This is a genomic window from Allomuricauda sp. CAU 1633 (assembly GCF_017313225.1).
In the GTDB taxonomy this organism is placed as follows: Bacteria; Bacteroidota; Bacteroidia; order Flavobacteriales; family Flavobacteriaceae; genus Flagellimonas.
On record NZ_JAFLNE010000002.1, the window covers coordinates 1 to 57671 of the forward strand.

Here is a 57671-nt window from a genome sequence, read left to right on the forward strand (position 1 = left end):
AAGATGAGATTTCTTTAAAGGGCCGTGGGAGATGACCACGTCGATAGGCCGTAGGTGGAAGTGCAGCGATGCATGCAGCCGAGCGGTACTAATTGCCCGTAAGCTTGCGCATTGCCCTCGGAACACCCTTGGACATTCGTTCAAAACACTTCGTTGACTCTTTTTTGGCGCGCAGAATGCGCCGTCCCTCTATATGTCATATCATGAACATTAAGATATTGAAGATCTAGGTGGCCATGGCGACGGGGCCCACCCCTTTCCATTCCGAACAGGGAAGTTAAGCCCGTTTGCGCCGATGGTACTGCCACACCAGGTGGGAGAGTAGGTAGCCGCCTTCCTTGAGCCCTTCACATTACGTGGGGGGCTTTTTTTATTTTGCTTGGTTTCAGTTTTTGGTTGGGTCAAGCCCTATTTCAATAAGATCTTGCCCCAGCATTTTCTTTTCAAAGGCTGCCGGAAGATGTACTTCACAATCTTTATAGGTGAATTTGATATATCCTTCACCAGAGCCAAAATTTAGGTTATCTTTCATGTTGATATTGATTTCAGCCAATCGATCTTCACTATCAAAAAGAATATAACTTCCTTCATAGCCTTCGGCAATTATATTAAATTTTGTACAACTGGCACTTTCGCGACAAGGGATGATGGATTCTTCATAATCCCCATTTCCAAAATCATCTGGAGAATACATAAAGGCAAATTCGACTAACATAAAAGCATTTATTTTTAATCCTTTATCCCGGAACTCTTCACTTACTTCCATAAAACGATCCATAGGAAGTTTATAGGCGCTTACAATCATGGTTGGAGCCATCATGGACATTGCCCCCAAGGAAAGTAGGTTGGATTTTTCATATCGGCCTTCATGTTCATTATAAGAAATAAAATACCCCTCACTATCATTGAAGGCATGGGCAGGTTTGTCTGTATTTTGATCGGTCCAGGTCATTTTCATGGCCAGTTCATCTGAATCAAAATAACTGGTAGTATGGGATTGTTTCTCATCATCATAAGTTTCCACTATTACATCGGCATTGTAAAAGGCCTTTTTTGCATCCGTATGTATACTTTTTGATGGATTCTCATATTTTGTGACTTTGGGAGCTGTACGATCTACATTGGAATCTTCTTTGCCAGATACGATGTCAATACCTTTATCTGTGCTTTTGGTGACTTCTTCATCGGTACGGTTTAAAATGGTACGTTCCGCTGCTTGTTCGGCTTTTTCCTTAAGTCTTTTGAGAAATTGGGCTTGTGTTGCGTTTCCAAAGCATAGGCACATTATGAGAATCATAGGATACTTGACTTTCATGGCTTCTATTTTACGGTAAAGATGTGCATCAAATTTTTCTTATCTGCTTCTGGCACTTCGGATATGAGGACATAGTTGCCGGGAGTTAAATCAGCCTCAAAAAATCCATGGGCACCGGCGGGAAGATTGTTCATTCCGCCTAAAAAAGTAAATCCTTCCGGAGCAGGTGAACGTAACCCTCTTGGGTGCATCCAATTCAGCCATTGGGTAAGGGAGTCCAAAGGAGCATTGTTCTCATATCGAACCAAATTAACATCATGCCCAATAAAATGCTCGTAAACTGTTTGGTCCAAGAAGTTGGTTTTAAAAATTTGCTTACCTGAGGTTACACTATCATTTAAGACTATGCCATCGGTACTGGATATGTCTAAGGATAGGGTTGGTGTTGGGGGCTCATGAATGGTACTGTCATCAGTAACAATAATCTCCTTTAACATGCCATGGGATGTATGCCATTCGCCATTGAACATTTTTACATAACACTCCATGATATAGGTTCCAGGCTCTAGATACACTGTACTTTTTGCAGTATGCTTTGGAGAAATCAATCCGGTTCCTCCCTTAAATTGAACCTGTTGGAACCATTCCGGTAATTTTCCAAAGGCGGCGCCCGCATTTTCCATATCACCTTCCATGATCAATTTCATGCCTTCATCAAAAGGGGGCAGAATATCAGACTTGGTATCAGCAACAGTCTTTCCAGCGGGGTATAAATCCATTAGCAGAAAATGAACCTCGGTGGATTTGTTTTCATAAATAAGTGTATTCCACCCAGACATTAGAGTATCTGCTGTGATAAATTCCATACTTTGGGTCAGTACAGATACTTCGCCTTTTTTTAGTGGGGAAATTTGGAGTTCTTGATGTTGCTCAATGGAATCATTTTGCTTCTCTTTGGGTTTACAGGATGCTATCAAAACCACTGTAAACAATACTACATAAAATCGCATGGTCTATATGTTTTGGTTAGTTAAAACATAGCAAAGAGAGGAATGATAAGACCAGGGAATTTTACTACTCTTAAAGTTACCTAAGTTATTACCCAATACTTGAGCAAATGTATAGGTGGGCGGAATACTTATGTGGTTGATGGATACTGGATTATAACTGGGAAATTGAGTTTGGGACAAGGTGGTGGTCTACACTCCTCCTATTTACTAGAGTGACCAAATAAAAAACTCTCCACAGGAATATATCCATGGAGAGTTCCCATAAAAATGGTTTGGTTGGGTATTTACTCTTTAAACTCTTGGCAGGTCTCCTTCTCCCTTAAGGGGCAAATTGGATTGTCCCATAAGATAGGTGTCAACATGGTATGCTGCTTGTCTTCCTTCTGAGATGGCCCATACAATTAACGATTGACCTCTTCTTTGGTCACCGGCAACAAATACACCAGGAATGTTGGTCTTATAGTCCACTGGTGATGCTTTGATGTTTGTTCTTGGATCCATTTCCAATCCCAACTGGTCAGCAATGGAGGTTTCTGAACCTGTAAATCCAAGAGCCAACAAGGCTAAATCGCATTCCCATTCTTTTTCTGTTCCCTCCACTTCTTTTAAAGTAGGGCGTTGACCAGGGGCTGTTTCCCAGAAAACTTCGGCAGTAACCAAACCTTTCAGGTTACCTTTATCATCACCCACAAACTTTTTGGTAGAGATACTAAACACACGTTCGGCACCTTCCTTGTGTGAAGAACTAGTGCGTAACCGCATGGGCCAAAAGGGCCAGGGTTGTCCTTCAGGACGTTCTGGGGTGCCCTTTGGCATAATTTCAAAATTGACCACTGAAGTTGCTCCATGCCGGATGGAAGTTCCGATACAATCCGAACCGGTATCCCCACCACCAATAACAATCACTTTCTTGCCCTTGGCTGTTAACTCTTCACCTTTATAGGGGATTCCGTCTACTTTTCTGTTGTTTTGTGGCAGAAAATCCATGGCTTGAGTCACTCCTTTCAGGTCAGAACCTGGGATAGGAAGGTTTCGTCTTACGGTAGCACCGCCACAAAGTACCAAGGCGTCATATTCTTTTTCTAGATCCTTTGCATTTACATCAACACCAATATGGACTCCTGTTTTAAATTGGATGCCTTCTTTTTCCATGATCTCGAGACGTCTATCAATGACATTTTTTTCCATTTTAAAATCTGGAATGCCATAGCGCAGGAGACCACCAACTTTTTCATCCCGCTCAAAAACAGTGACATCATGCCCTGCACGGTTCAATTGTTGGGCCGCGGCCAAACCTGCTGGTCCAGAACCTATTACTGCAACAGTTTTTCCAGTTCTTTTTGAAGGAGGTTCAGGTTTGATCCATCCATTCTTAAAGGCTGTCTCAACTATATTCTTCTCGATGTTCTCAATGGAAACAGGAGGTTCATTTATACCCAATACGCAAGCTTCTTCGCAAGGAGCGGGGCATAATCTACCTGTAAATTCTGGGAAATTGTTGGTGGAGTGCAGTATTTTGGCTGCTTTTTCCCATTTCCCCTGATACACGGCATCGTTAAAATCAGGAATCAGATTGCCTAGTGGGCAACCGCTATGGCAAAATGGGATGCCGCAGTCCATGCAACGGGCTCCTTGGTTCTTTAATTCTGCTTCTTTTAGAGGTTTTGTAAACTCCTTATAGTTTTTGATACGTTCTTTGACCGGGGCATAAGCTTCATCCTTTCTGTCAAATTCCATAAATCCTGTAATCTTTCCCATGTCTCAAATTATAAGGTTTGCATTTTCTCTTGTTCCAACCGTATTAACGCCTGGCGGTACTCCTCTGGGAATACCTTGATGAATTTTGGCAGGTATTGTTCCCATTTTTCCAAAATTTCCTGTGCCAACGGACTCAAGGTGGCATTGTAATGGTTTTCAATGAGTTCCTTTAATTGTGCTACATCATTATCTTCTTCAACAGGAAGTAGATTTAGGTCCTCACCATTGCATCGTTTTTCAAAAGAGCCATCTTTGTTCAACACATAGGCAATACCACCGCTCATTCCAGCGCCAAAGTTTCTTCCAACTCCGCCTAAAATAACAGCTACACCTCCGGTCATGTACTCACAACCATGGTCTCCAATCCCTTCAACAACAGCTTTAGCGCCCGAGTTTCGTACGCAGAAGCGCTCCCCAGCCTTTCCATTAATATAGGCTTCACCTGCAGTGGCTCCGTATAGTGCAACGTTACCAATGATTATGTTCTCCTCAGGTTTAAAGGTTGATTTAAACGGTACTTTTACCACCAACTTAGCCCCGGAAAGTCCTTTGCCCAAATAATCATTGGTGTTTCCATTGACAATCATGGTAAGCCCTTTGGTTGCAAATGCCCCAAAACTTTGTCCAGCAGATCCCGTAAAATTCAATTTCAACGTATTGTCCGGAAGCCCTTCAGCTCCATAAATCTTAGAAATTTCATTACTGATGATGGCTCCTACCGATCTGTCCGTATTGTGAATTGGAAAGTCCAAAGTGGTCTTTTCTTTTCTGAACAAGGCCGGGTGTGCCTTGGCAATGATATCAAACTCAATGGATTTCTCAATATCGTGCTGCTGCTTTTCGGTATTGTAGAATTTGGTTCCCTCGGGAACATCAACTTGGTACAAAATTGGACTTAGATCTATTCCGGCTGCTTTGTAATGTTCAATAGCCTTGTTTCTATCTAATTTTTGTACTTGACCCACCATTTCATTAATGGTTCTAAAGCCAAGTTTCGCCATAATTTCACGAAGTTCCTGAGCCACAAAGTACATGTAGTTGACTACGTGCTCTGGTTTGCCTGCGAACTTTTTGCGCAATTCCGGGTTTTGGGTTGCAATACCCACCGGACATGTGTTCAAGTGGCAAACCCGCATCATAATACAGCCTGAAGCAACCAAGGGCGCGGTTGCAAATCCAAATTCTTCAGCCCCTAAAAGACAGGCAATGGCCACATCCCTACCGGTTTTCAATTGTCCGTCACATTCTAGAACAATTCTGTTTCTTAAATCGTTAAGTACCAAGGTTTGTTGAGCTTCGGCGATACCCAACTCCCATGGAAGTCCGGCATGTTTCAAGGAAGTCAATGGCGAAGCTCCTGTTCCTCCATCAAAACCAGAGATAAGTACAACATCTGCCTTGGCCTTGGATACACCAGCAGCTACAGTTCCCACACCCACTTCGGAAACAAGTTTCACATTGATCCGTGCTTCCCTATTGGCCGACTTAAGGTCGTAGATCAATTGGGATAAATCCTCAATGGAGTAGATATCGTGGTGGGGAGGAGGGGAAATCAAGCCCACATATGGGGTTGAATTCCTTGTTTTGGCAATGGCCGGATTTACTTTTGGACCAGGTAATTGCCCACCCTCACCGGGTTTGGCCCCCTGAGCCATTTTTATCTGTATTTCTTGGGCATTGGTAAGATAGTTGGAGCTTACCCCAAATCTACCTGATGCCACCTGTTTAATGGCACTGTTTTTCCAATCGCCTGTTTGACTTCTATAAAAACGAACCGGATCCTCTCCGCCTTCACCTGAATTGCTTTTTCCACCAATTCGGTTCATGGCAATCGCAAGATTTTCGTGGGCCTCCTTACTGATACTTCCGTAGGACATGGCACCCGTCTTGAACCTTTTTACAATTTCGGTCCAAGGCTCAACTTCTTCAAGTGGAATGGGGTCATAGTTCGAAAATTCGAACAATCCACGGATGGTCATTAGGTTTTTAGACTGCTCATTAACCAATTGGGAATACTCCTTGTAAGTTTCCGGCTCGTTATTGCGTACCGATTTTTGAAGTTTGGCAATACTTAATGGATTGAACATGTGCTTTTCGCCATTTCTTCTCCAACGATACTCACCACCAATCTCAATATCCAGATTGGCCGCTAATTCCTGAGTTGTGAATGCTTTTTTGTGGCGTTTGGCTATTTCCTTTTCAACTTCGTACAAGCCAATTCCCTGGATACGCGTGGGCGTATTGGGGAAATATTTTTCCACTACTTTGGTATTGATGCCAATGCATTCGAATAGTTGAGATCCCCGGTACGAGTTCAAGGTGGAAATCCCAATTTTGTTCATCACTTTTAAGATGCCCTTGCCTATGGCTTTGTTGTAATTTTTTATGGCTTCCTCAAAAGTGTATTCTGTGATGTTGTTTTCTTTTATCTGCTCTCCAATGATTTCATTCACCAAATAGGGATTGATGGCACTGGCACCGAATCCAAACAATAAGGCAAAATGATGTACTTCCCTAGGTTCGGCGGATTCAATGATGATGCTCAATTTTGAGCGTTTGCCCAACTTACGCAAACCGCTGTTTACATAAGAACAGGCCAATAAGGCGGGTATGGCAGCCATTTCTGTACTTACCATTCTGTCGGAAAGGATAATAATGTTGGCGCCTTCGTCAATGGCATCAAATGCTTGTTGAAGAATGGAGTCCAAAGCTTCTTCCAATCCATTATGGCCTTTTGCTATCTCATAGAGCATGGAAATAGAGACCACTTTATAATCTGGGCTGGAATCGTAGTTTTTGATTTTATCCAAATCCTCTTTGGAAATCACCGGATTTTGGATTTTAAGTTTTCTACAGTGCAGCTCGTTGATGTCAAAAATATTTTGATCACTTCCCAACGTTAGACTGATGTCTGTAATCAACTCTTCACGAATACCATCCAAAGGTGGGTTGGTTACCTGTGCGAACAACTGTTTGAAATAATTGTAGATAAGTTGTGGACGTTCAGACAAAACGGCAATTGGAGTATCGGAACCCATAGAACCAATGGGCTCTTTGCCTTTTTCGGCCATGGGCATAATAATGGTGTTGATGTCCTCCAAGGTGTATCCAAAAGCAGATCTACGGACATCCAATGGAAATTCACCAAAGAATACGGGACAATCATTATAGGGAATGTCGCGTAAGTGGACCAAATTATCCTTCAACCATTTTTTATAGGGGTGTTTTTTGGCGATGGATTCTTTGATTTCCTCATCGTTTACAATGCGGCCTTCTTCCATATTCACCAGGAACATTTTTCCGGGTTCCAGTCTTCCGTGAAACTCAATGTCTTCAGGTTCCAATTCCACGACCCCTGTTTCAGAGGACATGATCACATATCCTTTTTTGGTGACGGAGTATCTAGATGGACGTAGTCCATTCCGGTCCAAAACAGCCCCGATGTAATTTCCATCTGTAAAAGGAATGGAAGCCGGGCCATCCCAAGGCTCCATTAAACACGAGTTGTATTCGTAGAAAGCCTTTTTGGATTCGGACATTTCATCGTTCTTTTCCCATGCTTCCGGAACCAACATCATCATAACTTCGGGTAGGGAACGGCCGGTCATCAACAACAATTCCACGACCATGTCCATGCTGGCCGAGTCGGATTTTCCGGGGAGCACTACGGGTAATATTTTTTTGATATCCTCACCAAACCAGTCGCTTTGCATGAGTTCTTCGCGAGAACGCATACGGGACACATTGCCTCGTAAGGTATTTATTTCCCCATTATGACACATGTAGCGGAATGGTTGGGCCAAATCCCATGTGGGGAACGTGTTGGTTGAGAACCTTTGGTGCACCAAGGCCAAACGGGTAACTACCCTGGGATCTAAAAGGTCTTCGTAATATTTGCTGATGTCATTGGGTACCAACAGCCCTTTAAAGATGATAATCTTAGTGGAAAGGCTGGGCAAATAGAAAAATTTGCTTTGGGAGAGCTTACTTTCTATGATGGTGTGCTCGGTAATTTTTCTGGCGATGAAAAGTTTAAGGTTAAACTGGAAATCGTCCAATGATTCGCCTTTTGCAATAAAGACCTGCTTTAGATAGGGCTCGGTTTCTGCAGCAATCCTTCCTGGAACGGAACGATTTACAGGAACATCACGCCAACCCAAGAGCTGAAGGCCTTGCTCGGCTATATTTTCTTCGAGTACGGAGATGCAAAAATCCCGTTGGTTTTCTTTTTGGGGAAGAAAAACGTTACCTACTGCATATTCTCCGGCTTCTGGCAAGGTGAATTTGCACACTTCAACAAAAAAGTCGTGGGGGATATCAATCAAAATACCCGCTCCATCACCCGTTTTTCCATCTGCACTTACAGCACCCCGGTGTTCCAATTTATCCAGGATTTCAAGAGCCTTATGGATAATATCGTTGGATTTTCTTCCTTTTAGGCTACAAATGAAGCCTGCACCACAGTTATCATGCTCAAACTCGGGTAGATATAAACCTTGCTTTTCCAATTTCATCATTATGGTATTTCTTCAAAAATATCAAATCTGATGAATAAAATACAGGGTTTTTATTCAAACTCCAATAAAAAACCAACGTAATGATTGAAGGGTTAAAAAATATTCAATATCAGAATTTTACCAATATTAAATTATGATTATCTCAAAGTGAAGTTTTTGAAACTGAATGACCCATATTGAAACAAGGGGAGATAGCGATATTAACATAAATTTCGGAAAAGTTCATACCTGATTTAAGGGATGTTCGCCATAAAAAATGATTTTACGGAGTGCAAACCCCATTTTTGAGGGGGTTACGTCTAAAAAACAAAGATTTTAGTCTTTTAGGACGCTTCTTGATATGACTATTTTTTGGATTTCTGAGGTTCCTTCATAGATTTGGGTAATCTTGGCATCCCGCATCAGCCGCTCTACATGGTAGTCTTTCACAAAACCATTTCCGCCATGAATCTGGACCGCTTCAACCGTGGTTTCCATAGCAACTTCAGAAGCATATAATTTGGCCATGGCACCTGATAATGTGTAATCATTTCCAGCATCCTTGTCGCAAGCAGCTTGGTAGACCAAATTTCGGGCGGCCTGTATTTTGGTATGCATATCGGCCAATTTAAAGGCAATGGCTTGATGGTTGGCAATTTCTGTACCAAATGTCTTTCGTTCTTTAGAGTATTTTAAGGCGAGTTCGTAGGCTCCCGCTGCAATTCCCAAAGCTTGGGCGGCAATCCCAATCCGACCCCCGGCCAAGGTTTTCATGGCAAATTTAAACCCAAATCCGTCTTCTCCTATTCGGTTTTCCTTGGGGACTTTCACATCATTGAAAATAAGGGAATGCGTATCACTTCCGCGAATGCCCAGTTTATTTTCCTTAGGACCTACCTCAAAACCGTCCATTCCTTTTTCAACAATTAGGGCATTAATGCCCTTATGTCCTTTTTCTACATGGGTTTGGGCTATGACGAGAAAAACTTCTGCACTACCTCCATTGGTGATCCAATTTTTGGTTCCGTTTAGGATATAATGGTCACCATGATCTAAGGCAGTAGTTTTTTGAGAGGTAGCATCGCTCCCTGCTTCAGGCTCGGAAAGACAGAACGCTCCGATAATTTCACCTGCGGCCAAACGAGTTAAATATTTTTCTTTTTGGGCTTCGGTTCCGAAAGACTCCAATCCCCAACAAACCAATGAGTTGTTCACCGATACCATAACTGAGGCAGAAGCATCAATTTTTGAGAGCTCTTCCATGGCCAATACATAGGAAAGGGTGTCCAGTCCACTTCCATTGTATTTTTCGTTGACCATCATGCCCATGAAGCCCAATTCTCCCATTTTTTGAACCAATTCAAAAGGGAATTTTTGGGCATCGTCCCTTTCTATTATTCCGGGTAAAAGTTCGTTATTGGCAAAATCTCTAGCTGCCTGCTGTATCATTAATTGTTCTTCGGAAAGTGTAAAGTCCATAAAACTGAAAAATAACCAAAAATATGCCGCAAAGATAGTCTTATGATGGAAATTTTACATAAAAGGATATCAATAAATGAGAATGATTCAAAAATTTTTAGGATTCTTGGGAGCTTGATTTTCTTTTTACAATAATTTATCATGTGAAGATTATGCGGAAAAACTCATTTTGAATATCTTTAGCGCAATTGAGAACTACTTCAAAAATTTTACAAAATAAACCAAGCTTAACATGGAAACCCTTCTAATTGTCATTTTTGTCATTGGATATTTGGCAATAACACTCGAACACAATCTAAAAATAGACAAACTTATTCCCGCGTTGGCCATGATGGCCGTCATGTGGGCGCTCATGTCCTTTGGAATTGATGGTTTCCCTAATTGGTTTGATTCGGGGGAGCATGCCCTTTTGGAAAATTTTGGAGCTTTTGGTCATGAGGAGAAAATGGAACTCCTTGAAGAGACCTTACTTCATCATTTAGGGAAGACCTCGGAGATTTTGGTCTTTCTTTTGGGAGCCATGACCATTGTGGAAATCATTGATTATTTTGATGGTTTCGCTACTATAAAATCGTACGTGAAGACACGGAGCAAGAAGAAAATCCTATGGATTTTTTCCTTTTTAGCCTTCATTCTTTCCGCTATCATTGATAACCTTACCGCAACGATTGTTCTGATATCCATTCTTCAAAAAATTATCAAGGACAGGGATACTAGGTTGTGGTATGCCGGTCTTATTATTATTGCCGCCAATGCTGGCGGTGCATGGTCGCCCATTGGAGATGTTACCACAACCATGCTGTGGATTGGTAATAAGGTTACAACGGCCAACCTTATTGAACATTTGCTTGTTCCATCATTGTTCTGTATGGTCATTCCATCGCTAATAGCTTCATTTCTTCCCGCATTCAAAGGGGAAATCGATGTTGAGGATGATGAGCCGTCTAAATCAAAATTTGGGGCAACTATGCTGTATCTTGGATTGGGAGCTATAATTTTTGTGCCCATTTTTAAGACGATAACCCATTTGCCCCCCTATGTGGGTATGATGCTTTCTTTGGCAGTGGTGGCAACGTTTGCTGAGATTTATAGTAACTCCAAGATTGCCATTTCTTCTGTGGATCAGGAAAGTGACGAAGCGGCACACCATAGTCCAGTACATAGTGCCTTGACAAAAATTGAATTGCCCAGTATTTTATTTTTCTTGGGGATTTTAATGGCGGTAGCGGCATTGGAATCCTTGGGTATGCTGTTCAACTTCGCTGAAGGATTAAAACAGGGAATGCCTTTGATGGGAACCGAAATGACTAGCACTGATGTTTCAGATATTGTGATTCTTCTGTTAGGTGTTGGTTCTGCGGTTATTGACAACGTTCCTTTGGTAGCGGCCAGTTTGGGCATGTTCTCCGAGCCTATGAACGATCAATTGTGGCACTTCATTGCCTATTCCGCTGGAACTGGAGGAAGTATGCTGATTATTGGGTCAGCAGCTGGTGTTGTGGCCATGGGAATGGAGAAGATAGATTTCTTCTGGTACCTTAGAAAAATTTCATGGTTGGCCTTGATTGGCTTCTTGGCAGGGGCTATTTGCTTTATGTTGATGCGAAATTTGTTCTAAAAAATACTTTAGCTCAAAAATCTCCGTTATTATTGCATATTAAATTGGGGATTTTATATGAATATTTTTCAAGAAGCAGCGGAAGGTGTTGAGGCAACAGCCTCTATTTCCGAGGAAAAGACACTTTCTGTAATAGATCTTATCGTTAATGGAGGTACAGGTAGCATCGTAATTATTTTGGTACTTTTTGTACTGCTATTTGTAGCACTTTACATTTATTTTGAGCGAATTTTTGCCATAAAGGCGGCTTCCAAGATTGACAAAAACTTCATGAACCAGATTCGTGATCACATCATGAATGGAAAGCTCGACGCAGCTAAAATTTTATGTGCCCAGACCGATTCACCAGTGGCAAGGTTAACGGAAAAAGGAGTTTCCAGAATAGGAAAGCCTTTGGACGACATCACCACCGCTATTGAGAATGCAGGGACTCTTGAGGTGTATAAACTTGAGAAAAACGTAAGTGTTTTGGCTACTGTTGCGGGTGCTGCACCCATGATTGGATTTTTGGGAACCGTAATTGGTATGATTTTGGCATTTCACCAAATGGCAAGTAGCGGCGGCCAAGCCGAAATGGGGTTGTTGGCATCAGGTATTTATACGGCCATGACCACAACGGTTGCCGGATTGGTGGTAGGTATTATTGCTTATATCGGATACAACCACTTGGTGAACCGAACCGATAAAGTGGTGCACAAAATGGAGGCTAATGCCGTTGAGTTTTTGGATTTGTTGAACGAACCCATTTAGCAGTTCAATATGAAATTGAAAGGAAGAAACAAGGTCAGTCCGGAGTTCAGTATGTCGTCCATGACGGATATTGTGTTTCTGTTATTGGTGTTTTTCATGCTGACATCCAATGCGCCCAATGCGTTGGATTTGCTGTTACCAAAAGCGAAGGGAAAATCCACCAACACACAAAATGTTTCGGTGACGATCAATAAGGATCTGAACTATTTCGTGAACAACGAGCAGATCAACAAAGAATACATTGAAATTGAATTAAAAAAGGCACTTGAAGGTCAAGATAAGCCAACAATTATCCTACGGGCGGAAGAAAGTGTGGCCATAAAAGAAGCGGTCAACGTTATGGATATCGCCAATAGGAACAGTTACAAGGTCATCTTGGCTGTGCGGCCACAATAATGGCATTTTTAGACACGAGACACAAGAAAAAATCATTTACGCTCACTACTCTTCTATTGAGCGTATTACTCCTATTGCTTTTTTATATAGGACTAACCTATTTGGATCCACCCATTGAAAATGGGATTGCCGTTAACTTTGGTACTATGGATTTTGGTAGTGGCGAGGTTCAACCCAAGGAAAGGGTACGTTCTGAGCCACAAAAAGTGGAACCACAGCCCGTTGAGCAAGTCGAACAAGTGGAGCCTCAGGAAGAAGTGGTTCAAGAAGAACCTGAACCTGTTGAAAAGGTATTGACCAGTGATAATGAGGAGTCCATCCGAATAAAGCAGCAACAAGAAGCCAAACGAAAAGCGGATGAAGCGGCCAAAAAAGCCAAAGAGGAAGCAGAACGTATAGAGCGCGAAAAAAGAGAAGCAGAAGAGAAAAAACGCCAAGAACAAGAGGCCAAAAAGAAAAACTTGGATGCTTTGATTGGCGGCATCGGTCAGTCTGATGGAACGGCTACAGGGAGTGAAGGCGATGATGACAAAGCTGGCGATAAAGGACAACCCGATGGCAATCCTTATGCCACTAGCTATTATGGTGCTCCAGGAAGTGGTAGCGGAGGTGGAGGCTATGGACTCAATGGAAGGTCATTGGTAAATAGTGGGAAAGTACGTCAAGATTGCAACGAAGAAGGAAGAGTGGTGGTTAGGATTACGGTGGATAGGTCTGGAAAAGTTATAAAAGCCGAACCCGGTGTCAAGGGAACTACAAATACGGCACCCTGTCTTTTGGACCCTGCACGAAAAACAGCACTTAGCCATCGATGGAATACAGATTCCAATGCGCCCACACAGCAAATAGGTTTTGTGGTGGTCAACTTTAAACTGGGGCAATAGTGACCTACCAAGAGACCTTGGATTGGATGTTCTCGCAACTTCCCATGTACCAGCAAAAAGGTATTGTGGCCCTGAATGCCAAGATGGATAACATCTTGGAGTTCTCCAATGTGTTGGGAAATCCAGAAAAGAAATTCAAAAGTATTCATGTGGCGGGCACTAACGGGAAAGGCTCCAGTAGCCACATGCTCGCTTCCATTTTGCAGGAGGCGGGATATAAGGTTGGCTTATATACTTCACCCCATCTAAAGGATTTTAGAGAACGTATCAAGATCAATGGACAAATGGTCAGCGAAAAGTTCGTTGTGGATTTTATTGCTGAGCACAAGTCCTTTTTGGAATATAAAAAGCTCTCCTTCTTTGAAATGACCGTTGGAATGGCCTTTACCTATTTTGCTGAGGAAAAGGTAGATATTGCCGTAATTGAAGTGGGTCTGGGTGGACGACTCGATTCCACAAACATTATCACACCAGAAGTTTCCCTTATCACCAATATAGGATTGGATCATACCCATATTTTGGGAGATACGCTGGAAAAGATAGCTTTGGAAAAAGCAGGCATCATTAAACCAAAGATTCCTGTGGTCATTAGTGAACGACAGCCGGAAACCGAAATGATCTTCACTTTGATAGCCCACCAATTACAATCAGAAATAGTTTTTGCGGATGCCTTGGACCTACCCAATTATAAAACTGATTTACTGGGGGAATATCAACGGCAAAATATTCAGGGTGTCGTGGCAGCTATAAAGCTATTGGATAGAATTCAAGTTTCAGAAAAAGCAATAGTAGCGGGACTGAAAAAAGTTGTGGAGAATACCGGTTTGTTGGGCAGATGGCAGGTTTTGCAAGAGAAACCGATGTTGGTCTGCGACACGGCCCATAACAAGGAAGGATTAGATTATGTGCTAAAGCAAATAGCCAAACAGAAGTATGAGGAGCTTCATATGGTACTGGGGTTTGTAAATGATAAGGATGTAAGGGGAGTATTGGCGCTATTCCCAAAAGAAGCCAACTATTACTTTGTAAAGCCCAATATTTCCAGAGGAATGGATGTTGGGCTGTTGTCCGAATTGGCAAAATCACAAGGAATTGAGGGGGAGAATTTCATCTCGGTTAAAGTAGGATTAGAAGCAGCTTTGGCTAATGCAAATAGTAATGATTTTGTCTATGTTGGAGGGAGCACGTTTGTGGTTGCAGAAATAGTGTGATTTTTTTCGAATTTTTCTTTTTTGTATCAGAAAAAGGGTGCTATATTTGCACTCCATTTGAGAAAATGGAATAGGGCGCGTAGCTCAGTTGGTTCAGAGCACCTGGTTTACACCCAGGGGGTCAGGGGTTCGAATCCCTTCGCGCCCACTTTTAGAGTTTAAACAAAAACAAAACCTTGCATATCTTATTGATTTGCAAGGTTTTGACGTTTTGACGCTATCATTTGAATTGGTTTGATTTAATATGTTTTGGTTTGCAATTCGGTTAGTAAATTTTTTTCTTCAAAGTGTTAACCGAATAAACGTGTAAATGACTATATTACAGATACTTAGTATTTGACTTTCGTAGGTTATTTTAGTTCAATTTAATACAAAACCTATGAGAACCCGGTCTACATTTTCAATCAGTTTCTGGATAAGCACTTCCCGGAGGAGCGATGGTACCGCAAAGATTTATGCCCGTATAACCGTTGATTCACAACGAGTTAACATGAGCCTCAAATACACCATTCCTGTAGAAAGTTGGGACCCAAAGGGGTCGAGGGTTCTGGGGCGCACAACAGAGGCTCAGGAAATCAACGCCTATCTAATGGAAGTTGAAACCGAACTTTTCCAATGCTATCGTGAACTACGGTCCAAATCAATCCACATAACACCGCAAATGGTCAAGGCCAAGTATTTCGGTGAAGATGAGAACCAAATGACATTAACGGCACTTTTTGAACACCATAACCTCCATGGCGCACATAATCTGGGTAAAGCGACCCTGAGCCATTATAAGACTACCCAGAAGTATTTATTGGGATATCTAAAGAAGCACTATAAATGCGATGATTACAGGTTGTCACAGCTCAACCACCAGTTTGTTGTGGGTTTTGAGACCTATTTGCGGAAACTACACCCTATTCACTATCATGGTAGACTTTCTAATAACGGGGCAATGAAACATATTCAGCGTTTGAGAAAGATGGTTAGAATGGCTGTAAACAATGAATGGATTGAAAAATATCCTTTTCAAAAATTTAAGATCAGGATGGAAAAAAAGGAAAGGGATTTTTTGACCATGATAGAATTACGAAAAATTCAAGATTTTCAAACCAAGATTGAACGGTTACGCATTGTAAAAGACTTATTTGTCTTTAGTTGCTATACTGGGATAGCTTATTGTGATATCATGAACCTGGGCGAAGATAACCTTGTGCTGGGTATTGATGGAAAATATTGGATAAGCACAAAAAGGATGAAGACCAAAAATAGCTTTAAGCTTCCATTGGTAGGTCCGGCATTGTCTATCATTAAACGATATCAATATCATCCTAAAAGGGTATCTGAAAAACTGTTCCCCAGAATATCCAATCAAAAATTAAACAGTTATTTAAAGGAAATTGCGGATGCATGTGACATCACAAAAAATGTAACCTTCCATGTGGCCAGACATACTTTCGCCACCACTATCACTTTAAGCAATGGGGTTCCAATAGAAACTGTATCCAAAATTTTAGGTCATACAAAATTGGCCACAACCCAAGTTTATGCTCGAGTACTGGATAATAAAATCAGTGAAGATATGAGCGGTTTGGAATCAATTTTGGAAACTAAGTTTTCTGACTCAAGTCGCGATGGTGAGAAGTTGAGGACTTCTGACTTTTAAGTTGTTGCGATTAATCGGTTAATCAACTATCCAAAGTTATATAAGATTTTTTGTCCCAATCTTACCCCAACTTTTGCACGTGGTTCCTGTTTCAATTTTATAGTGTTCGGAAAGATAAGCGTGAAGTAAAATTGAAATAGGGTGCAATGACCTATTTGCAATTATCAAATACTTCCGTATTGATCTTAGTGAACATGGCTATTTATATTTTCTTTGCTGGCAAAGAAAAAATGAAGAGCAAGAGGATAGCGTGCTGACGCAGCGCTATTGATTCATTTTCCTTCGGAAAAGCCCGTATTTCAAGGGATTTTGCAAAATACGAGTTAAAGGCGTTTAGTTCATTTTTAACTTAAAAATGCTCTCAGGTCAATAAAACCAAGGAATTTTTAGCTTAAAAATTGAATTTTGACCCTGTGAACTAAAGCATTTTCAATTCTTGATAAATCATTGTATTGACTATAGCGGCAATTGCCTTTATTACTAAAAAAGGGGTTCAGCCCAGTAAGATCAAGGCATTTTTTACAAAAAAATGACCATTAAGAACAAGTGTTGGTATAATATTGCCTCGCTCAGTAGCATTAGTTAGTGGTAAGTTTTGGGGCTTGCAGCACTCCACTTCGTTGCGTTCGCCTCTATATTGATTTCTATTCCATGACCGGGGTTTTTAAGGCACCGTTTTTTTGAACTTTTAGTTTAAAACGAGTCTACTGATTCTAAAGAGTTTACTTTTTCGGTACACTTAAATAGTTTACCTTATATACCTTTTTTTACCCCTAAGATGAAGTTCGGATATGCAAGAGTGAGCACAAAATCACAGAAACACGATTTGCAGGTGGATGCCTTTCTAAAGGAAGGGATCCAACCCAAGAACATTTATGCCGATATTTCATCTGGTGCAAAAGCGGAAGGAAAGGGTCTTGATGAGCTTTTGTCCATCTTAAGGGAAGGTGACACACTTGTGGTCTGGAAACTGGACCGAATTGCCAGAAGCCTTTCACATCTCACCAAACTCATCGAAGATTTTGAGCGTAAGGGTATTCACTTCAAAAGCATTCAGGAAAATTTCATTGATACCACATCTCCACACGGGAGGTTCATTTTTAACCTTTTCGCATCGGTTGCTCAATTGGAACGAGATATTATCATTGAACGCACACGGGCTGGGCTGGAAAGTTCACGAAGGCGTGGCTTGAAAATTGGTCGGAAGCCTGGACTTAGTAAACAGGCATTGAACAAGGCTATGTTGGCGGAACGATACTATAGGGACAACAAGCTGAGTATTGAAGAAATCATGAAACTTATTGATGTCGGCTCTAAAAAGACACTCTATAAATATTTGGCATATCAAGGAAGAAGAAAGTGCCTTGAATGCGGAACACTTTTCTGGGACAAGAAACAAGACTTGGACAAAGCTTATTGCAAAAAGCACAAGAAGAAAATCAAACCCGATTGACTGTTTTACTCCCCTTTCACCGAAAACCCAATTTTTGATTTATAGAAATTTCCTACATTTAAACAAATCATATAACCTACCAATGACCAAAACCGACCTATTCAGAGCCATCATTAAAATTTTTGGGGTTTATTGTTTTATTGAGGCTCTCTTCCGTTTGATTCCGAATATTTCTTTTTCAGGTGACTTTTATTCCTTCAGTTTGATGGTAAGTTTATTTTACTTGTTAATTACTGGAGTTATTGCTTTCCTTTTATTATTTGGAACGGACAGAATAATAAAGTTGTTTCGCCTTGAGAAAGGTTTTGATACCAAAAATATTGACACCTCTCATTTAAATGAGGAAGGGCTTTTAAAACTTGGTTTGATTTTAATCGGACTGTTAATGATTGCAGATAACATTGCCCAATTTTTAAACTACTGTTATTTGCTATTCAAAAAACAGATTTCGGCAAACGGACTTGATGAAATTGATGGCCTGATGCTCGACCAACAATTAGATTATAATTGGTGGGTGATTTCTGGTTTAAACGTTTTAATAGGGTTTATAATTTTAACCAATTATAAAAGGATTTCGAACTTGTTTACCACTAAGGAGAATAAGGTTGAGGATTATGAGAATTAAATCAAAGTTTAAACAAACTATTGAGCGCATTGAAGAAAAGCTAATAATGAATTTGAAAAAAACATATATTCTATTTTGCCTGTTGTTTTCTATATCTCCATTTCTTAGCTCACAAGATTTTAAAAAGGTAGATTCTTTAGTATATACATATCCCAACAGTTTTAGTTCGCCATCAAGATTAGCCAAACGCATTTCCAAGGATTTCAAGACGGAATTGGACAGAGTTAGGGCAATATATATTTGGATAGCTAACAACATTGTCTACGATCCAAAGGAGTCTGGCGAATTGGGATATGAATTTGGTTCAAATGAATTTTTGAAAAAAGAAAAAAAGCACAATGAAAAGCTATCCAAAAGAGTCATATCAAAAGGACAAGCGGTTTGTGCGGGTTATTCAACATTGTTCGCTGAGTTATCCAAAGAACTCAACATAAAATCAAAAGTGGTTTCTGGAAGTTCTAAAACGAAAGTCAGTGATATAGGGAAAAGGTTTTATTCTGATCATGCATGGAATGTTGTGGAGGTCGATAAGAAATTGTATTTGGTTGATGTTACTTGGGGTGCCGGTTCCTACGATGGTAGGTTTATAAAAGAACTGAACAGTTTTTATTTTATGACTCCACCTGAGCTATTCATTAAAAACCATTATCCGGATTATTTTGAATATGCACTTCTGGATAAGAAAATTGATAAGGAAGTCTTTTTGAATGCACCATTAATTCATAGCCATGAATATGAATTATTATCCCCGAGATATGGTATAATCAAAAAGTCAGAGGGCAAGGTAGATTTCAAATTCTCTTGCAAGCCAGGGTTATATGTAGTAATGTGTGATTTAGATGATAATGAGTTTTATTCGCAAGATATTGTTACCACAGAAGATGTTTTGGAGTTTGAACTAGATTTATCAGATGCAAAAAAAGCCAAGAAATTAAGTGTCTACTTGGACTATCAACAAGTGGTGGAGTTCAAACTAAATTAATCCGACAATAAGAAGATAAAGTTCAAATAAACGATTCCCCTGGCGGATAAAGAAGCCAACACAATTTCGTTGGAAACCGTAATTGATATTTATGAAAATTTCATTTTATATCATTTTAATCTTATGTATTGCAAATAGTTGCAATGGTCGGCATTCTGTGTTGAAAACAAACGATAAGTTGATCATGAGCAAGTTAATTGATGCGCTTGCCTATCCAATTCCACCAGCACCATTTGTGGATTCAAAGGATACGGTAATACCCCAGAGAATTGCGGATTCCCTTCTTAATGTAAAAATGGACGTCGGAATACATCCTAACATGTATGGTGATTTCGACTCATCAACCATAAATCTTCTCCCAGACACATATAAGGATATAATGAATTCCAATAAAACCAATGCTAAAATTATCACTGATATTAAAGGGATTGAAAGTCTAAGGGGGCATCATATCGAACTGGTAGACGCTACCCAAACGAATGAGTTGACCGGTTTCTACAATGTTGACATACTTTTTCACTTTTCAGTCATTATATATAATTCTGATAAAACAAAAGCAGTTCTGGAATTGGGAACAAGTAAAGGTATGTTAAATGGCAGTTCAGGGATTCTTTGCATGGAGAAACGGAATGATGAATGGACCATAGTAGAATCATTTGGCACAAGCATATGGTAAAGAATGAAATTCTATTTTCAAGTCTAATCTTGCAGTATTGATGCTCTTATTGATATAAATCCACATGAAGATTTCCAATTGCATAATTATGTCTGTAGCAACACAAGCGAAGTATTTGGTGATTAAAGGGCAATAAATCAATAGGATTATTATCTAGGTGCTATGCCTAAATTAATATTAAATGGTTAGTTTTGCCTATGCGAAGTTAGGTTACGATTCGTAATCTGTAATTCGGTTAGTTACAAAAAATAAGCAAGGCGAAACCCAATAAAATAAGGGGTTAGCGGAGGGGGTTCGAATCCCTTCGCGCCCACAGAAAAAGAAAAGGCCTCCGAATTTCGGGGGCTTTTTTTATTTCCATGTTTTTGAAAAGGCAATTCACAAGCCTTTATTTTCCACAGATTCAATTATCTAAAGATGTTCAATGTTAATTTAACGTTTGTAAATCGTAAATTTATTGCGTATAAACCTATTTTTGTAAAAAAAGAGTACGGTGAACATCAACTGGAAATCAACAGAGGAAATCAATAAACCAAATTCCTTACATCTTTTAAACTTGGAGTATGCAGTGGAGCTTCAGGTAATATTGATTCTAATTAGGGAAGCCGAGCATTTAATGGAATACCGCTTTTTGATTACAGTTGAAGTCAACCCCAACAATGGACAAGTGTCTATCAATGAGGACACGCCTGAACCCCTATATTCAATTCTTGAAAGGAATTTCCATGGGTTTGATACCAAGCTTGAAAAAAGTCTGTCCATCCATAAAAAAACAGTGCAGCCTTCCTTTGTCTCAATATAAAGTTCTTTTAAAATAGTCACACTCACCTATCCCTTTTTAAGCAAGGAAAGTTTACAATATCATAATATCTGTCCGTGCGAATTTTTATGAAATTTGCGCTGATGGGAGAAGGCTATAACAACAAGATTTCTCTGGAGAAGCTCGCCAAGCAAATACACAAATCAGACAGGAATGCTTTTAATACGCTGTTTGAGTTGATGTGGGAACCCATGTATGTGTATGCATCATCCGTAATTATGGATGATTCCGTGGCCAAGGATTTGGTTCAGGAAGTCTGGATAGACTATTGGCAGCGACGGGAGGATTTGGATATCCAAACTATACGCCCCTATCTCTACAAGGCTATTCGTTATAAGTGCTACAATACCCTTCGCGACTCAAAATTCAACGAAACCCAGATAGAGGCCGCTAACTCGATCTATGTTACTTCGGAAATTGAACTGGAAGAAGATGTGGACGAGCTCTCTATTCGGATACACGATACTATAGCCAGTCTTCCAGCTAGGTGCCGAGAAGTTTTTACATTGAGTCGTATTAATAATATTAATAATCGGGAGATTGCAGAAAAACTGAATATTTCCCAGCGTTCTGTGGAGAACCAGATATCTTTTGCCCTTCGAAAACTTCGCAAAGACCTTTCCATTGTTAAGTTTTTTACCTTATAAACCTTCCCTTCTTTACCTAAAGGTTAACAACATTAAGGAATCATCAACTTCACTTTTTTTGATGTGCGTAGGTGTGTGCTCTCGGTACTCTAAGGTGAAACGAGAACACAATGACCGAACAGGACATTAAAAGATTGATGAAAAAATACCTTGATGGTACCATCACCAAAAGAGAGGAATCCCTTTTGGAAAGGTTTGACAGCAGTCTTTTATCAAAAAATGGAAAGCAGGTATTCCACAGTAATGCCCAAAAACAGTATATCAAGCGGAAATTTTCCAAGGGGATAAATCAAAAACCGAAAAATCCAGTGATAAAATGGGTGCGTATAGCAGCTTCATTGGCGCTGTTGCTATCCCTTGGCTATTTCACTTACATCCAGTTTCATCAAGAACCCGCGCCAACACCTATTGTGGAAATCGTAAAAACCACCGAATGGGGTAAAAAAATGAGTCTTACTTTGCCTGATGGCACCCAAGTGAAGTTGAATTCGGGGAGTACCATCACATTTCCGGAACGGTTTGAGGACAATACCCGTGAGGTAGAGCTTAGTGGCGAGGCCTTTTTTAATGTGACCAAGAATCCAGATAAGCCTTTCATTATAAAGTCAAACGAAGTGCAAACCACGGTCTTGGGAACCTCATTCAATATCAATACCTACCCCGATAACCACCAAATAGCGGTTACCGTTGCAACAGGAAAAGTAAAGGTGGCCTCTATGGACAGTGAAGTTTTATTGGGTCCAAATGAACAAGGGGTTTTTGATAAGGCCACAAAGCAGATTTCAAAGGAACAAATCAACATTGCATCATTTCTGCATTGGAAAAATGGGGTCCTTCACTTTGAGGACGCCACTTTAAGCAGCGTCATGAAATCCTTGGAGCAATGGTATGGGGTAACCTTTGTTTTTGAAAACGAAAATTTTGGGAACTGCCACCTTACGGCGAGTTACGACAATGAAATGCTTTCTGCGGTACTGGAAAGTATTATGTATACCAAGAAAGGGCTGGCATATGAATATGTAAGGGACAAAAAAATATTGATTAAAGGAAAATGCACTGACTAATTCATAAACCAACTTAAAAGATGCAAAGCGTATGAAATAAACCCAAAAAAAAGCAGTCTGCAACACTTTGGCGAGCGGAAACAGACTGCTGGCAGTTCAACAATTACAAATTCTTATAACCATTAAACATTATGTGAAATTATGAATTCACTGACTATTAAACAATTTATCAAATTGACTTTCCAAACTTTTTGCTTGCTGATTGTCCTAGCGCTGTTGAATCCAGTGCTTGCTGCTGATGCCAGAGGGCAAAAATTGGACAATTTTAAAGTAAATCTCTCCGTGGACGATGCTACGGTTATAGAGGTGTTGAGACAGATTGAGGAACAAACTGAGTTCAAGTTTGTCTATGATCGTAAAGTACGAAGGTTGCACAAAACCTACGACATTGCCTACAGAGGCGTATCCTTGCGTTCTATTTTGGAATTAATGGCAAAAGATGCCAATCTTACTTTCAGAAGAATCAATCATACTATCTCCATTGATGTAAAACCCGAAGCCCCAAAAAGGGTTGTTGAAGTGGAGTTTGTTACCGTAAATGGAACCGTGACCGATGAGTACGGTGTTCCCTTGGCCGGTGCTTCCGTAGCAGAAAAAGGAACCGCAAACGGTACCATTACCGATTTTGATGGAAACTTTTCCATAGATGTAGAGGAAGATGCTATCCTGGAAATCTCCTATTTAGGGTTTAAATCACAAGAAGTAGCTGTAAATGGTCGTACTACAATTAACATCCAATTGGAGCAGGATGCTACGCTTTTGGAGGATGTTGTGGTCGTTGGATATGGTACACAGCGCAAAACGGACGTAACCGGTTCCATCGCTTCTGTGGATAGTGAAAACTTCAACAAAGGAATCGTGGCCAACCCAGGTCAGTTGTTGCAAGGCAAGGTTGTGGGTGTTAACGTTTCCAATACCAGTGGTGAACCTGGTGCTGCACAGGATGTGATTATCCGTGGTGTGGGGAGTTTGCGTTCCGGTACAACCCCACTTTATGTAATCGATGGATTTGCTTTGGACAATACGGGAACGGGAATCGCCTCAAACCCGTTGAACTTTATCAATCCACAGGATATCGAGAGCATCGATGTGTTAAAAGATGCCTCTGCTGCTGCCATTTATGGGGCTAGGGCCGCCAATGGTGTAATCGTGATTACCACCAAAAAAGGGAAAGCGGGACGAACCCAAATGGATTTGAGCGTTACCACAGGTTTTTCCACTTTGGCCAATGAGGTTGATGTTTTCAGTGCCAACGAGTTCCGTCAGCAAGTTGTGGCCGCCGGGGGTACTTTGGACGATGGAGGTGCCAATACCAACTGGCAGGATGAGTTGACCCAAACCGGGGTTTCCACCGTCGTGAACTTTTCTATGAGTGGAGCCTCTGATAAATTTTCGTATCACAGTTCCCTTGGGGTGAATGACCAAGAAGGCGTTTTGAGAGGGAGTGATTTAAAACGGTATTCTGGCCGTTTGAATCTGACCCAAAGAGCTTTGAACGATCGTTTTAAGGTAGAATTCAACATGACCGCCAGTAGAACGGAGAACCTTAGACCTGATGCACGAGCCATTGTAGGGGATATGTTGCAGTTGAATCCAACATACCCTGTTTATGGTGGTGACGGAGAGCCTATTTTACTTGAAAATAGACTCAATCCATTGACCCGTGAGCAGATTTACAGCGATGATGCCGTAAACCACCGAATCTTGGCCAACATTGCCCCTTCCATTGAAATTATTAATGGACTCACCTATAAATTGAATTTGGGTGTAGACTATTCATCCACCGAAAGGGATGTTCAGTACAAGCCCTATTCTTTGTTGGAAGGTTTCATCAATGGTTCGTTGAATTCCATTTATACCACCAATAAAAACTCCTTGGTGGAAAATACATTGACCTATAACTACACCACCGATATTCACAATTTTACCATTTTGGCTGGACATACCTATCAGGAAACCTATGTGCATCAAAAAGCATTTGATTTGGAAGGTTTTTCCGATAATGGTATCGATCCTAAATATCAAGATCAAATCAGTGGGGAGAATACCCAGACTTACCTGAATACTTTTGCTACCAAGAACGAGTTGCAGTCTTTCTTTGGAAGGGTGAACTATGGATACGATAACAAATATTTGTTGACTGCCACGATGAGGGCTGATGGTTCTTCAAAATTTGGGGGCAACAACCGATATGGGTATTTTCCGTCAGTAGCATTGGGTTGGAACATCATGAACGAGGACTTCTTGGAGTCGAATACAGCTATCAACAATCTAAAACTTAGAGCAAGTTGGGGTAAGACAGGAAACCAAGAAATTCCATCAAAGATTACCAAGTTGAGCTATACCGATAGTAAGGATGGAAATGATTCTTATCCCATCAACGGGGATGAAGATTCTTTGGAAGATTATCCGTATGGAACCATCTTTACCCGTTTGGCCAATCCAGATATCCAATGGGAGGTTTCCACCCAAACCAACATTGGACTTGATTTTGGTCTGTTCAACAATAGATTGTCAGGTACGTTGGATTACTTCAATAAAGTATCAGAAAATATTTTGTTGGAAGTTACACCTGCAGACCCTGTTCAGCCTACCGATAAGTACTGGACCAACATTCCAGACATGGAAATCAAGAACAATGGTATTGAATTCGCTTTGGATTACCGTAGCGACGCCAGTGGGGATTTCTCTTATAACATTGGAGGTAACATTGCCTACACTAGCAACACAGTGGAAAATTCTCCTTATGAAGTGTTGACCACGGGTGCTGCGCAAGGTGCTGGACAAACGGATGCCACCATTAATGGTAACATCAATGGTGAAGCAATTGGCTCGTTTTACATGCAGGAGTTTATGGGTATTGGGTCTGATGGTCTTAGCCTTCTTTCAGATGAACGTAAAGTTGTGGGCAGTGCATTGCCAGATTTGGTCTATGCGTTCTACCTGAATTTCAACTACAAGAATTTTGATTTAGGGTTGAATTTCAACGGAGTTTCAGGAAATAAGGTCTACAACCACACGGCAATGTCCATGTTCACAAAAGGGTTGTTGGCCTCCAATTTCAACACCACGAGTTTGGCTTCTGAGTTCCCCAATGAGGATATTACCAACTCCAACTCTGTATCGACACGTTATTTGGAAGACGGTGATTTCTTGCGTTTGAACAACGCTACTTTGGGATACAATCTTCCGCCGGAACTTGTTGGATTGGGAGACTTTGTCAACAGTATTCGTTTGTCCGTTACTGGGCAGAATTTGTTCGTGATAACAGATTACAGCGGATTTGACCCAGAAATCAATTCCAACTTGACGATAGACGGCATCCAGACCTTCGGAATTGACTACTTCAACTATCCAAAAGCAAGAACTCTTGTATTTGGACTAAATGTATCATTCTAATCAAAAAAACACTTCAAAAATGAAGCATAAAATAATAATCGCACTTTTCGGATTTGGTTTACTGGCAAACATAAACTGTACCGATTTAGAGGAAGAAGTTATAGACGAATCCCTAGAGGGGAGTGGACAGGCAGAAGTGATTAGCGGAGCCATCGCCCCCGCCTATGGTCAAGTGGCCTGGGTGTGGAGACATACCAATTACTACGGCTTACAATTGATTGCTGCAGACGAGGCCATATTGCCCTACAGAGGTGGAACGGACTGGTATGATGGCGGTAAGTTCATAGAGACCCACACTCACAACATTGCTCCAAGTAATGATTTGGTAGGAAGTTCATGGAATGAGGTCACCAAGAACATTTCCAGAACACTTTCTGCGATAGAGGTGCTACAACCCCTTGCAGAAGCGGGAGATGCGGAAGCGGAAGGTGCATTGCATGAAATGATTGCCCTACGCGCATATATGAACATGTTGACACTGGATGCTTGGGGATTGGCCTTTAAAAAAGAAACTTCAGGGGAACTTTCTGAAATTCTTAGAGGGCAGGATGCCATAGATTACATTGAAAGCGAATTCTTGTCCGTGGTGGATGTCATCAATGCTACTAGAGGTCCTGGAAGAATTACCCAATCCGCTGTTTGGGGCTTTTTGGCCAGACTGAACCTCAATGCTGCAGTATATCGTGACCCCTATGGCACGCCAAATTTCACCACTGAGGATATGGACAAGGTGATTGAATACACCGATAACATTATCAATTCGGGCAATTTCTCTTTGTCTCCGGAATATTTTGATTTGTTCAATGATGATAACAATACCAATCCAGAATTGATTTTTGCGGCAGACCAAAGAGGTGTTATGCAAAGAGAGCATAGCCGATGGGCCTATTGGTCCTTAGCTGGTAGTTGGTTTCCAAGACCAGAATGGCCTAGCGCCGATGGTACTGATGGTCCAGCCATTACCTCTGACTTCTACCAAACTTGGGTGGATGCTTACGGTGGTACAGATCCGGCGGAGGCTGATGCGCGGTTCTATCAGATGAATCAAATTATTCCAGCTGAACTGCAGGATCTTACTGGAGTAACGCCAGAAAATGATGAAGACCATTACTACTGTATTTCAGCAGATGATTTTGAAATTAATAGGGGAATTATCCGAGGAACCCTTTGGGGTCCCAGAAAAGACGATGGTGGTTCTTTCTATACCTGTGATGATGGGTTCCGCATTTATCCAGTGATTCAGACCAAAGGAAATGGTCCAGATAAGGATGTAGATTATGTGAGCCACACCTTGCAAGTGGATTTTTCCAATGAAGGTAGATTGCACCGCAATGGATATCGAGTTTCCAAATACCAGTTCAGTCATACATCATCCAATGGAAACAATTATAGCAGCGTGGATTTGGTATTTATGCGCTTGGCAGAGATTTATTTGATGCGGGCCGAAGCCAAATTGAGAAAAGGAGACAGCCCAGGCGCTTTGATGGATTTGAACACCGTTAGAACTTCAAGAACGGCTCGTCCAGATCAAACTCCCGAAGCATTGGGAGCCATCGATTTGGAAATTCTTTTCCGTGAGCGTGGGTTTGAACTGTATTGGGAAGGTTTTAGACGTACAGATCAAATCCGTTTTGGACATTACGAGGACACTTGGACGGAGAAAACAGATACAGACGTACATCACAGATTGTTCCCCATACCCCAGGATGCCATTGATGGTGCGTCCAATGCACCAGGGTATTTGGAACAAAACCAAGGCTATTAATCAGGTGTATTTTGCAGAGAACGCGGCAAGATGGTTTTACCACTTGCCGCTCTCGTTTTAATTCATAGTTAAAATTGTACAAATGAGATTTTCGTTTCAAAAATTTATTGCAACAGGATTAATGTTTGGAATGGTTGGTTGTACTACCAAACAGGTTCAAGAAAAACCCGCACAAGAAGAGCTGTTGAACATCATTGTAATGATTGGTGATGGGATGGGTGTTCCACAAGTGTCCTCCGCATACTATTTTGGTGAGGGCACTCCCAATTTTTCACGCTTCAAACAAATAGGATTCCATAAAACATCTGATAAAAGCCATAGGATTACGGATTCTGCGGCAGGAGCCACCGCTTTTGCCATTGGTGAAAAAACCTATAAGCGGGCTATAGGGGTTTCCGCAGACACTATCCCACAAGAGACCATTTTGGAGTACCTTCAAAAGCAGGGGTATCAAACAGGGCTGATTAGTCTTACCACAATAACCCATGCCACTCCGGCCAGTTTTTATGCTCATGTAAAAGATCGGGATTTACATGAAGACATTGCAGCCCAACTGACAACAGCCAAGGTTGATTTTATAGCTGGTGGGGGACGTAACTACTTTAGAAATCGTACCGATGGTAAAAATCTTTTTTCTGATTTTGTTCAACAAGGATACCATTTGGATACACTTCAATTATCTGAACCAGCTTTGGACCAGCCCAATGCTTTTATCTTGGCCGATGAAGGGATTCCATCCAAAATTGAGGGTCGCGGTGATTTTTTGAGCGAAGCCACTTCAAAAGCATTGAACTATTTCAATCAGAACGGCAAGCCATTTTTTATGATGGTGGAAGGTTCGTACATTGATTGGGGTGGGCATGCCGAAAATGCAGAAATGATGATTTCAGAGGTGCTGGATTTTGACAAAACCTTGGGGGTTGTTTTGGATTTTGTTGAGGAACACCCCAATACACTATTAGTGGTTACTGCCGATCATGAGACAGGGGGCGTAAGCATCGGCAAATATTATGAAGTTGATGAAAGCACCGGCGATAAGAAAGAAGTTCCCGAAAAGGTTTCCGTATATTTCAATACCGACCAGCACAGCGGTGAGCTCATTCCCGTATTTGCCAAAGGAAAAGGTGCTGAAAACTTTCAGGGGATCTACGAAAACAATGAAATTTACCATAAAATGCGCAGTGCACTAAACCCAAAACCTAAAGAAAATGAATAAAAGAATTCTATTCATCCTCATAGCTTTTTTAGTATTGTTGGGAGCTGGGGCACTACAAGCCCAAGGAGCATATAAGGTGCATTCCCACAATGATTATGCCCAAGAACTTCCCTTTTGGTATGCGTACAGCAATGGAGCGGCCTCTATTGAAGCCGATGTTTTTTTAAAGAATAATGAGCTTTTTGTCACTCATAGTGAAGATGAAATTGTGCCGGACCGAACTTTTCAAAGATTATACTTGGATAGGCTGCAAGACTTATATCAATCTGGAGAACTTCGAGAAATTCAGTTGCTTGTGGATATAAAATCCGATGCCTATCAAACTTTGGAAAAACTGGTTGAGGTATTGAAACAGTATCCATCGCTTTTGGAATCAGAAAAAGTACGATTCGTAATTTCAGGGAACCGACCTAAACCAGGGGAGTATGACAACTATCCTGATTTCATTTGGTTTGATCATCAGAATTTGGATGAATTGAATACCATCTCTCTTGAAAAAGTGGCCTTGGTAAGTGTCAGTTATAAGGATTATTCGGTTTGGAATGGCTATGGACGAATGACCGCCTCTGACTTTGACAAAGTGAAATTCGTCATTGAAAAAGCAAAGAAATCAGGGAAACCTTTTCGTTTTTGGGCCACGCCCGATACCAAGACCGCTTGGGCGCGTTTGGCAAAACTTGGAGTGGATTATATCAACACGGATGAACCTGCTTTGGCCAAGCAATATTTGGATAAACTGGATGAAAATACATTCAAAAAGGAAAACCCAGTGGTGGTCTATCAGCCCAAATATGGGTACGACCCCAATGCAGCACCTAAAAATGTCATCCTAATGATCGGTGATGGCAATGGGTTGGCCCAAATATCTGCAGCAATGATTGCCAACCAAGGAAATTTGACCCTAGCTGGAATCAAAAATATTGGTCTGGTGAAAACCGCTTCATACGATGACCTGATTACGGATTCTGCCGCAGGAGCTACAGCTATGGCCACGGGAACCAAAACCAACAATAGGGCCATTGGTGTAGACCAAAATGGCAAAGCATTGACCAACTTGGTCGATCTAGTAAGTGAAAAGGGGTTTAATACGGCAATTGTAACCACCGATGCCATTTATGGAGCCACACCTTCATCGTTTTACGCTCATAGGGTGGCGCGTGATGACACCGATGGACTCGTGGAAGACTTAAAGCAGAGCAAGCTCGATTTCTTTATTTCTGGAGGGCAAAATCAAGAAAACGCTATTAAAGACGTCTTCGCCACTCAAAAAATGGATGTGTTTGAAACCTTTCAACAACCCACAGCAATTTATCTGGGAGAAAACAAGGTGCCATCCGTCCAAAATGGGCGAAAAAATGCTTTTCCAAATGCAGTAAAAAAGGCCTTAGAGGTTTTGAATACGAAAGAGGAACCCTTTTTCTTAATGGTTGAAGGTGCCCAGATTGACAATGGGGGACATTCCAACAGTACCAGTGATATTGTCGAAGAAATGCTCGATTTTGATCAAGCCATTGCGGAAGCGTTGCAATTTGCAGATACCCATCAGAACACTTTGGTGGTGATCACGGCCGATCATGAAACTTCAGGTTTTGGAATTGTAGCTGGGAATGTAAACGAAGGAATTGTGCAAGGAGATTTTTTAACCGTTGATCATACCGGAATCATGGTGCCCCTTTTTGCCTACGGCCCGCAATCTCAACATTTTGGAGGGGTCTATGAGAACACTGAGGTTTTTCAGAAGATTTTAAAGGCCGTCCATGAATGAGGATGGCTTTTTAATATGGGCATGGGCAGAATAAAAAGTATCTTTGCGAAAAGTTTGCTTTAATGATTGCCACCATTTGCAGAAAAGCCCATTTTAATGCCGCCCATCGACTTCATAACCCTAATTGGAGCCAAGAGAAGAATATTGCTGTTTTTGGAAAATGCAACAGTCCCAATTATCACGGGCATAATTTTGATCTAGAGGTCAGGATTAGGGGAGAAGTGGACCCTGAAACAGGTTTTGTAATGGATTTGGCAGTATTGGGAAATTTGATCAAGGATGAGATTGAAGAGCGTTTCGACCATAAAAACTTGAATGAAGACTGTCCAGAATTCGAGGGCATTTTCCCAACCACGGAATACTTTGTAAAAGTCATCTTTGACATCCTAAAGCCCAAGCTGGAAAAAGGGCAATTACTGCACATTACCCTGCACGAAACACAAAAGAATTCGGCAGAATATGGAGATTGGTGACAATTTTTCAACGTTAAATACCTTTTTGGTCATTTAGTGATTCGACTGAATCCGTAATAAATATTCCATTTCATTCTCTCATTCATCAATTGATTGAGGGTATTCATCAATTGATAGACCTTTGAGTTTTACGAACCCATTACATTATCTGTGACAAAAAAGTTTTGTACACGATAATGACTGGTTTTAAATGAAAGGTTTTTTTCAAATTTTAATACCAAATAGTAGCATTCAGTTCTCTGGGAATAAAAATACCCATGCGTCTAAATATGAGAAATCTGGTTTAACAAAGGAGGAAGCATCAAGGATTAGGAGTAAAGTGGAGATGGCACTTAAAATTGATAAATTATACCGAAACAATGCCTTGGGACTTAATGGGTTGTCCCAACATATAAAAGAGGACAGGTACAAAGTCTCCCAAGTCTTGAATGAATATTTACAGAAAAACTTTTATGGATTGTTGAATCACTACAGAATCCGTGAAGCAAAAGATCTTCTTTTGGTGCAACCATCACTGAGTGTAAAGGCGATAATGTATGAAGTTGGATTTAATAGCAAAACCAGTTTTTATAGTGCCTTCAAAAAAGAAACAGGGTTAAGCCCCAATGATTATCGCAATATGGAGGCATACGTTTCATAATTTCTACCTACCGAATACTACGTTTCCAATTTTAAATTCCACCCTTATTTCAAATTATTAATGACTCTTTTGATTTGAGTTTAAAATGTGTGGCTTCTTCTGATTATACAGCCTTTGTTTTAGAAGAACAAACCATAATGATGTTTAAGTTGAGGTAAATGTTTGTTAAAAAAAGTTCTTGCCGTTGGGCAATAACTTTTTTAATGTCCGCCCCGTTTTAAAAATACTCTTTCTAGGTAATCATACAATTGTTTTGTCCTTGCAATTGTAAAGGTAAGGTGGTGAGATGCCTTACTACCTTTTAAAAAAGACTTTCCATTAAGTTTTGTTTTTTGTACTAAGGATTATTTGAATTAGCTATCAAAACATTCTCCCACCTGCCTTTCTCAGTTGCAACTAACTCATAATTTACTAACAAAACTGTTAACTCTATGAAAGTAACAAAACTGTTTGGGACATTAGCTTTTCTGGTGTTGTTCATGACATCGGCATGGTCCCAAGAAAAAACAATTACAGGTACCATAGTTGACCAGGCCGGATTACCGCTCCCAGGGGTCAATATTGTGGTTGAAAACACCACCAATGGTACCCAATCTGACTTTGATGGCAACTATACCATTAGTGCCAACACAGGCCAGACACTTGTATTTACATATCTAGGACAAAGAACTGCAAGACGTACAGTTGGTGCGCAAAGTGTAATCAATGTTCAGATGGAGGAGGATGCCCAAGCTCTCGAAGAGGTCATTGTAACAGCCCTTGGTATCAAAAGGGAAAAGCAGGCCTTGGGGTATGCGGTGGCCGAAGTAAGCTCTGAACAATTGGAAAACAAAGCTGAGGGAGATCTTGGTCGTGTGCTCATGGGTAAGGCTTCAGGGGTAAACATTACAGCCCAAAGTGGTCTTTCTGGATCTGGTACTAACATTATTATTAGGGGCTATAACTCCTTTAGTCAGAGCAACCAACCTTTGTTTATTGTGGACGGGGTTCCCTTTAATGCTGATACCAACCCTTCTGGTCGGCAAGGCTCCAGACAAGATTTTATTAATGGGAACAATGGTTCCAGTAGGTTCTTGGACCTTGACCCGAACAGTATCGAGAGCGTGAACGTATTGAAAGGTCTTGCGGCCTCCACACTATATGGATCTTTGGGAAGGAACGGTGTGATATTGATCACTACCAAGGCTGGATCAGGGGGGGAAGGAGCCAAAAAGACGGAGATTACCGTGAACTCTTCCATATTCTTTAATAAAATAGCTTCCACTCCTGATTATCAAGACCAGTATGGAGGAGGTTTTGACCAATCTTTTGGATGGTTTTTTAGTAATTGGGGTCCCAGTTTCAATAGAGAAGGGGTTTCAGGCTGGGGCAATAGTGCAGCTTTTGATGCCAATGGTACGCTACCCCATCCCTACTCCACTTCTGCTGCAGGTCAACAGGCCTTCCCTGAATTTGCAGGGCAGCGTTATGAGTGGAGACCTTATGATAGTTTTGAAAATTTCTTCAAAACGGGCACAGTAGCCAATACATCCATAAACGTTAGTGGCGCATCCAATGATGGAAAGGTGTCATACAATGCCAACTATGGTTATCTAAAGGACAATGGATTTACCCCTGGAAATAGTCTTAATCGTAATAATATAAGTGTAGGAGGACGAGCGGAACTTAGCAATAAGTTTACAGCATCTGGAACGCTCAACTATGCTCGAACCAAGTTTATTTCTCCACCAGTTGCATTAAGTCAGGGTAATGGTGCAACAGGGGCCGGTTCTTCAGTATTTGGTGATCTTTTCTTTACACCAAGAAGTATTGATGTAGTCGGCTTGCCTTATCAGAGCCCTATTGACGGAAGAAGTATCTATTACCGCCAAGGGAATGATATACAACACCCGCTATGGACAGTGCACAATGCGCGTACCTCACAAGAAACCAATAGGGTGTTTGGTAACATGGCTTTGCAGTACCAGTTTAGTGATAATCTGAACTTGGTATATCGCGTGGGACTTGATGTGTATAGTGAAAACAATGTAAACTACCAGAATAAAGGAGGTATCAATGGAAATGTTCCCCAACCAAGATTGGCTAGCGGGATTTATGAAACTTGGAACAATACCAATACCATTTGGGATCACAACTTTGCATTAAATGGGGATTTTGATATTTCTGAAACGGTTGGAGCCACTTTTAATGTTGGGTTCAATGGAAGAAGGGAGCTTTTTGACCAAAGTGGTGTCTCTAGTGATGGTCAGCAGGTATTTGGGGTTTTGAGACACTTCAATTTCTTGAACCAGAATGAGATTCAAGGGTCAGCTGAGAGAAATGTAGTTGGTGCTTATGGACAAGTGGAAATGGACTATGAAAATTTCGTTTTTGTTACGCTGGCGGGTAGAAATGATTGGGTGTCCAATCTTGCCAAGGCCAATAGATCTTTGTTCTATCCAAGTGCAAGTTTATCCTTTGTTCCAACAACCGCTTTTGACGGTTTGAAGAGTGATGTACTGAACTACCTTAAGATAAGGGCAGGTTATGGAACATCGGCAGGTTTTCCCGATGGAAACTCTGATAACTACCCGGTTTCCAATCGCTTGATTTTGGACACACAGGATTTCCAAGATAATACCGGAACCAATATCGTTACCAACACCAGTCCCCTCACCTTGGGGAACCCAAATCTAAAACCCGAACAGGTAGCTGAAATAGAATTGGGGATAGAGTCCAGATGGTGGGATGGTAGAATTACTCTGGATGCTTCTGTCTATGAGCGTACCACCACTGACCTTATTGTTTCGCAACCACTGGATCCTTCCTCTGGATTTTACCAAACTAGTACAAATGTTGGGGAAATAAAAGGGCAGGGCATTGAGGTGGACCTTGGATTGAACTTCTTCAGAAGTAGCGAAGAAGGAGGTTTTAACTGGAACACCAATATTAATTTTTCTGCAACTGAGACCGAGGTTACAGATTTAGGTCAAGATACCGATCAAATAGTCTATTCTGGTTTTGGTAACCTAGGGAACGCAGCTATAGAAGGTCAGCCCTTGGGTGTCATCTATGGCACAAGAGTCCTTAGGGATAAAGATAGTGGTGAATTGGTTGTAAATACTATTGGGGATTATGTACAAGATCCACAAGATGGTGTTATTGGGGACCCTAATCCAGACTGGATAGCCAACCTTAATAATAGCATTTCAATCAAGAACTTTACCCTAGGTTTCCAATTTAACTACACACATGGTGGAGATATGTGGTCCAGTACCATATCCACACTCTTGGGTAGGGGTCTTATAACGGAAACTATAGATAGGGAAAACACTTATATATTACCAGGGATTCAACAGGAAGATGGAAGAGTGAATGATGTACAGATCAACAACTCAGATTACTTCTTCAATAATATTTTTGGCGGACCGTCTGAGTTACAGGTTTATGATGTTTCGATGATGAGGTTACAAGAAGTAAGTCTTGGATATAGCGTGCCAAAAAAGTTTTTAAAAGACACACCATTTGGTGCTCTATCTTTTACAGCCACCGGTTTCAACCTATGGTATAGTGCGTTCAACACTCCCAAGGGCGCCAATTTCGATCCCAATACATCCGGTACTGGAGTAGGTAATGGTTTTGGCTTTGAATTCTTGAATGGGCCTAGTTCAAAAAGATATGGCTTCAGTGTAAAAGCAACTTTTTAAGATGAAAATAGACATAAAAATGAAAAGAATAAATCAATATATAATATTGGCCTTTTTTACAGGCTTATTCATGTTGACTTCTTGTGAGTCTACTGAATTAGATCTTACCAATGACCCAAATTTTTTAACACCTGAGCAAGCGAGCCCGGACTTCTTTCTTGCCTCTTTGGAAGAAGATTTTGCCAGACAATTGGATGGGGATGCAAACGGAGATTCAGGGGATAATTATACGACCGGGGGTTTCCAAAACGGCGATGGCCTTTCTCCATTGGGTATGGAACTTACACGTATTATGCAGATGCGTAGTAGAAATTATGAAAGTACATATCAAGATAGTGATGTAGATGATGAATGGGACAATGCCTATAGAGGTATTATCAAGGATATACGTTTAATGACCCCATTGGCTGAAGAGGCGGGACTAACCCGACATATAGGCATTGCACAGTTCATAGAGGCCTATGTCATCTCATCATTGGTCGATTTCTTTGGAGATGTTCCTTATTCGGAGGCAGTTCAAGCACCGGATATTGTTAATCCCGTATTGGATACTGGAGAATCTGTTTATGTAGCAGCCCAATCCCTATTAGATCAGGCCATAGTAAACTTTACTAATACCACTGCGGCAAATCCATCATTGGAACTTTTTTACAATAATGATTACAGCAAATGGGTAAAAGCAGCCAACACCCTTAAGATGAAACTATATCTTCAGACAAGATTGGTGGATCCAGGGGCCTTAACTGCGTTTAATGCAATTGTGACATCAGGAAACTATATTACGGACTCGGTAGACGACCTAGATTGGAACTGGCCTGGAACCAGTGCAGCACAACCAGACAACAGACATCCTCGTTATGGATTGAACTATGTATCCAATGGAGCTTCGGATTATTGCTCTAATTGGCTAATGGGATTAATGCAAACAAATAACGACCCTAGGATTCGTTATTATTTCTACAGGCAAACTATTGCAGTGCCTGGGCAAGAGATTGCTCCTGATGAACAAACTCTACGCTGCTCACTCCAACCCTCACCTATCCACTATGTAAATGGAGGATTTACATTCTGTTCTTTGCCCAATGGATATTGGGGAAGAGATCATGGTGATGATGAAGGTACCCCTCCGGATGGGCCTAAACGTACTACATGGGGTGTCTACCCCGTGGGTGGACGCTTTGATGACAACTACTTTGAACCTGTGGCACAGCCAACAGATCCACTTTCATTTGGGGGAGGAGGTGCTGGTATAACCCCTATCCTTAATGCTTTTATGGTTGATTTTTGGCGTGCTGAAATGGCTTTGGTGCAAAGTGATGCCGCAACGGCGCGGACTTTTATGGAAGCGGGTATGACAAAGCAGATTGCAAAGGCACGTAGTTTTGTGTCCTTGGATCCAAATGCAGACCTCTCTTTTGAACCTACATTAATAGAGGTGGCCGACTTTATTACTGCCCAAGGAGATGCTTTTGAAAACGCATCTGGGAGCGATCAATGGAACATTTTGGCAGAGAACTATTTTGTCTGCCATTATGGTAATGGGATTGAGACGTACAATTTTTACCGAAGGACTGGTTTTCCAAATAGTTTACAGCCCAATAGAGAGGGTAGTCCGGGAACATTCCCAAGGATAATGTTTTACCCGAACCAAGCGGTGACTTCAAATGCCAATATAACACAAAGGTCAACCTTGTCGGAACAAGTTTTTTGGGACAACAACCCTTCGGGGCCAGCATTTCCGTTTTCGAACTAAGCAAATAAGAAATGACGAAACAAAAAATTAATATCATGAAAAAAATAAATTTATATATATCGTTTGCCACCTTAGCTTTGTTGATAGGGATATCCTCATGCAGTTCAGAAGACAAACTTGTAGACGAAGTACTGGCTAAAACAGAACGGGGATTGGTTTTGAGAACCGTTGCTGTTAATAATGCGACATTTGATTTCTTTGACTCCTCCTTATCTTGGAGTGTGACAGTAGAGGCTCAGGACTCTGAAAATGGAGGGCTTCTTTCAGCAGTGGAAGTTTATATGACCTTTATTGATGGGGCTACAGTTGGAACAGAGGCGTTAGTAAAAACCATTCCTGCTTCGGCTTTTTCAGAGGGCCCCTTTGGACTTCCAAGAGGGGAAATTTCTGCAACATTGGCTGAAGTGCTTACAGCACTTGGATTACAAAATGGTGACTATGACAGTTCAGATTCCTTCAACATAAGACTTGTGGCTGTTCTTACTGATGGAAGAGAGTTTACAAATAATGCTGCAGGTACAGTGGCGAACGGTTCATTCTTTAGTTCGCCATTCGCTTATTCGGCACAATTTTTCTGTTCATTGACTGATGCTTCAAATTTTGATGGTAACTATGTTGTAGTAGCAGATGCCTGGGCGGATTATGCTGAAGGGGATGCGATTCCTGTCGAGTTCGTTTCAGATTACACATTCCGAATTTTGTCTACAAATAATCCATTTATTGCAAATCCAGGGACTTCTTATATGGAGTTGACCATAGACCCAACGGATGGAAGTGTCACTGTAGCTTCAAACGAATGTTTTAATTATGGAGCAGGTTTCTGCCTTGATGTTACCGGAAGTGGGAGCGTGGGGACATGTACAGGAGACATAAATGTGGTTATTGATTTTGGAGGATTTACTGGTAATGCGTTCTCTCTCACAAAACCATAATTACTTTAAAAGCATAATAGAAAAAGCTCCTATTTGGGAGCTTTTTTGATTATGTTTATATCGATGCCTTCTGGTTATCAGCATTGGAACTGACTTGCCTAATTGCATTTTCCCTACCACAGAATATGTTGTAAAATCATCTATAATATCTTAAAAACCAGCCTAGAAAAAGACAATTACTGCGCATTATCCTGCACGAAACACAAAAGAATTCCGCAGAATATGGAGATTGCTGACAAATTTCCGATATTGCACCGCTTTTTAATGGGATATTAGCTCAGTTGGTTTAGAGCGCTGCCTTGACAGGGCAGAGGTCACTGGTTCGAATCCAGTATATCCCACTTTTTCTACTCGTATTTAGCAATCTGTTTTCTTAGTTTTTGGTTACTCCGCTCCAAACGCTCGTTTTGGTGCCGTAAACTGCCCAATGCCTTTTGGAGGGCTTGTAAGCTTTCTTGTTGTAGGCCAATGATTTGTTCTAGGTCAGATTTGGTGAATTCTTTTGCCATATCACATGTTGATTGTATTTAGAAGGAAACTATTTTTTATGAAAGTACAATAAATTATGGTTTAAAGGAAAATAAATTTTGTTTCAAGGAAAGAAATTTGCATCAAACCGCAAGTTAATTGAAGCAGAATGATTTTTAGTCTAATTATATTAGCACAACACGGCAATTTAATTGCACTATGCATAAAATAAATTACAACAGAATTAAAGCGGTTTTAGCGGAAAAAAATGTGGCATCCAAAGAATTAGCTAAACATCTTGATAGGACAGAGTCGACAGTTTCTAGATGGTGCACCAATGATGTGCAACCTTCGGTAGAGGTGTTATATCAAATCGCAAAATTTCTTGATGTGGATATCAGGGAACTTTTGGTCTCCACTAAATAAAGTTCAAACAAGTTATGAAGAAAGCTTCACAGCGGTATCGAACCATATTTGTCTCCCTAATGGTTTTATTATTTGGATGCACATCGGATTCAACCGAATCGGATGAGTATCAAATTATTTCCGAAGTCTTAAACCATTCTTTTGGACACCAAAAGGATGATTCAAACGGGTTGGGTTGGGTTGATTTATCAAAAACGTATAGTTCCCTTTTAGTGCTAAATCATACAAGATTAAGAGAATCTGATATTCAATTACTGAGCAATTATATAAGCTATAATAATTTGACTGATTTTTCCATAAAGGATTTCCAAGAATACAAGGAATGGGATATTGAAAAGATTATTGACTTCAATCGCTACGAATTGGAAATAATGACAGACCAATCGATTAGTAGTCCATACATTGGAATGGTACAAATTTCGTCAGTTGTTTTTAACATGAAATTGAACGAGGCATTGATTTATACATCCTTTTTATGTACGGGTAATGGAGATTGTGGAGCGGACATCGTCTATCATTTAAAGAAAGAAGAAAAATGGAAAATAGTTAAGGTCGAAACCTTATCTGTTTCATAACATAATATAATTCAAACAAACGATACGTTTACAGTAAATCCAACACCCGCTCTAAGGCCATTCCTCTGCTTCCCTTAATCAACACCATTCCTTTTTCTAATGGATTTTTTTGGATGTGTTCTTTTAAAGCATCAAAAGTGTCAAATTTGGCAAGTGATGTTTTTGTTCCAAAAAAGTTTTGCCCTACCAAAAAAACAGCATCGAATCCAAGTTCTTTCGCCAAATCAGCAATAGCTTGATGTTCTTCTGCGGCGGTTTGCCCCAATTCAAACATGTCACCAATAATGAGTGTCTTATTCGATGCTTCCATGGCATTGAAATTCTCCAAAGCAGCACGCATACTGGTGGGGTTGGCATTGTAAGCATCGAGAATAATCTGTAGTCCATTTTTTTGGATAATCTGTGAGCGGTTGTTTTGGGGTTGATAGTCTGCTAGGGCTGTTTTGATGTTATCCAGTGGAACATTAAAATATTTGCCCATCAAAATAGCGGCGCAGCAGTTGGGGAAATTATATTTTCCAATAAGTTGAGTCTCTATACGGATTCCTTCCACTTCAAGAACCACATACGGATTGGCTTCAATGAATTGGATATTATAGTACTGGTGGTCTTGTGTGCTAAACCCTATTTTTTTAATGTAAGCACCCAATTTTTCCAGCTGAATGGGGTCATCCGCATTCATGAATATGTGGTTGTTATGGGCCATAAGGTGGTCATACAATTCACTTTTCCCTTGAATAACCCCTTCCACACTGCCAAATCCTTCCAAATGAGCTTTTCCGAAATTGGTGATGTAACCAAAATCGGGCTGGGCCATGTTGCACAGAAATGCAATTTCCTTTTTATGGTTGGCCCCCATTTCAACAATGGCAATCTCCGTGTCTTTTTCTATGGACAACAAAGTCAGCGGAACACCAATATGGTTGTTCAGGTTGCCTTTGGTGGCAATGGTCTTGTACTTTTTGGAGAGTGCGGCATTGATCAACTCTTTGGTAGTGGTTTTTCCATTGCTGCCTGTAAGGGCAATGATTTGGGCCTTGCTCTGTTTTCTATGGTACAGTGCCAGTTCTTGAAGAGTTTCCAAAACATTCTGGCACAGGATATATTGTCCTGAGGCATTGTATTCTTCCTCATCAATTATGGCATAGGCAGCACCTTTATCCAAAGCATCCTTTGCAAACTCATTTGCGTTGAAGTTGGGGCCCTTTAAGGCAAAAAAGAGACAGTTATCCGTGATTTTTCGCGTATCTGTGCAGATGGTGGGATGCGCTAAAAAAAGCGCATGAAGCTGTTCCATGGTCATAAATCGAAGATAAAAAAAAGCCCCGACCAAACGTCGGGGCTTATAAAAATTTGTGAGATAAATTTATCTTGCTTTTTTATGTCTAACCGTTTTGTTGTTGGTTTTGGATTTTGATCCAACCCTAGACATGGCACATCTGAATCCAATATCGTCCGTAGCCATATATTGTGGCAGATATCTACGTTGTGCTGGGTCTAGCCAGAAAGCTCGGTCTCTCCATGAACCACCTTTGTATACTCTAACTTCATCATTGATCAACGAAGTTCTGTAGTTGGAGGTGTCATATTGACGAATTAAGCTACCAGTGGAATCACGCTCAACCTTGTGTTTTGGAGAATCGTACATTTTTCGGTTGTCCTCTTCATCATTGAACCTGCTAAAGAATCTCGAAGAACCTGGATCACCGTCTCTATATCCACGGTTGTCACTTTGGTCAAAATTTGTTCTTAAATAGGTTTCTTGGTCTGTAATCGGAACTTCTTTGATTTCACCTGGAAGGTTAACAGCAACTATTTTTCCGTTAGGCAAAGTGTCATACACAATTTTATCTTCCAAAATCTCAACTTTCCCATCTTCTCCAATGGCTTTTTTCATAAAAACGTTACCACGATAGTAGTTGAAGTCGCTGATTTCATCATCCACAATAGGTCGGTATACATCAGCTACCCATTCGCTAACGTTTCCAGCCATATCGTACAGTCCAAAATCGTTGGGTTTGTACGATTTAACTTGGGCGGTAATATCGGCACCATCATCAGACCAACCTGCGATTCCGCCATAATCGCCCTTACCTTGCTTAAAGTTGGCCAACTGGTCTCCACGACCTACACGTTGTCCATTTCGGGTGTAATCCCCTTCCCAAGGGTATTTTTTTCTACCTCTATAGTTGTTATATTCCCTTGTTCCAACAAGAGCTTGGGCGGCATATTCCCATTCAGTTTCCGTTGGGAGTCTATATTCTGGCATAATAACACCACTGCTTCGTTTGGCAAAGGTGTTGATGGAATCACGTTTTTGTTTTCCTTGTAAGGAGTCGATTTCACCACCATATACAGACTCTGGATTGTTCAAATAGGCCTCCGTACTGAAAGTGCCACTAGCTTCACCGTTAACTACCCTGTATTTGGCATCTTCAGCTAAGTAGCCTTCTCTTTCCAACATTAATTCGTTTACTCTATCAGTTCTCCACTCGGCATACTGACTGGCTTGTACCCAGTTTACACCAACCACGGGGTATTCAGCATAAGCCGGATGCCTAAGGTAGTTGTTGGTCATGGTCTCGTTAAAACCCAACCGGTTTCTCCAAACCAAGGTGTCTGGTAAAGCCCCTGTGTATATGTTGGCATAGGTAGGGTTTTCTGGAGGATATACCTCTTTTAGGTAATCCAAGTACTCCAAATACATAACATTGGTTACCTCGGTTTCATCCATGTAGAACGATTGTACGTGCTGTTGGGTTGGTGTGTTGTTCCAGTCGTGCATAATGTCATCTTGGACCTTACCTTTGGTAAAGGTTCCTCCTTCAACAAACACGGTTCCGGGAGGGGTTTCCTGCTCCTTAAAATCTGAATTATATTGGAATCCACCTTCTTTGGCATTAATTTTCCATCCCGTGGCTCTAGAGACGTTTTTGGATGATGAAGATGATGAGTTTTTACAACTCGAAAAGCTTCCCACTACAATGGCGCAAGAAAGTACAACTTTGATAAAGTGCTTTTTCATAATTTGGGCTTGAGTACTTTATACTTAAGGCTTTATGCCCTCAGTAACTTCAATTTGTTTTGATTTTTTAAATCCTTCAATGGCATTAAAACGATGTTTTGGCCATAATATTTTGTGCTCGCAAAATATTTGCATCAATGTCGTGATCAACATTTGCTACACTTCTGTAACGCATCAAGGTTTAAAATAGTATGGATGGCCTTTGTTTTAACGATTATATATATGATTAGAACGGAAAAAAAGGTTTTTATTCATACATTATTTTGTCATTTGTCTAAAATTTGTTCAAAAAAACGGCACCTTACTATAAGAATTTGCCCAAAAGCCCGTTTACATGTAAACGTCTATGACAGTTTTTAAACCTAGAACTTTACTATTCACTAAATACACTAATACGTTAAAATGAAAAAGTTACTCATATTGGTAGTGTTCCTTACCGTGGTTACCCGGTTGAGCGCACAGCAAGAAAGAGCTATTACAACTGCCGTTCCTTTTTTGACCATTTCTGCAGATGCCAGGGCCTCTGGTATGGGGGATATGGGCGTGGCCACCTCTTTTGATGCCTACTCGCAACAATGGAACCCCGCCAAGTATGCATTTGCAACCCAAAAAATGGGAGTGGGAGTAAGTTATACCCCCTATTTGGAAACCATTGTCAATGATGTTTCGCTGCTGAACGCCAATTTTTATAACAAGCTCAACGACCGGAGCGCTTTCGCCTTTGGTCTTCGCTATTTTGGTTTGGGTGAAATAGAATTGCGCCAGACCATTGATGAGGATGCAACACTTGTTAAACCCAATGAATTTGCTATAGATGGGTCGTACTCCCTAAAATTGAGCCAAACTTTTTCCATGGCTGTAGGAGGACGGTTTATAAGCTCCAATCTAAGATTTCAGGATGGAACGCAGGATTCCCAAGCCGCAAATGCCTTTGCAGTTGATATAGCCGGATTTTTCCGTTCCAGAGAAATTGCATATAACAATTTTGATGGCCGTTGGAGAGCTGGTTTTAATATTTCAAATATTGGAGGTTCCTTGCAATACGATGAAGGAGGACAAGAAAACTTTTTGCCCACCAACTTAAAATTTGGTGGAGGCTTCGACTTTATCTTTGATCAGGATAACGTTTTGGCAATCAATACCGAGTTCAACAAATTATTGGTGCCTACCCCAAGGGATTTTACAGGAGACGGGATTATAGGGCCAGAGGATAATGACGAATACCAAAGCATAAGCTTCTTTAAAGGAATGTTTGAGTCCTTTGGAGATGCACCAGATGGTTTCAGTGAAGAACTAAAAGAAATTACTTGGGCCGTTGGTGCCGAATATAGATTTAGGGAGGCCTTTATGCTTCGCAGTGGATATTTTAATGAAAGCGAAGAAAAAGGGTCACGTAAGTTCTTTACCCTAGGAGCTGGTTTTATGTTTAAATCAGCACAAATAGACCTTTCGTATTTGTTCTCCACCTCGCAGGTAAAGAACCCATTGGAAAACACATTGCGTTTTTCACTTACCTTTAATTTTGGTGAGGAGTTCTATAACGACTAAAGAAGCGTAAAATAGTATTGATGAAAGCCTGTCCACCGACAGGCTTTTCTTATTTTTGGGAAAGACCCAAGTGATATGGAAAAAAAACAGATTGGTTTTGAGCTTTCCATCTACCAAGATGTGAGTGAGCTTTCACAAAGTGAGCAAAAATTGTTACATGCCGCTGAACAAGCCCAGAAAAATGCCTACGCTCCCTATTCCAATTTTCAGGTAGGTGCTGCCGTTTTACTGGAAAATGGAGAGATTATTATTGGGAGTAACCAAGAAAATGCGTCCTATCCTTCCGGTCTCTGCGCGGAACGCGTAGCAGTATTTCAAGCTGGGGCAAGATACCCCGGGGTTGCCCTTAAAATGTTGGCGGTCACTGCTAGCTCAAGACATCATCTGGTTGATTCACCTGCCGCACCTTGTGGCAATTGCAGGCAGTCCATTATGGAATATGAACAGAATCAAAAATCACCCATTGTTATCTTGCTCAAGGCGGAAAAAGGGCCCATATATAAATGTAATTCCATGGCTGATATTTTACCCTTGGCTTTCAATAGTTCATTTTTGGGGGATTCTTAAACCAATTCTTTTTCCAAAACAGATATATATGTATTTTTGCTCTCCCCAGAAGAGGGGAATTTCACATAATAACATCGTTGATGAAAAAAATCACCAAAGAAGTTTACCTTAAATGGTATGAGGACATGCTGTTCTGGAGAAAGTTCGAGGACAAATTGGCCGCAGTATATATTCAACAAAAAGTTAGGGGCTTCCTACATTTGTACAATGGTCAGGAAGCAGTTTTGGCAGGCGCGCTGCATGCCATGGACCTTACCAAGGACCGAATGATAACCGCGTATCGAAACCACGTACAGCCTATTGGAATGGGTGTGGATCCCAGACGTGTTATGGCCGAGCTTTTTGGAAAGGTTACGGGAACCTCTAAGGGTATGGGGGGCTCCATGCACATTTTTTCCAAAGAACATCGCTTTTATGGTGGTCATGGAATTGTGGGGGGACAGATTCCGTTGGGAGCTGGACTTGCCTTTGCCGATAAATATTTTAAAAGGGATTCAGTGACGCTTTGTTATATGGGAGATGGCGCTGTACGCCAAGGTTCCTTGCACGAAGCGTTTAACTTGGCCATGTTGTGGCAATTGCCTGTAGTGTTCATTTGTGAAAACAATGGCTACGCCATGGGAACTTCGGTAGCCCGTACAGCGCATACCACAGATATCTGGAAATTGGGATTGGGCTATGAAATGCCTTGCGGACCGGTGGATGGTATGGATCCAGCCATTGTGGCCAAAGAAATGGACAAAGCCATTGAACGTGCCAGAACAGGAGGAGGTCCAACATTCTTGGAGATGAAAACCTATAGATATAGAGGGCATTCTATGAGTGATGCACAACATTACCGAACCAAAGAAGAAGTGGAGGAGTACAAAAAGATTGACCCCATTACCCAAGTAAAAGATATTATTCTGGAAAAAGGATATGCTTCTGAGGAAGACTTAAAGAAGATTGATAAAGGCGTGAAGGATTTGGTAAGCGAATGCGAAAAATTTGCAGAGGAATCAGATTTTCCGCCAAAAGAGCAATTGTACGATACTGTATACGAACAAGAAGACTATCCATTTTTACAACATAAATTATAAGTAGATGGCAGAAGTAATCAACATGCCGAGATTGAGCGACACCATGGAAGAAGGTACCGTGGCAAAATGGCTCAAAAAAGTAGGTGATAAAGTGGAAGAAGGCGATATTTTGGCCGAAATCGAAACCGACAAGGCTACCATGGAGTTTGAATCCTTCCATGAGGGAACCCTTCTTCATATAGGAATACAGGAAGGAGACGGCGCTCCGGTTGATTCACTTTTAGCCATTATTGGTGATGAAGGAGAGGATATTTCTGCCTTGCTCAATGGAGGAGGTGCAACCGAATCCAAAGAAGAAACTGCTGAGGCTCCCGCAACCAAAGCTGAGGAAAGTGCTGCTGAACCTGCAGGTGCACCTGCTGAAATTCCTGATGGGGTTGAAGTCATTACCATGCCCCGTTTGAGTGACACCATGGAAGAAGGAACCGTGGCCAGTTGGTTGAAAAAAGTGGGTGATGAAGTGGAAGAAGGCGATATTTTGGCCGAAATCGAAACAGATAAGGCCACGATGGAGTTTGAATCTTTTTACTCTGGTAAATTATTGCATATTGGAATCCAAGAAGGCGAAGGTGCCCCAGTGGATTCCCTTTTGGCCATCATTGGTCCGGAAGGAACCGATGTGGATGCGGTATTAAAGGCACAAGCTGGTGGAGGTTCTGCTCCAAGTACCCCAAAAGAAGAAGTGGCACCAAAAGCTGAATCCAAATCAGAAGAACCGGTTCAGACGGAAACTACCGCTTCCCAAGATGGAAATCGCATTTTTGTATCACCATTGGCCAAAAAAATAGCCGAGGAAAAAGGAATCAACCTATCAAATGTTAAAGGTTCTGGCGATAACGGAAGAATCGTAAAACGGGATGTTGAAAACTATCAACCATCACAAACTGCTGCCGCTCCGGCTACCGAAAAAGCATCGGAAGCTGCTGCTGCTCCAATTGCTCCAATAAGCTTGCCGGTAGGCGAAGAAAGTGTTGAAGAGGTGAAAAACTCTTCCATGCGGAAAGCCATCACAAAGCATTTGAGTGCCTCCAAGTTTACAGCACCACATTTCTATCTGACCATAGAAGTGGATATGGACAATGCAAAGGCATCAAGAGCACAGATCAACAATTTGCCCGATACCAAGGTATCTTTCAACGATATGGTATTGAAGGCTTGCGCCATGGCCTTAAAAAAACATCCGCAGGTAAATACCACTTGGACGGACGATGCCACTATCTTTAAGCACCACATCCACATGGGTGTTGCTGTTGCCGTTGATGAAGGTTTAGTGGTTCCAGTCATTAAATTTGCCGACAATCTTTCATTGACGCAGTTGGGTGCTGCGGTCAAAGATTTGGCAGGTAGGGCACGAACCAAAAAAATAAAGCCCGATGAAATGGAAGGGAGCACCTTTACTGTTTCCAATCTGGGAATGTTTGGCATTCAAGAGTTTACCTCCATTATCAACAAGCCTAATTCGGCAATCCTATCCGTTGGAGCCATTGTGGAAAAACCAGTGGTTAAAAATGGTGAGATTGTTGTTGGCAATACCATGAAAGTAACCTTGGCCTGTGACCACAGGACTGTGGATGGTGCGGTGGGCGCTCAATTCCTCCAGACACTAAGAGCCTATTTGGAAAACCCAGTGACCATGTTGGCATAATAAATAACTGTCCCTTGAGCAGAGTCGAAAAGGGACGGTTTGACATCATATTAATTAGAAGCATCCTTTTAGGATGCTTTTTTTATCTTTAGAAAATTCAAAAAACGAAAAGATGAAACTGTTCTTACATGCATTTGCTCTGATATTTCTGATGACCTGTGGCTCCACTAAAATGGTTCAGACTCCTTCACAAGGAGGAGATCAGAGTGTAACGGTCAATACTGCAAAAAGTGATGATGACACCTTTACCAATGGGGAGCGTATAGGTGAAATTATGAACTATCTAGCTTCAGACGATCTAAAGGGTCGCGATTCTGGAAGTGAAGGCATTGAAATGGCGGCCCAATACATTGAAAATCACTTTAAATCCTACGGTGTAAAGCCCTATTTCGATTCGTATCGGGATACGATTACCAATTATAAGGACCCTTCCTATAATATTGTGGGGATTGTTGAAGGGAACGACCCGGTTTTAAAGAATGAATACATTGTAATTGGAGCGCATTACGACCATATTGGCACCATTGCTCCCGAAAATGGGGATTATATAGCCAATGGGGCCAATGATAATGCATCCGGAACCACTTCGGTCATGGAAATGGCACGATACTTCGGCACCCATAAGACCAATAAGCGAAGTTTAATTTTTGCGCTTTTCACTGCGGAAGAAAAAGGATTGTTGGGTTCTGAGCACTTGGCCAAAAGATTAAAAGAACAGAACCTGAATTTATATACCATGCTCAATTTTGAAATGACAGGCGTACCCTTGCAGGGTAAGGATTACTTTGTGTATATCACAGGGTATGAGCGCTCCAATTTGGCTGAAGTGTGCAACAAATATGCTGATGAAAACTTAGTAGGTTTCTTACCAACGGCAAAAGAGTACAATTTGTACCAACGTTCGGACAATTATGCCTTTCACAAGGAATTTGGAGTACCATCCCATACGTTTTGCACCTTCGATTTTACCAATTTTGGGCACTACCATAAAGTGGGAGATGAGGTTGACCTTATGGATTTTGGGCACATGGCTACCTTGGTGAACAAGGTATTACCCGTTATCGAAGGGATCGCCAATGGCCCTGAAAATGAAATCAAGTTGAACTAAGTTCAAAAAGCCTTCTCGCCCCCTTCTGGGGATGAGTGAGGTCCTGAAAATCAATGTTTGGATTTTTCGTGTCTATTCGTGAAATTCGTGTCGAATGGAATATGGGTGAACTTTGGACAATGAATTCACCACTTTGCTAGAATGACAAAATGAGCTAGATATGGCAAACATTATCATCACGGGAACAAGCCGGGGAATTGGTTTTGAGTTGGTGCGCCTTTTTGCCCAAGAGGGGCATAATGTGCTCGCCTTATCTAGAAATACCCAACCCATTGCTGATTTAGACCTACCCAATGTTCATGCCTTACCATTTGATTTGGCCAACCCAGTGGATTTTGAAAAAGTAACGGACTTTCTGGAGCAGGAACAGTGGCACATCGTAGATGTGCTCATCAACAATGCAGGACGTTTGCTCAATAAGCCTTTTTCAGAAACAACCACTGAAGAATTTGAAGCGGTTTACAAAGTAAATGTGTTTGGTGTCGCTGAATTAATCAAAACTGTTTTACCACAGATGGGTCAAGGAGGGCATGTGGTTACCATTAGTTCCATGGGTGGGGTGCAGGGCAGCGTAAAGTTTCCAGGACTCTCAGCTTACAGTTCTAGCAAAGGAGCCGTAATTACCTTAACAGAACTATTGGCTGAGGAACATAAAGAAACCGGCCCCAGTTTTAATGTATTGGCGTTGGGCGCCGTACAGACCGAAATGTTGGGAGAAGCTTTTCCAGGCTACCAAGCACCTGTTACTGCTTTGGAAATGGCCACCTATATCAAGGAATTTGCCTTAACAGGACAAAAACTCTATAATGGGAAATTGTTGCAAGTGAGCAATAGTACCCCCTAAATATTCTAGCAAATTTTATTTTTTCGATGGGTTGGAATGATATTCATTGCCGTCGATGTCGATATAAACAGTTTCATTATTGGGCAATTCTGCTTTGGCCAGAAAAAAATCAAAATCAGAAATGTGTTTGTATTTGGGTTGAACGCATGTGTGCCCCAACAAGCCGTATAAATCGTTGATTTTAGTTTTAAGCGGGCGACAATAATTTACGAAGCTTATGGAATCATATGTTGTATTTGGGTTTTCCAATGTAAAATATTTGCCCTTTTTCTCAAGTATCAACATTTTTGGACTTACTCCATTTACAGCAGAACAAAATGAGTCCTCAATATATAGATTGTCTTCTCCGTTTATAAAATAAACCTTGTCCGCCATGCTTTTGGGTATTTCCTCCAATGTAGAGGTGGTTGTTGTTACTTCTGGATGCGCAGTGTGGAACTCTTCTAGTTCCTTAATAACAAATTTTTTCCGGGTTGGCTCAACGGACCGTCTATACCGACTATAAATCCCACAGCCATCAATAGTTTCTGTAATGTCATCCAGAACATTGAGGTCTTGATCCAAATAAAACATATTGTTTTCATTGTCAAGTATTTGAAAATAGTGAACGATGATTCGGGCAAAATTCAAGTTCTCAAACCTTTTGCCATTTTCTTTGTGACTAATGCGGTATGCATTACTATCTTTTTCAATAGCAACATATGAATCATAATATTGAACAATGGAAGTCTGTGCATCCAATAAGTAACTGAAACTTCCGAATACGATAAAAAGTACGAGTTTTTGCATGGGACGATTGTTTTATTTTCCTGGGGATGGAATTTCTTGAGTCAGAAAAATATAAAACCCAACTTGTAGAGCAATTCTTTAATTGATGAAGCCTCAATTTCGTTTGATAGATGAGGAACATTTGTCCAAAATAATTGCCAAAGCGTACATTAGATTACCATAGATAGTGCAGCAGATTACTTTTAACGTGCTAGTTTTGGGTGCCGTACAGACCGAAATGTTGGAAGAAGCTTTTCCGGGTTACCAAGCCCCCGTTACCGCCTTGGAAATGGCTTCGTATATCAAGGATTTTGCCTTGACCGGACAAAACTTTATAATGGAAAGTTGTTACAAGTAAGCAATAGTACGCCGTAGTTTTAATACGAAACTTCCACCTTCATTTTATCAGATTCAATCCAAGCTTCATTTCCCGAAGCTGATAGGGTGCCTTCCAAAATTTGCAATTGGTTCAACTGACTTTTTGGAATCTTCAATTTGATTTTCCACTCAGCATTGCTCTGCTCAATTTTGATGGTGGTTTTACCCTCTTTTTTAGTGTAGAACATGGAAATTTCATTGGCACCATCACCAATTTTCACGTTTTGCAAAGCACAATCATCCCATGCATCGGGCATTAATGGGGAAATCACAACTTCTTTTTGTGCAGCATTGGGTTGAATGCCAAAAAACTGGTGCACAATAGGGTAGGCAAAGCTATAAATGTTCCAAGCTTGCGTTATCATGCCATAATCAGGGGAAACCTCATACATACTGCCCGGAAAGGCATAACTAAAGGTGCGGGTCATCCGTTCCAAATAGTTGAGAGCCTCGTTAGGCCTCCCATAATTATTTTCAGCTCGTGCTTGTACCCCTGTGGGTAAGGTCATTACGGCTCCAGTATAGGAGAAAATTTTAGATCCCTTAAACGAACCGTCATCGGAACCAGCTGACTGGTCACGATCAATCCCCGTCACAAAAACCCCAAACGGGTTCACAAATTGCTCTGCAGTTTTCAAGGCTTTGATGGCCTTCGTGCTATCTGCAATTCCCATTTCCATGGGAGTGTTCACCACCCAATTGTGGTGCATCACAAAGGGTCTTGGTTTGCTGGAAGGGTTTTTCTTAACAAACTCTTTTGTGGCTTCGAGTTCTTCAACGGCCCACGGTTTGTTCAAGGTATCGGCTCGAACAATAGCATCCTCAATCAGATGTAAGGCTTGGGCATCCGTTCCAATAAAATCGGCATACGAATTGAAATTTTCGGACCAAAATTCGGTGTTGATTTTATTTTTGAGCTCATCAGCAATATTTTGATATTGCAAGGCGAGTGAATCCTTGCCCAATTCCTTTGCCATTAGCGCTGCATCAGCAAATGCTCTTTGGGAATAGGCGGCCACATCAATCATTTCGCTGTCCAACCCATGAATTTCCATCATCCCAAAACCTTCGGGGAAACCATTGCCGTCCAAATCATTTTCTTTCATCAACCACAAAAGGCCCTTTTCTATGGTTGGGAAGTATTTTTCCAGAAATGACAGGTCGCCGTTCCATTGGTAAATGCTCCAAATCAACGAAGCAAATTGAGGCGTCTCGTTGATATTGCCTTTGTTAAAAACTGCTCCATTGGTAGACATTTCATGAATGATCTTCCCGTTGCTGTTCACGCTGGTGGAAACGCTGTCCAATAAAGCAATGGTGCTGTAGACGGCATCGGTTTGTCCAATGGCCATATACCCTTGAAGGGCGTACTCACTGTCCACCCCAAACCACCATGGATAATCGGGAATGCCCGCAGTGATTCCAGTGCCGATTTCAGGAACGGTCCGTACCAGCCAATCGCAGTTGTATTTTAACCATTCAAAGGTTTGTTGCATTTTTTTATCGGGAATGGTCAATTTAGATTGCTGGGCCAATTGCTGATACCGTTCCTTTTTGTCCGATAATAGATGAAGCCAATCTGATTTTATGGTATTAAATGTGGTAATGGTGTTTTCTTTTGAGGTGTATGAGCCAGCAACAATAAAATTGATGGTTTTGGTTTCATTGGGCTCAATTTCCATTGCATAGGACAATTGGTTGGAAGCACCCAAGCCACTGTAAGTATTTTTTACTTCAGATTTTTGAGCCGGAGCAGTATCACTGGCATAACAAACAAACCAAGGATTATCCTTATCTTTTGCTATCCAACCCTGAATAGCTTCCTCAAAAACGGCCTCATCTTGGGCATCATTCATGTGGGTGCGTTCCCCCAACCACGTCGGTCTTAAATCCGAATGACCCGTAAAATCCAAATCAAATGTGGTTGCTGTTGAGCCGGTATTGGTCAATTCAACCTGAACCAAGAGCCCTTCCAAATCATCTGGAACAAATTGCCATCGGTTCACGGAAATATTTTTTGAAGGAACCACAAACTGATGCGTATTGGCAAATGGATAGTTGACAAACGTATCGGCTTTATTCAGCAGGTAAGATTCATCATTCCACTTTAGTTCAATGTCAAATCCATCCATCAATTTAATGGGATGGTTCCAAATACCCCCCATTTCACCTTTTATATGCCATCCCAATTCCGGAAAGGAGCCGTCTTGATGACCAACCATATATACCCTATTTCCCGCCGTAACAAAAGGGGATTCCAAATACTCAGTTTTCCCATTGATATGAGTACTGTTTTCCATTAGACTTGAAAGCGCCATCGGTTTTTCGGTTTCTGAACAATTCCAGAAAAGAAATCCAAGGAGGGCTAATGTATAATTGGGCCATCTCATAAATTCAAATTTTGATAAAAATACGCAGATAAATTTTCTGGATTTATATGAGTTTGATTTGTACCGTGTAACTTCGTATTTGGAAGAACAAATTGAATTGGACAGCACTTTAGAGAAATATTTACCGGAACGCGCCGTAGCTCCCTGTTTTGAGTTGATAAAGGACCATGGTGTGCATCTAAAAATTGTAAATCATCGGGTTACCCGCCACGGGGATTACCGGAGGATGCCGAATGGAATGCATCAGATTACGGTAAATGCATCGCTGAACAAATATCGATTCTTGATCACGCTCGTCCACGAAATAGCGCATTTGGTCGCCTTTGAACGGCATGGTCGCCGAATAAAACCCCATGGAATGGAATGGAAGCGTACCTTTCAGCATTTAATGGTTCCTTTTATTCGTCCTGAAGTTTTTCCAACACAACTGCTACCCATCATTGCCAACCATTTTAAAAACCCAAAGGCCAGTAGTAGCACAGATGCTAGATTGTCCATTGCGCTAAAAGCTTTTGATCAGGAAGAAAGAAAAAACAGCTATGTATACGAACTGCCTGTGGGAAGCATTTTTAGGTTGTACAATGGTAGGCAATTCAAAAAAGGAAAAAAGAAAGTAAAACGATACGAATGTGTGGAGTTGTCTACAGGCAGATTATATTTGTTTCAGCCTAATGCAGAAGTGGAATTGGTCACGGATAAACCTATTGAGCCTCCGTTCTAATAAAAATAAATATCATGAATAAGAACTATTATGCTGTATTGATGGCCGGAGGGGTTGGTTCCCGATTTTGGCCCGTAAGCACTACAGCCAATCCCAAACAGTTCCATGACATGCTGGGAACCGGGAAAACCTTGATTCAAAAAACCTTTGATCGTTTGAATCGGTTTATTCCCACTGAAAATATTTTGATTCTCACCAACGAGCGATACAATGATCTTGTTTTGGAACAATTGCCTAAAGTAAAACCAGAACAAGTGGTGTTGGAACCTGCCATGCGGAACACGGCTCCTTGTATTTTATACGCTTCATTGAAAATCCAGAAAATGAACCCAAACGCGGTAATGATCGTAGCCCCAAGTGATCATTGGATTGAAGATGAAGAAGCCTTTGCAAAAGATGTTACTGCTTGTTTTGACAAATGTGAAAAGGAAGATGTACTCTGTACCCTAGGTATTCAGCCTACTTTTCCCAATACAGGTTTTGGTTATATCGAATTTGAGAAGGGGAGTGACGAAGAGCTTAAAAATGTGTCCCAGTTTAGGGAGAAACCGGATTATCAAACCGCAAAAGAGTTTTTGGCCCAAGGTAATTTTTTGTGGAATGCAGGGATTTTTATGTGGAGCGTAAGGACAATAGTGGATGCATTCAAAACGTATCAGCCTAGCCAATATGAGTTGTTTGGTTCTGGTATCTCCAGCTATAACACTAATGAAGAAAAAGCGTTTATCCAAGAAAATTATGCCAAGGCAGAAAACATATCCATAGATTATGCTATCTTGGAACAATCCAAATCCATTTATACCTTACCGGCTACTTTTGATTGGAACGACCTGGGCACCTGGGGCGCACTCTATGATAAGTTGGACAAAGATGAATCTCAAAATGCCGTGGTCAATAGCCAAGTGTTATTGGAGGATGCCAAAGGCAATATGATTCGTTCCCCAAAGGGGAAAATTGTGGTAGTGGATGGATTGGAAGACTATATTATTGTGGACAAGGAAGAGGTGTTGTTGATTTACCCCAAATCCAAACAACAGGATATTAAAAAAGTATTGAGCCAAGTCAAGGAAAAATTTGGCGATCAGTTTGCATAACATATGAGTGAAAATCAATTAAGCGGGGGAGCTACACCTAATCACGATAGTGGTGACGATGTAAAAAAGGACTTCAAAGGCCTTTTGGGAAGCGTGCGCAAGTTTTTGTCTGAATTGTTGGAAATTCGGACCAATACGGATGCTGCCGCCACCAAGGAATCCATTATCGCAGATATTCCATTTAAGGGTCATACCTCTTGGATTTTGATTTGTTCCATTTTTATCGCTTCCGTAGGGTTGAACGCCAACTCTACAGCTGTGGTCATTGGAGCGATGTTGATTTCCCCATTGATGGGCCCTATTTTGGGAATGGGTCTGTCCTTGGCCATCAACGATATTGATACCTTGCGACGTTCCCTCAAGAATTTTACCGTAATGGTGGTGTTGAGCGTTATCACCGCATTTTTGTTTTTTTATCTATTTCCATTGCGTGATGAATCTTCGGAGCTTTTGGCGCGAACCAAACCAGATATCCGAGATGTATTGATTGCATTTTTTGGTGGGCTTGCCCTTGTGATTGCTCGGGCGAAGAAAGGGACTATAGCCAGTGTTATTTTTGGGGTTGCCATTGCAACAGCATTGATGCCGCCCCTTTGTACCGTTGGTTTTGGACTGGCCATTGGGAAACCTTGGTATGCAGCAGGGGCCATGTACTTGTTTACCATTAACACCATTTTTATTGGATTGGCCACTTTTTTGGTCATCAAGTTTCTGCGATTTCCCATGGTGCGTTACGCCAATTCACATAGAAGGCGATTGATAGCGCGTTTGGCTTCAATTACGGGCATTTTGGTGATGATTCCGGCTGGATTTACATTTTACCAGGTTTTTCAGGAGTCCCTTTTTAAAAAGCAGGCCCAAGAGTTTTTAAAAGAGACTATTGATGTATATCAGTTTGAAGGGGCAGGACGATATGTGGACAACCTGACCAAAATTGAGTATGTGGATGATGGAACTTCTCTTATTGAGGTTGTTTGTATGGGAGACGAGTTGATTCCGGAGAATGTATTGAACACGTGGCGGGTACAAAAAAACCAATATGCACGACTAAAGGACGCCGAACTTCATATTATTCAAGGAGGTAAGGACGATTCTGAAGAAAAGTTCACTTATGTAAGTGAGCTCTATGAAAAAAACAAGGCTGAACTCCTCAATAAAGATGAACAAATACGCCTTTTGGAAGAAGAGGTGGCCAGCTTAACCAAGAGTTTTGGGAAGCAAATCCCTTTTTCCGTTATCAGTGCCGAAGCCAGAGCCAATTACGAAAACTTGGCCGGTTTGGGCTTTTCGTATCGAATCCAGACCGACTTTAACAAGCTTGATACGGTACCCGTTTTTGAAGTAAAATGGAAAGATGGGGTTCAGAACAGTCAAAAAGATGCTGATGCCAAGAAAATGCTAAGTTGGTTGAAACTGAGGTTGCAGGATTCAACTTTGGTGATTAATGAAGTAAAATGATTTTTTTTAGATGTCTGATGTCTGATGTCTGATGTCTGATGTCTGATGTCTGATGTCTGATGTCTGATGTCTGATTCAGTTCCGTTCCTCAATATACATTTGGCGTACCTTTTTAAAGAGTTCCGAAGAATATACAAAATCGGTTACGGCTTGGTTATCGGTCTTAAAAATTTCCTTGTTGGTACCTTCCCATTCTTTATAGCCATTTTTTAGAAAGATAATTTTCTCACCTATCTCCATCACCGAGTTCATATCGTGGGTGTTGATTATGGTAGTGATATCATATTCCTGGGTGATTTCATGAATAAGATTGTCAATTAAAATGGCCGTTTTTGGATCTAGGCCAGAGTTCGGCTCATCACAGAACAGGTATTTTGGGTTCATTACAATGGCTCGGGCAATGGCCACCCGCTTTTGCATTCCCCCAGAAATTTCTGCCGGAAATTTTTTATGGGCATCGATAAGGTTTACGCGTTCCAAAACAAAATCCACCCGATCTTGCATTTCGGCCTTGGATTGTTTGGTGAACATATCCAAAGGAAACATGACATTACCTTCCACTGTCATAGAGTCAAACAAGGCACTCCCTTGAAACACCATACCCATTTCCTGCCGAAGATCTCGGCGTTCTGTTGTGGAAAGCTCAGAATAATACTGCCCATTGTAGCAAATTTGACCTTCATCAGGCTCAAAAAGCCCCAACAAGCATTTTAGGAAAACAGTTTTTCCCGAGCCGCTCTGCCCAATGATTAGATTAGTCTTTCCCTTTTCAAAAATGGCGGAAATGCCCTTGAGCACATGATTATCCCCAAATGATTTGTGTATGTCTTCAACCTCGATCATTAGCCAAGTAGTAATTGGGTTAAGAGATAGTTCACTATTATAATAACAACACTGGTCCAAACAAAGGCTGTGGTACTGGCCTTACCCACTTCAAGTGCACCGCCCTTCATGTAAAAACCATGGTAAGAAGGTACTGTGGCAATGACAAATGCAAAAACAACGGATTTTATGAAAGCATAAGTGACGTGGAATGAATCAAAATCCATTTGAAGCCCTTTAATGAACTCGCCACTGGGAGCATATCCTCCGAAAACAGCGGCAATCCATCCGCCCAAAATACCTACGAACATGGAAATGGCCACCGCAAATGGATAGATCATGGTGGCAATG

General features: G+C 41.2%; 45 protein-coding genes, 2 tRNA genes, 2 rRNA genes and 1 pseudogene (1 of these 50 running past the window's edge). 38 read left to right on the forward strand and 12 right to left on the reverse strand.

Annotation, left to right across the window (positions count from 1 at the left end):
- Nucleotides 1-112, forward strand: a 23S ribosomal RNA gene (locus tag J0X14_RS04895); the annotation flags it as partial.
- Between the two features lie 114 nt (nt 113-226).
- Nucleotides 227-338 (forward strand): 5S ribosomal RNA (rrf, locus tag J0X14_RS04900).
- Between the two features lie 47 nt (nt 339-385).
- Here the strand turns inward: rrf and J0X14_RS04905 are convergent.
- The 5 genes from J0X14_RS04905 to J0X14_RS04925 all read right to left on the reverse strand — a co-directional run bounded on the left by J0X14_RS04905 (nt 386) and on the right by J0X14_RS04925 (nt 9998).
- On the reverse strand, nt 386-1315 hold the full coding sequence (locus J0X14_RS04905) for a hypothetical protein (RefSeq protein ID WP_207096669.1): 930 nt from the start codon (nt 1313-1315) through the stop codon (nt 386-388).
- Nucleotides 1316-1320: 5 nt separating this feature from the next.
- A complete protein-coding gene (locus J0X14_RS04910; protein ID WP_207096670.1) occupies nt 1321-2265 on the reverse strand; it encodes a hypothetical protein in 945 nt (314 codons plus the stop codon).
- A gap of 291 nt (nt 2266-2556) precedes the next feature.
- Complete coding sequence (locus tag J0X14_RS04915; protein ID WP_207096671.1) at nt 2557-4023, reverse strand: glutamate synthase subunit beta; 1467 nt, start codon at nt 4021-4023, stop codon at nt 2557-2559.
- Nucleotides 4024-4031: 8 nt separating this feature from the next.
- Nucleotides 4032-8537, reverse strand: coding sequence for a glutamate synthase large subunit (gene gltB, locus J0X14_RS04920; RefSeq protein ID WP_207097493.1), 4506 nt, complete (start codon nt 8535-8537; stop codon nt 4032-4034).
- Nucleotides 8538-8855: 318 nt separating this feature from the next.
- Nucleotides 8856-9998: an acyl-CoA dehydrogenase gene (locus tag J0X14_RS04925; RefSeq protein WP_207096672.1), complete on the reverse strand. Its 1143-nt coding sequence runs from the start codon at nt 9996-9998 to the stop codon at nt 8856-8858.
- 232 nt (nt 9999-10230) lie between these two features.
- Between J0X14_RS04925 and nhaD the strand changes: the two genes are divergently transcribed.
- The 24 genes from nhaD to J0X14_RS05045 all read left to right on the forward strand — a co-directional run bounded on the left by nhaD (nt 10231) and on the right by J0X14_RS05045 (nt 38745).
- Nucleotides 10231-11616 (forward strand): sodium:proton antiporter NhaD, encoded by a 1386-nt coding sequence (nhaD, locus tag J0X14_RS04930; protein ID WP_207096673.1) that lies wholly within the window; start codon nt 10231-10233, stop codon nt 11614-11616.
- 57 nt (nt 11617-11673) lie between these two features.
- A complete protein-coding gene (locus J0X14_RS04935) occupies nt 11674-12366 on the forward strand; it encodes a MotA/TolQ/ExbB proton channel family protein (RefSeq protein WP_207096674.1) in 693 nt (230 codons plus the stop codon).
- Nucleotides 12367-12375: 9 nt separating this feature from the next.
- Complete coding sequence (locus J0X14_RS04940) at nt 12376-12762, forward strand: ExbD/TolR family protein (protein WP_067034482.1); 387 nt, start codon at nt 12376-12378, stop codon at nt 12760-12762.
- Nucleotides 12762-13646, forward strand: coding sequence for an energy transducer TonB (locus tag J0X14_RS04945; RefSeq protein WP_207096675.1), 885 nt, complete (start codon nt 12762-12764; stop codon nt 13644-13646). Before J0X14_RS04940 ends, J0X14_RS04945 begins: the two co-directional genes overlap by 1 nt.
- Entirely contained in the window at nt 13646-14857 is a 1212-nt protein-coding gene (locus tag J0X14_RS04950) for a bifunctional folylpolyglutamate synthase/dihydrofolate synthase (protein WP_207096676.1), read from the forward strand. Before J0X14_RS04945 ends, J0X14_RS04950 begins: the two co-directional genes overlap by 1 nt.
- A gap of 73 nt (nt 14858-14930) precedes the next feature.
- Nucleotides 14931-15005, forward strand: a tRNA-Val gene (locus tag J0X14_RS04955).
- Between the two features lie 231 nt (nt 15006-15236).
- Entirely contained in the window at nt 15237-16508 is a 1272-nt protein-coding gene (locus J0X14_RS04960; protein ID WP_207096677.1) for a site-specific integrase, read from the forward strand.
- A 778-nt stretch (nt 16509-17286) separates the two neighbouring features.
- Nucleotides 17287-17961: a recombinase family protein gene (locus J0X14_RS04965; RefSeq protein ID WP_207096678.1), complete on the forward strand. Its 675-nt coding sequence runs from the start codon at nt 17287-17289 to the stop codon at nt 17959-17961.
- An 82-nt stretch (nt 17962-18043) separates the two neighbouring features.
- On the forward strand, nt 18044-18586 hold the full coding sequence (locus J0X14_RS04970; RefSeq protein WP_207096679.1) for a hypothetical protein: 543 nt from the start codon (nt 18044-18046) through the stop codon (nt 18584-18586).
- Nucleotides 18576-19568 (forward strand): transglutaminase domain-containing protein, encoded by a 993-nt coding sequence (locus tag J0X14_RS04975; RefSeq protein WP_207096680.1) that lies wholly within the window; start codon nt 18576-18578, stop codon nt 19566-19568. The genes J0X14_RS04970 and J0X14_RS04975 overlap by 11 nt, the downstream gene beginning before the upstream one ends.
- Nucleotides 19569-19752: 184 nt before the next feature.
- Nucleotides 19753-20244, forward strand: a complete 492-nt coding sequence (locus tag J0X14_RS04980; RefSeq protein WP_207096681.1) for a hypothetical protein — start codon at nt 19753-19755, stop codon at nt 20242-20244.
- A gap of 493 nt (nt 20245-20737) precedes the next feature.
- A complete protein-coding gene (locus J0X14_RS04985; RefSeq protein WP_207096682.1) occupies nt 20738-21046 on the forward strand; it encodes a hypothetical protein in 309 nt (102 codons plus the stop codon).
- Nucleotides 21047-21132: 86 nt separating this feature from the next.
- Nucleotides 21133-21711, forward strand: coding sequence for an RNA polymerase sigma-70 factor (locus tag J0X14_RS04990; protein WP_207096683.1), 579 nt, complete (start codon nt 21133-21135; stop codon nt 21709-21711).
- Nucleotides 21712-21821: 110 nt separating this feature from the next.
- Nucleotides 21822-22775, forward strand: coding sequence for a FecR family protein (locus J0X14_RS04995; RefSeq protein WP_207096684.1), 954 nt, complete (start codon nt 21822-21824; stop codon nt 22773-22775).
- A gap of 195 nt (nt 22776-22970) precedes the next feature.
- Nucleotides 22971-26174 carry a SusC/RagA family TonB-linked outer membrane protein gene (locus tag J0X14_RS05000; RefSeq protein ID WP_242527931.1) on the forward strand — a complete coding sequence of 1068 codons (3204 nt, stop codon included), beginning with the start codon at nt 22971-22973 and terminating at the stop codon, nt 26172-26174.
- A gap of 19 nt (nt 26175-26193) precedes the next feature.
- On the forward strand, nt 26194-27939 hold the full coding sequence (locus J0X14_RS05005) for a RagB/SusD family nutrient uptake outer membrane protein (RefSeq protein ID WP_207096686.1): 1746 nt from the start codon (nt 26194-26196) through the stop codon (nt 27937-27939).
- An 82-nt stretch (nt 27940-28021) separates the two neighbouring features.
- The gene (locus J0X14_RS05010; RefSeq protein WP_207096687.1) at nt 28022-29155 is read left to right on the forward strand and encodes an alkaline phosphatase; all 1134 of its coding nucleotides are present in this window, start codon (nt 28022-28024) and stop codon (nt 29153-29155) included.
- Nucleotides 29148-30920, forward strand: coding sequence for an alkaline phosphatase (locus J0X14_RS05015; protein WP_207096688.1), 1773 nt, complete (start codon nt 29148-29150; stop codon nt 30918-30920). The genes J0X14_RS05010 and J0X14_RS05015 overlap by 8 nt, the downstream gene beginning before the upstream one ends.
- Nucleotides 30921-30982: 62 nt before the next feature.
- Nucleotides 30983-31393 carry a 6-pyruvoyl trahydropterin synthase family protein gene (locus tag J0X14_RS05020; protein WP_207096689.1) on the forward strand — a complete coding sequence of 137 codons (411 nt, stop codon included), beginning with the start codon at nt 30983-30985 and terminating at the stop codon, nt 31391-31393.
- Between the two features lie 325 nt (nt 31394-31718).
- Nucleotides 31719-32033: a helix-turn-helix domain-containing protein gene (locus tag J0X14_RS05025; protein ID WP_207096690.1), complete on the forward strand. Its 315-nt coding sequence runs from the start codon at nt 31719-31721 to the stop codon at nt 32031-32033.
- Nucleotides 32034-32464: 431 nt separating this feature from the next.
- Nucleotides 32465-35719 (forward strand): SusC/RagA family TonB-linked outer membrane protein, encoded by a 3255-nt coding sequence (locus J0X14_RS05030; protein WP_207096691.1) that lies wholly within the window; start codon nt 32465-32467, stop codon nt 35717-35719.
- Nucleotides 35720-35738: 19 nt separating this feature from the next.
- Entirely contained in the window at nt 35739-37472 is a 1734-nt protein-coding gene (locus J0X14_RS05035) for a SusD/RagB family nutrient-binding outer membrane lipoprotein (RefSeq protein WP_207096692.1), read from the forward strand.
- 35 nt (nt 37473-37507) lie between these two features.
- Nucleotides 37508-38404 carry a hypothetical protein gene (locus tag J0X14_RS05040; RefSeq protein WP_207096693.1) on the forward strand — a complete coding sequence of 299 codons (897 nt, stop codon included), beginning with the start codon at nt 37508-37510 and terminating at the stop codon, nt 38402-38404.
- Between the two features lie 266 nt (nt 38405-38670).
- Nucleotides 38671-38745 (forward strand) — tRNA-Val (locus tag J0X14_RS05045).
- Between the two features lie 6 nt (nt 38746-38751).
- Here the strand turns inward: J0X14_RS05045 and J0X14_RS05050 are convergent.
- Nucleotides 38752-38913 (reverse strand): hypothetical protein, encoded by a 162-nt coding sequence (locus J0X14_RS05050; protein ID WP_207096694.1) that lies wholly within the window; start codon nt 38911-38913, stop codon nt 38752-38754.
- Between the two features lie 178 nt (nt 38914-39091).
- Between J0X14_RS05050 and J0X14_RS05055 the strand changes: the two genes are divergently transcribed.
- Entirely contained in the window at nt 39092-39298 is a 207-nt protein-coding gene (locus J0X14_RS05055) for a helix-turn-helix transcriptional regulator (RefSeq protein WP_207096695.1), read from the forward strand.
- 14 nt (nt 39299-39312) lie between these two features.
- Nucleotides 39313-39873, forward strand: coding sequence for a hypothetical protein (locus J0X14_RS05060; protein WP_207096696.1), 561 nt, complete (start codon nt 39313-39315; stop codon nt 39871-39873).
- A gap of 28 nt (nt 39874-39901) precedes the next feature.
- Here the strand turns inward: J0X14_RS05060 and J0X14_RS05065 are convergent, their stop codons facing one another.
- The gene (locus J0X14_RS05065) at nt 39902-41176 is read right to left on the reverse strand and encodes a UDP-N-acetylmuramoyl-tripeptide--D-alanyl-D-alanine ligase (protein WP_207096697.1); all 1275 of its coding nucleotides are present in this window, start codon (nt 41174-41176) and stop codon (nt 39902-39904) included.
- A 63-nt stretch (nt 41177-41239) separates the two neighbouring features.
- Entirely contained in the window at nt 41240-42898 is a 1659-nt protein-coding gene (gldJ, locus tag J0X14_RS05070) for a gliding motility lipoprotein GldJ (RefSeq protein ID WP_207096698.1), read from the reverse strand.
- Between the two features lie 402 nt (nt 42899-43300).
- Here gldJ and porV point away from each other — a divergent pair, with 402 nt between their 5' ends.
- The 6 genes from porV (at nt 43301) to J0X14_RS05100 (ending at nt 49689) form a co-directional block, all read left to right on the forward strand.
- Nucleotides 43301-44446, forward strand: a complete 1146-nt coding sequence (gene porV, locus J0X14_RS05075; protein ID WP_207096699.1) for a type IX secretion system outer membrane channel protein PorV — start codon at nt 43301-43303, stop codon at nt 44444-44446.
- Between the two features lie 75 nt (nt 44447-44521).
- Nucleotides 44522-45013: a cytidine deaminase gene (gene cdd, locus J0X14_RS05080; RefSeq protein WP_207096700.1), complete on the forward strand. Its 492-nt coding sequence runs from the start codon at nt 44522-44524 to the stop codon at nt 45011-45013.
- 80 nt (nt 45014-45093) lie between these two features.
- Nucleotides 45094-46092, forward strand: coding sequence for a pyruvate dehydrogenase (acetyl-transferring) E1 component subunit alpha (pdhA, locus tag J0X14_RS05085; protein WP_207096701.1), 999 nt, complete (start codon nt 45094-45096; stop codon nt 46090-46092).
- Between the two features lie 4 nt (nt 46093-46096).
- Nucleotides 46097-47737, forward strand: coding sequence for a pyruvate dehydrogenase complex dihydrolipoamide acetyltransferase (locus J0X14_RS05090; protein ID WP_207096702.1), 1641 nt, complete (start codon nt 46097-46099; stop codon nt 47735-47737).
- Between the two features lie 112 nt (nt 47738-47849).
- Nucleotides 47850-48845 carry a M28 family metallopeptidase gene (locus J0X14_RS05095; protein ID WP_207096703.1) on the forward strand — a complete coding sequence of 332 codons (996 nt, stop codon included), beginning with the start codon at nt 47850-47852 and terminating at the stop codon, nt 48843-48845.
- Nucleotides 48846-49005: 160 nt separating this feature from the next.
- On the forward strand, nt 49006-49689 hold the full coding sequence (locus tag J0X14_RS05100; protein ID WP_207096704.1) for an SDR family NAD(P)-dependent oxidoreductase: 684 nt from the start codon (nt 49006-49008) through the stop codon (nt 49687-49689).
- A 15-nt stretch (nt 49690-49704) separates the two neighbouring features.
- Here J0X14_RS05100 and J0X14_RS05105 read toward each other — a convergent pair whose 3' ends face one another.
- The gene (locus J0X14_RS05105) at nt 49705-50478 is read right to left on the reverse strand and encodes a hypothetical protein (protein ID WP_207096705.1); all 774 of its coding nucleotides are present in this window, start codon (nt 50476-50478) and stop codon (nt 49705-49707) included.
- A 178-nt stretch (nt 50479-50656) separates the two neighbouring features.
- Between J0X14_RS05105 and J0X14_RS05110 the strand changes: the two are divergent.
- Nucleotides 50657-50832 (forward strand): annotated as a pseudogene (locus J0X14_RS05110) (short-chain dehydrogenase); the annotation flags it as partial.
- A gap of 2 nt (nt 50833-50834) precedes the next feature.
- Here the strand turns inward: J0X14_RS05110 and J0X14_RS05115 are convergent.
- Nucleotides 50835-53153, reverse strand: coding sequence for a glycogen debranching protein (locus J0X14_RS05115; RefSeq protein WP_242527932.1), 2319 nt, complete (start codon nt 53151-53153; stop codon nt 50835-50837).
- A 169-nt stretch (nt 53154-53322) separates the two neighbouring features.
- On the opposite strand from J0X14_RS05115, the gene J0X14_RS05120 reads away from it, so the two are divergent.
- From J0X14_RS05120 to J0X14_RS05130, 3 genes are read left to right on the forward strand one after another with little or no spacing between them, the layout of a single operon-like run.
- Nucleotides 53323-53946 (forward strand): SprT-like domain-containing protein, encoded by a 624-nt coding sequence (locus J0X14_RS05120; protein ID WP_207097494.1) that lies wholly within the window; start codon nt 53323-53325, stop codon nt 53944-53946.
- A gap of 14 nt (nt 53947-53960) precedes the next feature.
- Complete coding sequence (locus J0X14_RS05125; RefSeq protein ID WP_207096707.1) at nt 53961-55040, forward strand: mannose-1-phosphate guanylyltransferase; 1080 nt, start codon at nt 53961-53963, stop codon at nt 55038-55040.
- 3 nt (nt 55041-55043) lie between these two features.
- Complete coding sequence (locus J0X14_RS05130) at nt 55044-56498, forward strand: DUF389 domain-containing protein (protein ID WP_207096708.1); 1455 nt, start codon at nt 55044-55046, stop codon at nt 56496-56498.
- 75 nt (nt 56499-56573) lie between these two features.
- Here J0X14_RS05130 and J0X14_RS05135 read toward each other — a convergent pair whose 3' ends face one another.
- Nucleotides 56574-57341 carry an ABC transporter ATP-binding protein gene (locus J0X14_RS05135; RefSeq protein WP_207096709.1) on the reverse strand — a complete coding sequence of 256 codons (768 nt, stop codon included), beginning with the start codon at nt 57339-57341 and terminating at the stop codon, nt 56574-56576.
- A protein-coding gene (locus J0X14_RS05140) for an MlaE family ABC transporter permease (RefSeq protein ID WP_207096710.1) crosses the window boundary here: on the reverse strand, nt 57341-57671 show its 3' portion. The gene runs 407 nt beyond the window's last position; the window shows 331 of its 738 coding nt (coding positions 408-738); its start codon lies off the right edge, out of view; its stop codon occupies nt 57341-57343. Before J0X14_RS05140 ends, J0X14_RS05135 begins: the two co-directional genes overlap by 1 nt.

What these genes read in the sequence shown, in the direction of transcription:
- J0X14_RS05095 (WP_207096703.1), top strand. Translation starts at nt 47,850, where the DNA reads ATGAAACTGTTCTTACATGCATTTGCTCTGATATTTCTGATGACCTGT.
- J0X14_RS05060 (WP_207096696.1), top strand. Translation starts at nt 39,313, where the DNA reads ATGAAGAAAGCTTCACAGCGGTATCGAACCATATTTGTCTCCCTAATG.
- gltB (WP_207097493.1), bottom strand. Translation starts at nt 8,537, where the DNA reads ATGAAATTGGAAAAGCAAGGTTTATATCTACCCGAGTTTGAGCATGAT.
- J0X14_RS04925 (WP_207096672.1), bottom strand. Translation starts at nt 9,998, where the DNA reads ATGGACTTTACACTTTCCGAAGAACAATTAATGATACAGCAGGCAGCT.
- J0X14_RS05030 (WP_207096691.1), top strand. Translation starts at nt 32,465, where the DNA reads ATGAAAGTAACAAAACTGTTTGGGACATTAGCTTTTCTGGTGTTGTTC.
- J0X14_RS05090 (WP_207096702.1), top strand. Translation starts at nt 46,097, where the DNA reads ATGGCAGAAGTAATCAACATGCCGAGATTGAGCGACACCATGGAAGAA.
- J0X14_RS05055 (WP_207096695.1), top strand. Translation starts at nt 39,092, where the DNA reads ATGCATAAAATAAATTACAACAGAATTAAAGCGGTTTTAGCGGAAAAA.
- J0X14_RS05105 (WP_207096705.1), bottom strand. Translation starts at nt 50,478, where the DNA reads ATGCAAAAACTCGTACTTTTTATCGTATTCGGAAGTTTCAGTTACTTA.
- J0X14_RS05010 (WP_207096687.1), top strand. Translation starts at nt 28,022, where the DNA reads ATGAGATTTTCGTTTCAAAAATTTATTGCAACAGGATTAATGTTTGGA.
- J0X14_RS04975 (WP_207096680.1), top strand. Translation starts at nt 18,576, where the DNA reads ATGAGAATTAAATCAAAGTTTAAACAAACTATTGAGCGCATTGAAGAA.
- gldJ (WP_207096698.1), bottom strand. Translation starts at nt 42,898, where the DNA reads ATGAAAAAGCACTTTATCAAAGTTGTACTTTCTTGCGCCATTGTAGTG.
- J0X14_RS05065 (WP_207096697.1), bottom strand. Translation starts at nt 41,176, where the DNA reads ATGACCATGGAACAGCTTCATGCGCTTTTTTTAGCGCATCCCACCATC.
- J0X14_RS05125 (WP_207096707.1), top strand. Translation starts at nt 53,961, where the DNA reads ATGAATAAGAACTATTATGCTGTATTGATGGCCGGAGGGGTTGGTTCC.
- J0X14_RS05020 (WP_207096689.1), top strand. Translation starts at nt 30,983, where the DNA reads ATGATTGCCACCATTTGCAGAAAAGCCCATTTTAATGCCGCCCATCGA.
- J0X14_RS04960 (WP_207096677.1), top strand. Translation starts at nt 15,237, where the DNA reads ATGAGAACCCGGTCTACATTTTCAATCAGTTTCTGGATAAGCACTTCC.
- nhaD (WP_207096673.1), top strand. Translation starts at nt 10,231, where the DNA reads ATGGAAACCCTTCTAATTGTCATTTTTGTCATTGGATATTTGGCAATA.
- J0X14_RS04915 (WP_207096671.1), bottom strand. Translation starts at nt 4,023, where the DNA reads ATGGGAAAGATTACAGGATTTATGGAATTTGACAGAAAGGATGAAGCT.
- J0X14_RS05135 (WP_207096709.1), bottom strand. Translation starts at nt 57,341, where the DNA reads ATGATCGAGGTTGAAGACATACACAAATCATTTGGGGATAATCATGTG.
- J0X14_RS05025 (WP_207096690.1), top strand. Translation starts at nt 31,719, where the DNA reads ATGGCACTTAAAATTGATAAATTATACCGAAACAATGCCTTGGGACTT.
- J0X14_RS05040 (WP_207096693.1), top strand. Translation starts at nt 37,508, where the DNA reads ATGAAAAAAATAAATTTATATATATCGTTTGCCACCTTAGCTTTGTTG.
- J0X14_RS05035 (WP_207096692.1), top strand. Translation starts at nt 35,739, where the DNA reads ATGAAAAGAATAAATCAATATATAATATTGGCCTTTTTTACAGGCTTA.
- J0X14_RS04945 (WP_207096675.1), top strand. Translation starts at nt 12,762, where the DNA reads ATGGCATTTTTAGACACGAGACACAAGAAAAAATCATTTACGCTCACT.
- J0X14_RS04965 (WP_207096678.1), top strand. Translation starts at nt 17,287, where the DNA reads ATGAAGTTCGGATATGCAAGAGTGAGCACAAAATCACAGAAACACGAT.
- J0X14_RS04970 (WP_207096679.1), top strand. Translation starts at nt 18,044, where the DNA reads ATGACCAAAACCGACCTATTCAGAGCCATCATTAAAATTTTTGGGGTT.
- J0X14_RS04935 (WP_207096674.1), top strand. Translation starts at nt 11,674, where the DNA reads ATGAATATTTTTCAAGAAGCAGCGGAAGGTGTTGAGGCAACAGCCTCT.
- J0X14_RS05005 (WP_207096686.1), top strand. Translation starts at nt 26,194, where the DNA reads ATGAAGCATAAAATAATAATCGCACTTTTCGGATTTGGTTTACTGGCA.
- J0X14_RS05015 (WP_207096688.1), top strand. Translation starts at nt 29,148, where the DNA reads ATGAATAAAAGAATTCTATTCATCCTCATAGCTTTTTTAGTATTGTTG.
- pdhA (WP_207096701.1), top strand. Translation starts at nt 45,094, where the DNA reads ATGAAAAAAATCACCAAAGAAGTTTACCTTAAATGGTATGAGGACATG.
- J0X14_RS05100 (WP_207096704.1), top strand. Translation starts at nt 49,006, where the DNA reads ATGGCAAACATTATCATCACGGGAACAAGCCGGGGAATTGGTTTTGAG.
- cdd (WP_207096700.1), top strand. Translation starts at nt 44,522, where the DNA reads ATGGAAAAAAAACAGATTGGTTTTGAGCTTTCCATCTACCAAGATGTG.
- J0X14_RS05130 (WP_207096708.1), top strand. Translation starts at nt 55,044, where the DNA reads ATGAGTGAAAATCAATTAAGCGGGGGAGCTACACCTAATCACGATAGT.
- J0X14_RS04940 (WP_067034482.1), top strand. Translation starts at nt 12,376, where the DNA reads ATGAAATTGAAAGGAAGAAACAAGGTCAGTCCGGAGTTCAGTATGTCG.
- J0X14_RS04910 (WP_207096670.1), bottom strand. Translation starts at nt 2,265, where the DNA reads ATGCGATTTTATGTAGTATTGTTTACAGTGGTTTTGATAGCATCCTGT.
- J0X14_RS05050 (WP_207096694.1), bottom strand. Translation starts at nt 38,913, where the DNA reads ATGGCAAAAGAATTCACCAAATCTGACCTAGAACAAATCATTGGCCTA.
- J0X14_RS04980 (WP_207096681.1), top strand. Translation starts at nt 19,753, where the DNA reads ATGAGCAAGTTAATTGATGCGCTTGCCTATCCAATTCCACCAGCACCA.
- J0X14_RS04990 (WP_207096683.1), top strand. Translation starts at nt 21,133, where the DNA reads ATGAAATTTGCGCTGATGGGAGAAGGCTATAACAACAAGATTTCTCTG.
- J0X14_RS04905 (WP_207096669.1), bottom strand. Translation starts at nt 1,315, where the DNA reads ATGAAAGTCAAGTATCCTATGATTCTCATAATGTGCCTATGCTTTGGA.
- J0X14_RS04995 (WP_207096684.1), top strand. Translation starts at nt 21,822, where the DNA reads ATGACCGAACAGGACATTAAAAGATTGATGAAAAAATACCTTGATGGT.
- J0X14_RS05115 (WP_242527932.1), bottom strand. Translation starts at nt 53,153, where the DNA reads ATGGCGCTTTCAAGTCTAATGGAAAACAGTACTCATATCAATGGGAAA.
- porV (WP_207096699.1), top strand. Translation starts at nt 43,301, where the DNA reads ATGAAAAAGTTACTCATATTGGTAGTGTTCCTTACCGTGGTTACCCGG.